53 protein-coding genes, 2 tRNA genes, 1 other RNA gene, 2 pseudogenes and 1 riboswitch (1 of these 59 running past the window's edge) are annotated in these 57,671 nt (G+C 40.0%); of the genes and pseudogenes, 49 read left to right on the top strand and 9 right to left on the bottom strand.

The features are described 5' to 3' along the window. Positions 1–494 carry the 3' portion of a carbohydrate ABC transporter permease gene (locus C7E02_RS13700; protein ID WP_005336868.1) on the top strand. Its footprint begins 391 nt before the window's first position, so the window shows 494 of its 885 coding nt (coding positions 392–885); its start codon lies beyond the left edge, outside the window; it ends in the stop codon at positions 492–494. A gap of 213 nt (positions 495–707) precedes the next feature. Here the strand turns inward: C7E02_RS13700 and C7E02_RS13695 are convergent, their stop codons facing one another. Then, complete coding sequence (locus C7E02_RS13695) at positions 708–1,637, bottom strand: AraC family transcriptional regulator (RefSeq protein WP_005336870.1); 930 nt, start codon at positions 1,635–1,637, stop codon at positions 708–710. Positions 1,638–1,852: 215 nt separating this feature from the next. On the opposite strand from C7E02_RS13695, the gene C7E02_RS13690 reads away from it, so the two are divergent. From C7E02_RS13690 to C7E02_RS13680, 3 genes are all read left to right on the top strand, one after another. Beyond that, positions 1,853–2,965, top strand: a complete 1,113-nt coding sequence (locus C7E02_RS13690) for a phosphotransferase enzyme family protein (RefSeq protein WP_105309876.1) — start codon at positions 1,853–1,855, stop codon at positions 2,963–2,965. A 406-nt stretch (positions 2,966–3,371) separates the two neighbouring features. Then, a complete protein-coding gene (locus tag C7E02_RS13685; protein ID WP_022279406.1) occupies positions 3,372–3,953 on the top strand; it encodes a xanthine phosphoribosyltransferase in 582 nt (193 codons plus the stop codon). Between the two features lie 437 nt (positions 3,954–4,390). Continuing rightward, entirely contained in the window at positions 4,391–4,660 is a 270-nt protein-coding gene (locus tag C7E02_RS13680; RefSeq protein WP_005336875.1) for a type II toxin-antitoxin system RelB/DinJ family antitoxin, read from the top strand. 137 nt (positions 4,661–4,797) lie between these two features. Here the strand turns inward: C7E02_RS13680 and C7E02_RS13670 are convergent. Then, positions 4,798–4,883, bottom strand: a tRNA-Ser gene (locus C7E02_RS13670). A 127-nt stretch (positions 4,884–5,010) separates the two neighbouring features. Continuing rightward, positions 5,011–5,910, bottom strand: coding sequence for a bifunctional hydroxymethylpyrimidine kinase/phosphomethylpyrimidine kinase (locus tag C7E02_RS13665; RefSeq protein WP_022279404.1), 900 nt, complete (start codon positions 5,908–5,910; stop codon positions 5,011–5,013). Positions 5,911–6,096: 186 nt separating this feature from the next. On the opposite strand from C7E02_RS13665, the gene C7E02_RS13660 reads away from it, so the two are divergent. From C7E02_RS13660 to C7E02_RS13650, 3 genes are all read left to right on the top strand, one after another. Then, positions 6,097–7,686: a PTS sugar transporter gene (locus C7E02_RS13660; protein ID WP_105309875.1), complete on the top strand. Its 1,590-nt coding sequence runs from the start codon at positions 6,097–6,099 to the stop codon at positions 7,684–7,686. Between the two features lie 90 nt (positions 7,687–7,776). Further along, positions 7,777–7,850: transfer RNA gene (locus C7E02_RS13655), tRNA-Arg, on the top strand. 208 nt (positions 7,851–8,058) lie between these two features. Beyond that, on the top strand, positions 8,059–9,249 hold the full coding sequence (locus C7E02_RS13650) for a dicarboxylate/amino acid:cation symporter (RefSeq protein ID WP_105309874.1): 1,191 nt from the start codon (positions 8,059–8,061) through the stop codon (positions 9,247–9,249). A gap of 115 nt (positions 9,250–9,364) precedes the next feature. Here C7E02_RS13650 and C7E02_RS13645 read toward each other — a convergent pair whose 3' ends face one another. Continuing rightward, a complete protein-coding gene (locus tag C7E02_RS13645) occupies positions 9,365–9,883 on the bottom strand; it encodes a nitroreductase family protein (protein WP_005334605.1) in 519 nt (172 codons plus the stop codon). A gap of 270 nt (positions 9,884–10,153) precedes the next feature. Here C7E02_RS13645 and C7E02_RS19230 point away from each other — a divergent pair, with 270 nt between their 5' ends. From C7E02_RS19230 to htpG, 16 genes are all read left to right on the top strand, one after another. Then, positions 10,154–10,321 carry a hypothetical protein gene (locus tag C7E02_RS19230; RefSeq protein ID WP_005336888.1) on the top strand — a complete coding sequence of 56 codons (168 nt, stop codon included), beginning with the start codon at positions 10,154–10,156 and terminating at the stop codon, positions 10,319–10,321. 1 nt (position 10,322) lies between these two features. After that, positions 10,323–11,021: a 3'-5' exonuclease gene (locus tag C7E02_RS13640; RefSeq protein ID WP_005336890.1), complete on the top strand. Its 699-nt coding sequence runs from the start codon at positions 10,323–10,325 to the stop codon at positions 11,019–11,021. Between the two features lie 101 nt (positions 11,022–11,122). Continuing rightward, positions 11,123–11,335: riboswitch (cobalamin riboswitch) on the top strand. 207 nt (positions 11,336–11,542) lie between these two features. Further along, entirely contained in the window at positions 11,543–12,748 is a 1,206-nt protein-coding gene (locus tag C7E02_RS13635) for a sirohydrochlorin cobaltochelatase (RefSeq protein ID WP_105309873.1), read from the top strand. Between the two features lie 63 nt (positions 12,749–12,811). Then, positions 12,812–13,357, top strand: a complete 546-nt coding sequence (locus tag C7E02_RS13630) for a hypothetical protein (protein ID WP_173789736.1) — start codon at positions 12,812–12,814, stop codon at positions 13,355–13,357. Positions 13,358–13,696: 339 nt separating this feature from the next. After that, positions 13,697–14,407, top strand: a complete 711-nt coding sequence (locus C7E02_RS13625; RefSeq protein WP_105309871.1) for a TVP38/TMEM64 family protein — start codon at positions 13,697–13,699, stop codon at positions 14,405–14,407. A gap of 1 nt (position 14,408) precedes the next feature. Further along, positions 14,409–14,741 (top strand): arsenosugar biosynthesis-associated peroxidase-like protein, encoded by a 333-nt coding sequence (locus C7E02_RS13620; RefSeq protein WP_005334581.1) that lies wholly within the window; start codon positions 14,409–14,411, stop codon positions 14,739–14,741. 34 nt (positions 14,742–14,775) lie between these two features. Next, the gene (locus tag C7E02_RS13615; RefSeq protein ID WP_105309870.1) at positions 14,776–15,642 is read left to right on the top strand and encodes a rhodanese-like domain-containing protein; all 867 of its coding nucleotides are present in this window, start codon (positions 14,776–14,778) and stop codon (positions 15,640–15,642) included. 215 nt (positions 15,643–15,857) lie between these two features. After that, a complete protein-coding gene (locus C7E02_RS13610; protein ID WP_105309869.1) occupies positions 15,858–16,538 on the top strand; it encodes a TVP38/TMEM64 family protein in 681 nt (226 codons plus the stop codon). After that, a complete protein-coding gene (locus tag C7E02_RS13605; protein ID WP_203226971.1) occupies positions 16,510–17,493 on the top strand; it encodes a (Fe-S)-binding protein in 984 nt (327 codons plus the stop codon). Before C7E02_RS13610 ends, C7E02_RS13605 begins: the two co-directional genes overlap by 29 nt. A 65-nt stretch (positions 17,494–17,558) precedes the next feature. Continuing rightward, positions 17,559–18,890 carry a TIGR04283 family arsenosugar biosynthesis glycosyltransferase gene (locus tag C7E02_RS13600; RefSeq protein WP_105309867.1) on the top strand — a complete coding sequence of 444 codons (1,332 nt, stop codon included), beginning with the start codon at positions 17,559–17,561 and terminating at the stop codon, positions 18,888–18,890. Between the two features lie 53 nt (positions 18,891–18,943). Further along, the gene (locus tag C7E02_RS13595; protein WP_105309866.1) at positions 18,944–19,957 is read left to right on the top strand and encodes a phosphotransferase family protein; all 1,014 of its coding nucleotides are present in this window, start codon (positions 18,944–18,946) and stop codon (positions 19,955–19,957) included. Positions 19,958–19,991: 34 nt separating this feature from the next. After that, on the top strand, positions 19,992–20,420 hold the full coding sequence (locus tag C7E02_RS13590; protein WP_022279387.1) for a C-GCAxxG-C-C family protein: 429 nt from the start codon (positions 19,992–19,994) through the stop codon (positions 20,418–20,420). A 21-nt stretch (positions 20,421–20,441) separates the two neighbouring features. Then, on the top strand, positions 20,442–21,404 hold the full coding sequence (gene arsS / locus C7E02_RS13585) for an arsenosugar biosynthesis radical SAM (seleno)protein ArsS (RefSeq protein ID WP_022279386.1): 963 nt from the start codon (positions 20,442–20,444) through the stop codon (positions 21,402–21,404). Between the two features lie 225 nt (positions 21,405–21,629). Further along, positions 21,630–23,141, top strand: coding sequence for a protein kinase domain-containing protein (locus C7E02_RS13580; RefSeq protein ID WP_158683051.1), 1,512 nt, complete (start codon positions 21,630–21,632; stop codon positions 23,139–23,141). Beyond that, positions 23,126–25,048, top strand: a complete 1,923-nt coding sequence (locus tag C7E02_RS13575; RefSeq protein ID WP_105309864.1) for an Ig-like domain repeat protein — start codon at positions 23,126–23,128, stop codon at positions 25,046–25,048. Before C7E02_RS13580 ends, C7E02_RS13575 begins: the two co-directional genes overlap by 16 nt. A 432-nt stretch (positions 25,049–25,480) precedes the next feature. Continuing rightward, complete coding sequence (htpG, locus tag C7E02_RS13570) at positions 25,481–27,535, top strand: molecular chaperone HtpG (protein WP_105309863.1); 2,055 nt, start codon at positions 25,481–25,483, stop codon at positions 27,533–27,535. A 92-nt stretch (positions 27,536–27,627) separates the two neighbouring features. Here the strand turns inward: htpG and C7E02_RS13565 are convergent, their stop codons facing one another. Then, the gene (locus C7E02_RS13565) at positions 27,628–28,716 is read right to left on the bottom strand and encodes a hypothetical protein (protein WP_022279382.1); all 1,089 of its coding nucleotides are present in this window, start codon (positions 28,714–28,716) and stop codon (positions 27,628–27,630) included. Between the two features lie 321 nt (positions 28,717–29,037). On the opposite strand from C7E02_RS13565, the gene C7E02_RS13560 reads away from it, so the two are divergent. The 4 genes from C7E02_RS13560 (at position 29,038) to C7E02_RS13540 (ending at position 33,369) form a co-directional block, all read left to right on the top strand. Continuing rightward, the gene (locus C7E02_RS13560; protein WP_022279381.1) at positions 29,038–29,751 is read left to right on the top strand and encodes an IMP cyclohydrolase; all 714 of its coding nucleotides are present in this window, start codon (positions 29,038–29,040) and stop codon (positions 29,749–29,751) included. Positions 29,752–29,761: 10 nt separating this feature from the next. Then, positions 29,762–30,940 (top strand): phosphoribosylaminoimidazolecarboxamide formyltransferase, encoded by a 1,179-nt coding sequence (locus tag C7E02_RS13555; protein ID WP_005336936.1) that lies wholly within the window; start codon positions 29,762–29,764, stop codon positions 30,938–30,940. Between the two features lie 374 nt (positions 30,941–31,314). Then, entirely contained in the window at positions 31,315–31,908 is a 594-nt protein-coding gene (locus C7E02_RS13545) for a manganese efflux pump MntP (RefSeq protein WP_105309861.1), read from the top strand. Positions 31,909–31,971: 63 nt separating this feature from the next. After that, entirely contained in the window at positions 31,972–33,369 is a 1,398-nt protein-coding gene (locus tag C7E02_RS13540; RefSeq protein WP_105309860.1) for a radical SAM protein, read from the top strand. A 374-nt stretch (positions 33,370–33,743) separates the two neighbouring features. Here C7E02_RS13540 and C7E02_RS13535 read toward each other — a convergent pair whose 3' ends face one another. Next, positions 33,744–34,901: an IS91 family transposase gene (locus C7E02_RS13535; protein ID WP_105309385.1), complete on the bottom strand. Its 1,158-nt coding sequence runs from the start codon at positions 34,899–34,901 to the stop codon at positions 33,744–33,746. Next, positions 34,894–35,760: a tyrosine-type recombinase/integrase gene (locus C7E02_RS13530; protein ID WP_005336943.1), complete on the bottom strand. Its 867-nt coding sequence runs from the start codon at positions 35,758–35,760 to the stop codon at positions 34,894–34,896. The genes C7E02_RS13535 and C7E02_RS13530 overlap by 8 nt, the downstream gene beginning before the upstream one ends. A 442-nt stretch (positions 35,761–36,202) precedes the next feature. On the opposite strand from C7E02_RS13530, the gene C7E02_RS13525 reads away from it, so the two are divergent. The 4 genes from C7E02_RS13525 (at position 36,203) to C7E02_RS13510 (ending at position 41,643) form a co-directional block, all read left to right on the top strand. Further along, positions 36,203–36,787 carry a TetR/AcrR family transcriptional regulator C-terminal domain-containing protein gene (locus tag C7E02_RS13525; protein ID WP_005336950.1) on the top strand — a complete coding sequence of 195 codons (585 nt, stop codon included), beginning with the start codon at positions 36,203–36,205 and terminating at the stop codon, positions 36,785–36,787. A 64-nt stretch (positions 36,788–36,851) separates the two neighbouring features. Next, complete coding sequence (locus C7E02_RS13520) at positions 36,852–38,291, top strand: NAD(P)/FAD-dependent oxidoreductase (RefSeq protein WP_330575838.1); 1,440 nt, start codon at positions 36,852–36,854, stop codon at positions 38,289–38,291. A 187-nt stretch (positions 38,292–38,478) separates the two neighbouring features. Then, entirely contained in the window at positions 38,479–39,825 is a 1,347-nt protein-coding gene (gene glmM / locus C7E02_RS13515) for a phosphoglucosamine mutase (RefSeq protein ID WP_005336953.1), read from the top strand. 144 nt (positions 39,826–39,969) lie between these two features. Further along, the gene (locus C7E02_RS13510) at positions 39,970–41,643 is read left to right on the top strand and encodes an AAA family ATPase (protein ID WP_105309858.1); all 1,674 of its coding nucleotides are present in this window, start codon (positions 39,970–39,972) and stop codon (positions 41,641–41,643) included. Positions 41,644–41,690: 47 nt separating this feature from the next. Here the strand turns inward: C7E02_RS13510 and C7E02_RS13505 are convergent, their stop codons facing one another. Both C7E02_RS13505 and C7E02_RS13500 read right to left on the bottom strand, forming a co-directional pair. Next, entirely contained in the window at positions 41,691–42,251 is a 561-nt protein-coding gene (locus C7E02_RS13505; protein ID WP_029730754.1) for a CD3072 family TudS-related putative desulfidase, read from the bottom strand. Between the two features lie 15 nt (positions 42,252–42,266). Continuing rightward, positions 42,267–42,962, bottom strand: coding sequence for a Crp/Fnr family transcriptional regulator (locus tag C7E02_RS13500; RefSeq protein ID WP_049946450.1), 696 nt, complete (start codon positions 42,960–42,962; stop codon positions 42,267–42,269). Positions 42,963–43,198: 236 nt separating this feature from the next. Between C7E02_RS13500 and C7E02_RS13495 the strand changes: the two genes are divergently transcribed. From C7E02_RS13495 to C7E02_RS13415, 18 genes and pseudogenes are all read left to right on the top strand, one after another. Further along, entirely contained in the window at positions 43,199–43,804 is a 606-nt protein-coding gene (locus tag C7E02_RS13495) for an ECF transporter S component (protein ID WP_022279373.1), read from the top strand. A 60-nt stretch (positions 43,805–43,864) separates the two neighbouring features. Continuing rightward, positions 43,865–44,671, top strand: coding sequence for an energy-coupling factor transporter transmembrane component T (locus C7E02_RS13490; protein ID WP_049946449.1), 807 nt, complete (start codon positions 43,865–43,867; stop codon positions 44,669–44,671). Next, positions 44,659–45,516: an energy-coupling factor ABC transporter ATP-binding protein gene (locus C7E02_RS13485; RefSeq protein WP_029730751.1), complete on the top strand. Its 858-nt coding sequence runs from the start codon at positions 44,659–44,661 to the stop codon at positions 45,514–45,516. The genes C7E02_RS13490 and C7E02_RS13485 overlap by 13 nt, the downstream gene beginning before the upstream one ends. A gap of 2 nt (positions 45,517–45,518) precedes the next feature. Further along, positions 45,519–46,325, top strand: coding sequence for an energy-coupling factor ABC transporter ATP-binding protein (locus C7E02_RS13480; protein WP_029730750.1), 807 nt, complete (start codon positions 45,519–45,521; stop codon positions 46,323–46,325). Next, the gene (locus tag C7E02_RS13475; RefSeq protein ID WP_105309857.1) at positions 46,319–47,509 is read left to right on the top strand and encodes an MFS transporter; all 1,191 of its coding nucleotides are present in this window, start codon (positions 46,319–46,321) and stop codon (positions 47,507–47,509) included. Before C7E02_RS13480 ends, C7E02_RS13475 begins: the two co-directional genes overlap by 7 nt. After that, a complete protein-coding gene (locus C7E02_RS13470; protein WP_022279368.1) occupies positions 47,509–48,270 on the top strand; it encodes a nucleoside phosphorylase in 762 nt (253 codons plus the stop codon). The genes C7E02_RS13475 and C7E02_RS13470 overlap by 1 nt, the downstream gene beginning before the upstream one ends. Positions 48,271–48,315: 45 nt before the next feature. Continuing rightward, complete coding sequence (locus tag C7E02_RS13465; protein WP_105309856.1) at positions 48,316–49,269, top strand: nucleoside hydrolase; 954 nt, start codon at positions 48,316–48,318, stop codon at positions 49,267–49,269. A 63-nt stretch (positions 49,270–49,332) separates the two neighbouring features. After that, entirely contained in the window at positions 49,333–50,529 is a 1,197-nt protein-coding gene (locus tag C7E02_RS13460) for a hypothetical protein (protein WP_022279366.1), read from the top strand. Positions 50,530–50,589: 60 nt separating this feature from the next. Then, positions 50,590–51,888, top strand: a complete 1,299-nt coding sequence (eno, locus tag C7E02_RS13455) for a phosphopyruvate hydratase (protein ID WP_022279365.1) — start codon at positions 50,590–50,592, stop codon at positions 51,886–51,888. 159 nt (positions 51,889–52,047) lie between these two features. Then, positions 52,048–52,290, top strand: a complete 243-nt coding sequence (secG, locus tag C7E02_RS13450) for a preprotein translocase subunit SecG (protein ID WP_005336987.1) — start codon at positions 52,048–52,050, stop codon at positions 52,288–52,290. Between the two features lie 55 nt (positions 52,291–52,345). Then, positions 52,346–54,514: a ribonuclease R gene (gene rnr / locus C7E02_RS13445; protein WP_105309855.1), complete on the top strand. Its 2,169-nt coding sequence runs from the start codon at positions 52,346–52,348 to the stop codon at positions 54,512–54,514. Then, on the top strand, positions 54,495–54,962 hold the full coding sequence (gene smpB, locus C7E02_RS13440; protein ID WP_005336994.1) for an SsrA-binding protein SmpB: 468 nt from the start codon (positions 54,495–54,497) through the stop codon (positions 54,960–54,962). The genes rnr and smpB overlap by 20 nt, the downstream gene beginning before the upstream one ends. A gap of 66 nt (positions 54,963–55,028) precedes the next feature. Beyond that, on the top strand, positions 55,029–55,277 hold the full coding sequence (locus C7E02_RS13435; RefSeq protein WP_005334533.1) for a hypothetical protein: 249 nt from the start codon (positions 55,029–55,031) through the stop codon (positions 55,275–55,277). 220 nt (positions 55,278–55,497) lie between these two features. Continuing rightward, positions 55,498–55,847: a transfer-messenger RNA gene (gene ssrA / locus C7E02_RS13430) on the top strand. A gap of 176 nt (positions 55,848–56,023) precedes the next feature. Beyond that, positions 56,024–56,911 carry a radical SAM protein gene (locus tag C7E02_RS13425; protein ID WP_105309854.1) on the top strand — a complete coding sequence of 296 codons (888 nt, stop codon included), beginning with the start codon at positions 56,024–56,026 and terminating at the stop codon, positions 56,909–56,911. 34 nt (positions 56,912–56,945) lie between these two features. Beyond that, positions 56,946–57,167 carry a hypothetical protein gene (locus C7E02_RS13420; protein ID WP_005337002.1) on the top strand — a complete coding sequence of 74 codons (222 nt, stop codon included), beginning with the start codon at positions 56,946–56,948 and terminating at the stop codon, positions 57,165–57,167. 227 nt (positions 57,168–57,394) lie between these two features. Continuing rightward, a pseudogene (locus C7E02_RS20290) lies at positions 57,395–57,475 on the top strand (hypothetical protein); the annotation flags it as partial. A gap of 24 nt (positions 57,476–57,499) precedes the next feature. After that, a pseudogene (locus C7E02_RS13415) lies at positions 57,500–57,671 on the top strand (IS607 family transposase); the annotation flags it as partial.

The following is a 57,671-nucleotide window of genomic DNA, read 5'->3' as shown; positions in this document are numbered from 1 at the left end:
TCACGATGATCGTTCTTCCATTGTTTGGAGTTGTAGCAAATCTTGGAATTCTGAATAATGTTGCAGCAAGTAAGGTAACTTTGATCTTCTTGTATGTAGGAATTAATATTCCATATACAACGATTTTCTTACTTACTTTCTTTGCAAATATTTCCAGTACATATGAAGAGGCAGCAGCTCTTGATGGATGTCCTCCGGCAAAAGCTTTCTGGAAGATTATGTTCCCGATGGCTCAGTCCGGACTGGTAACAGTGACAATATTCAATTTCATTAATATCTGGAATGAGTATTTCCTGTCACTGATTTTTGCAAACAACGATGCATTACGTCCGGTAGCCGTAGGACTTTATGGAATGTTGCAGTCCATGCAGTACACCGGAAACTGGGCTGGAATGTTCGCAGCAGTAATTATTGTATTTGCACCGACATTTGTCCTGTATCTGTTCCTGTCAGAGAAATTGATCGGAGGAATTACCGGAGGAATTAAAGGTTAGAGACATAAAAAGAATATTATATAAAGCAAGGAATCTGTTTTCGAATCCAGATATTAAAAATTACCGGATGATTCGCACACAGATTCCTTTATTTATTACGCTTATAGAAAAAGTAGTGGGAAAATAATATGTTAAGCTCAAGAAGGTGCCTCAGACACAGGAAATAGTCAGAATCTGAGGCAGCTTTTTGAGCAATATATATTTTATTTTCCACTAATTTTCCTCAAACTTCCCTTCTGACATTGCCTTGATTGAAGATGCATATTCAGACGGTGTCATTCCAGTTTCTTTTTTGAATTGTCTTGAGAAGTAATGAATGGAGGTATATCCAAGGTAATCGGAAATCTGTGTAAAATTCATATGTCTGGAGCGGATCAGTTCTTTTGCAGAGTTGATCTTCAGCTTCGAAAAATAGTCGATGATGCCAAGTCCACATTGATTTTTGAATATCTTCTGCAGTCGTGATCTGCCGACCAGGTTGTCCTTGCAGATTTGTTCAATAGTGACATGAGAACGAATATGTTCTTTCATGTATTCGGTGACCAGACTGTAGACTTCAATGTCATTTTTGGATTTTGTTGATTTGGCTGCAGGCATAGTGACTTTTGGACGGACAACGCTGGTGTAAGAGGCTGAGTAACGTCTTGCAAGGTGGATTAAAAACTGTTCTATTAGCAGACGGATCATTTGCTGTGAGCCGAAGATGTCAGGTGGCTGTTTAAGCGGCATATTCTGAAGATATGGATCATCCAGCCGGCATTGGAAGGTATGTCTGGCTTCAAAAATAATGCTTGCCAGAAGATTGCGTTCTACGTCATCCATCTTCAAAATTTTTTTGCGAAAATAATATATAGCATTATCATCACATTGAAAAGAGATAACAATCAGATTCGGTGCGATCGTTCCAGTAGCTGTAACATTATGAAATTCATTAGGTTCATGAAAAGCAATTTCACCTTTGTGAAGAATAAACTTCTTATCACCGCCGGTCACTTCAACTTCTCCTTTATCTACACAGATAAATTCCCAAAAATCGTGGCTTTCCCCTTCGAATGAAAAATCGCTCATGTATTCAAAATAATGAATACTGTATATTTTACCGATGTTGATTACATTCTCCGGTAAAAATCCATTGTATGCCATGTTAAAGTCTCCTTTGCGCAATTGTATTTTTTGTACAAATGTTATAAATAATTATAACGTATATATTAAAAATTGCAAGAAATAGAAGCAGATAATATAAATTATGAGTGAAATATGATAAAGATTTTTGTACAAATTTATACTACAATAATCAAGTGATAAAAGATGTCAATAATAAGTAGAAGGATTTTTGAATAAAACCGGGAGGAAGTATTATGACACAGGTAGTCAGAACGCAGAAAGCAGAAGCAATTGCACATTTTCAATATGAAGGAAGACTGATCCAGGATGTACCATTTGGAAATGGACACATTAATGATACATATTTGCTGACATTTGAAGTAAAACGCATGGGGATTTTGAAGGTCATTCTTCAAAAAATGAATAAAAATGTATTCAAGAACCCTGTAGAGCTTATGGAGAATATTCTTGGAGTGACTTCCTATCTTCGCGAAAAAATTATAAAAAAAGGAGGAGATCCAGACAGAGAAACGTTGAATGTAATTCCGGCATTGGATGGAAAACCATATTATCAGGATTCGTTTGGAGATTACTGGAGATCCTATATTTTTATTACAGATGCGAGCAGTTATGATCAGGTAGAGAATCCGGATCAGTTCTATCAGGCAGCAATGGCATTTGGAAATTTCCAGAATCTTTTGGCAGACTATCCGGCCGATACATTGTTTGAGACAATTGAAGGATTTCACGACACGAAGGCAAGATTTGAGGTTTTTAAAAGAGCGGTAGAAACAAATATTAAGAGCCGTGCGGCTGGTGTTAAGAAAGAAATTCAGTTTGTGTTGGACCATGAAGATGTAGCATGCTGTTTTTCAAACCTTCAGGCAAAGGGAGAGATTCCGCTTCGTGTTACACACAATGATACAAAGCTTAACAATATTATGATTGACAATAAGACAGGCAAGGCAATCTGCGTGATAGATCTGGATACTGTTATGCCGGGACTTGCTGTGAATGATTTCGGTGACGCCATTCGTTTCGGGGCAAGTACAGGTGCAGAAGATGAAAAAGATCTGTCTAAGGTTGAATGCAGTATGGAGCTTTTTGATCTGTTTACAAAAGGATTCATTGAAGGCTGTAATGGCAAGCTGACAAAACGGGAGATGGAACTTTTGCCGATGGGAGCAAAGGTCATGACATTTGAATGTGGTATGCGTTTCCTGACAGATTATCTGCAGGGAGATACATACTTCAAGATCCATCGAGAGGAACATAATCTGGATCGGTGCAGAACACAGTTCAAGCTGGTCAGCGATATGGAGAAAAAGTGGGGCCAAATGCATGAAATCGTGAAAAAATATATGTAAACCCCTGAATATACAATAAGAGAGAGCCAGAACATAGATTTCCAAAGTGAAATATGCTAATATTTCTTTTAAGTTCAGATTTGACGTATGTGAAGTTACTACTTGTAGAAGTGGGGATTTTCATACAAATACGAAAACGAAAGAAAAGGAGAAGTATATGTACTCAGGATATGAATTAATCTGGCTCTTTTTTTGTACCAGTTTTTTGGGCTGGCTATTGGAGACTGTATCAGCAGCAACAAGACAGAGAAAATTTACCCGAATGCATTGAAAGTAGAATAAAATTCTAAAATATTTTTGAAACTCATAAAATAAGCGACAGAAACAAATTTTTGATGCATTTCATGAAGAAAAGGAGTATAATAATTTCCAAATGAACTGAAATGGAACAAAGGAGTAATCTGTGATGAACTTTTTAGAGGAAAGAATTGTAAAAGATGGAATCGTAAAAGAGGGAAATGTTTTAAAGGTGGACAGTTTCCTGAATCATCAGATGGATATAGAATTATTTGATCAGATGGGTGCTGAATTCAAAAAAAGATTTGCGGACAGACCAATCAATAAGATTCTTACAATTGAGGCATCTGGAATCGGAATCGCCTGTGTTGTAGCACAGCATTTCGGAGTTCCGGTCGTATTTGCTAAAAAAACAAAAAGCATTAATATTGAAGGCGAGATGTATACGGCAGAAGTCGAGTCATTTACCCACAAATGCAAGAATCAGGTAATCGTTGCAAAGAAATTCTTAAGTGAGGACGATCACGTACTGATCATTGACGATTTCCTTGCAAATGGCTGTGCACTTCAGGGACTGATCCAGATTGTAAAGTCTGCAGGTGGAACAGTAGAAGGAATCGGAATCGCAATCGAGAAAGGCTTCCAGACTGGCGGAACGGTGATCCGTAATCTTGGATACCGTCTGGAGTCACTGGCAATTGTGGATGGCATGGATGCCTCCACAGGAGAGATTACATTCAGAGAGCAGTAAGAAACAGGAATAAAAAAGAACCAACACTTTTGAAAGTGCTGGTTCTTTTTTGAAAGGGTTTGAACATTTTATCTATGTAAATTTTAATTGTTGTTAGGCGAAGTCCGGTAATCATACCTGATTGTGAGCAGTAAGCCGACATTTTGGAGGGCATAGTGTACATTTGCCATGTCTGGCTTTTCTGCAAGTACGACTACCGTCTTCTTCAATTGATAAGTTCATTATAATGGAGAATTGTGAATGCCTTGTGTCAGAAAATGGAAATGTTTCTAAAATTTCTTAAGAAAATCTGATGAAAATATAGAAATAGCTTAATTCTTTTGCATATCTTTCAAAATAAGGAGATATAATACGGTGTATCGACAATGCGTTGCAATATACCATATAATAATATTGAAAATAAAAATTATACTATTATAGAAAGTTGGGTGAAACTTATGGCAAATGTATCAATTAGAATGGACGATGCTTTAAAAAAGCAGGCAGAAGAGTTATTTAATGATTTAGGAATGAATTTAACAACAGCATTTACAATATTTGTAAAACAGGCAATCAGAGAACAAGGAATACCATTTGAAATTACAAAAGAAACGCCGAACAGTGAAACGCTTTCAGCATTAAGAGAAGTAGAAGAAATGAAGAAGAATCCATCTCTTGGGAAGTCTTATACAGATGTGGATAAAATGATGGAGCATTTACTTTCATGAAATACACACTAAAGCCGACCAGTAAGTTTCAGAAAGATTTAAAACGTATTCAAAAAAGAGGAGCCTTCCGGTTGTTTTGCCGGAAGGATTTTTACGGATAAAAAGCAGAAAGCTAATATAATACTTTCTGCTAAAAACGCAGCGAGAGGGATTTGAACCCCCGGAACCTTGCGGTTCTTCTGCTTTCGAGGCAGATGCCATCAGCCAACTCGACCATCGCTGCATGACGCCATTATAACATAGAGAAAAACAATTTGCAAAATTTTTTATACATTTGAGAAAATAAAAGTATGCATATCCATCTTTGATTAACGGCGACACTTGCCTAATTTTTTCAGAGTGTCAGGACTCTATTTTTTTATCAACATATACAAATATTTTTCATAGTTTGTTCCGTCTGGATAAGGTACATTTTCTTCGGCGGAATCTTTGATTGCCTGTTCTAAAAATGTTCCGGATAACTGGATCAGTTCTGGAATACCATCGCCACGACACTTTCCGGCTGCAATGCAGGAAGCGAAGAGGTCTCCGGTTCCGGAATAACTGCCTCCGACATGTGGAAATGCAAATAATTTTCGAGTGTCTTTGGAAACGTACAGATTTCCCATCATTTTCTGCCCATGTTCATTCTTACAATGAATGCCGGTTACAATAATCTCTTTTTCTTTTTTGGAAGTCTGCCTGCTATCCAATGTATTTGAATTATCAGAATCCGGTGGCAGAAGTGTGGAGGCTAATTCACCAATCACATCGATGAGAATACGAGTATCTGCAATATCTATGATTGCATCGTAATCTGCATCAGTCAGAAGGCAGAGCTCTGTCAGATTAGGAGTGATAATATCCGCTTCCCCGACCAGCGCATTCATTTTTTCCAGTAACTTCGGTGTAAACATATCGTACTTTATACCATCATCTCCCATGACCGGATCCACGAGAAGAAATGTATCTGATGTATAAAATGTATCTATGAAATGGAATATCTGATCAATTTGTGCTTCGCTTGCGACGAATCCGGTGTAGATACCGTCGAAATGCTGTCCCATTTTCTGCCATTCCTGGCGGTAAATATCCATTTTATCTGTATAGTCATCGAGGTAATAGTGCGGATATCCGGTCTGCGCGGTTAAAATTGCGGTTGGAAGCGGACAGGCTTGAATTCCCATGGCTGAGATGACGGAAATTGCGGCTGTCAGTGAGCAACGGCCAAATCCGGATAAATCATTTATTACAGCAATCTTTTTAGTCATAGTGTTTCTTCCTTTTTCATGTTGCGTTAAAATAATAGTTTTAATAATCCAGATATTTATAGTAGCATAATATTTTCCTCTTTACAAATACATTCGAAAATGGTAAGCTTATTTCATTGCTTTAGCACGCTACCATGTTAGCAAGGTAGCATGATGATATGATTTAATCTGAAAGGACATAAAGGAATGGGAAAAAAGATTGCATTTATAGGAAGCAGTGGTGGAAATCTATATAAGCAAGGTGGGAACAATCTGCCGGCAATGATGAAAGAAATATGCGGACAGACAACGGCTGCAGACATGGAGATCACATTTGTACAGTATGTACTGGCATCTGGCAGTCTGGATAATGTGGGACCGGACAGTCCGGCAACTTTATATACATGGAATGGAACAGAAGTACAGGCAGTATTTCAGGGGACTTTAACAGAGGTTAATGTAGAAGCGGAAAAGGTGGACGCAAAACTTGCGAAGAAGATTGATGACGGTGAAATTGAAGGTGTAATGTTTGTCAGTGCCAGTCCGGACGGGGCTAACAGACAGGCAATGGAGGCCTGCGCAAGAACGAAGATTCCGATGGCCGGAACGGGCGGAAGTGGTGTCGCGCTCACGCAGAACATGGGATGTAATGTTCTGTCAGCATCTGGAACAACAGGAACAACGAATCGTACAAGAGCCGTTGCATTTACGACAGCACTTGCAAAATACTGGAAAATTAAATATATGCCAGTCATTGGTAATACAGGAGAAAATGCAGCATCAAAAGCAGAAGGAAATATATGGAAGCGCATTAATTTCCGCGGAATTATGATGACAAGCCTTCCGGCATTTATTGCCATGGCACTTTGCCTGGCGTGTAGCAAGATTCCAGGATATGGAAGTCTGTCAGATGTATTTGATACACTTGTAAATTCAATTCCAATCGTTATTTGTGCAATTGCAGCTAAGCAGGTTTCCGGTCTTGATGAGGTGGGAGTTGTTGCAGGTATTGTAGCCGGCATTCTGGCAGTGGATGGAGGAATACTGGGAGGACTGATCATCGGAATCCTGGCAGGTGTGCTTGCTTACTATATCAGTGTGTTCTGTTTCCGTCACAATGTGCCGGGTACGACAGTTAATATTGCTTCGGGAGGTCTTGGTGGACTGGCAGCTGGATTGGTGGGAAAATTCCTTATTGCACCTGTAGCATTATGGATTGGAAATGGGATCTGTTCTCTGATCAACATGTGTATTGATTACAATGCCCTCCTTGCAGGGGCGGTAGCAGGACTTTTGATCTGGCCGGCAATTATTGGAGGTGTTTACCATGCGGCAATTCTTCCGATTGTCCTATTGGAAATGGAAGAAATGGGATTTAGTTTCCTTGGAGCTATTGATATGACAGGACTTGTCATGGTATCAGCAGGAATCACACTTGCTAACATTATTCTGCCGAAGCAGAAAGGCGAGGCGGCTGTAGCACTTCCAGGCTGCATTATCAATATTTGTTTTGGAACATTTGTGGAAGCATCTTATCCATTCATGTTCTCAAACAAGATTGTCTTTGCCGGAGCGCTGGCAAGTGCAACTGTAGGTGGAGCAATCGTAGGACTGTTCAATGTAAAAGGAACCGCTTATGTGCCGGCAGTGCTTGCTCCGTTTATGGCAAATGAAGGAAAAGGCCCGGCATTTGCAGTGGCTATGATTGCTGCAATGGGATGTGCATTTGCAATCACGATGGTGGCAAATGTGCTGGAGAGAAAAAAGAGTGGAAAAATTCCAGTGAAAAAAGTTTGAAAAAGTTGAAAAAACTTGTTGACAACCAGGGGGACCTACGATATAATAGATTTTGCTGTGAGGGACACAAGAGAAACGGAACACAGTAATGTGCGCGTAGCTCAGCTGGATAGAGCGTCTGGCTACGGACCAGAAGGTCGGGAGTTCGAATCTTCTCGCGCACGTTGAATTTAAGGCATATCCGAAAGGATATGCCTTTTTTTCTATGATAAGAAATTGCCTTTTTCTAAGATAAAAGTAGACAAAACATATTTGATAACTGTATAATAAACATAATATTTTCAACTAATAAATTTCTTTATTGGGATAAAAAGGAGAATGATTTATACATAGAAGAAATTTATTAAGCATGAAGAATGAGTGAGGTAGGGTATGAAAAAAATATTTAGCAGTCTTCCGGTGAAATTATTGATTGGTATTGTTATTGGAATTATCTTTGGACAGATTTTCCCGGAAAATGTAATGAGTGTTGTTGTCCCATTAAAGAATATTCTGGGACAGGTCATTAACTTTGTAGTACCGTTAATTGTCATCGGATTTATTGCACCGTCTATTACAAAGCTTGGAAATAATGCGTCACGTATGCTTGGAGTTGCACTTATGGTTGCATATACGTCGTCCGTACTGGCAGCACTTCTTTCTATGGGAGCTGGATATGCAATTATTCCGAATCTTCCGGTTGTGTCAGAGATTGAAGGCTTAAAAGAATTGCCGGAAGATGTTTTTGGTCTGACTATTCCGCAGATTATGAATGTCATGAGTGCTCTTGCATTTTCCATTTTAATCGGACTTGCGGCAATCTGGACAAAAGCAAAGACGATCATTACTATTTTAGATGAGTTCCAAAATATTGTACTTGCAATTGTGTCAAAGATTATTATTCCAATTCTTCCAGTGTTTATTGCATTTACATTCACTTGTTTATCATATGATGGAACTATTACAAAGCAGCTTCCGGTATTTGTCAGTGCGGTCGTAATCGTTATGATCGGACATTATATCTGGCTGACAGTGCTGTATGTTGTAGCAGGAGTCTATTCTGGAAAGAATCCAATTGAAGTCGTAAAGCATTATGGACCGGCTTATATTACAGCAGTTGGAACGATGTCTTCTGCCGCAACACTTGCAGTTGCGCTTCGGTGTGCGAGAAAATCTAAGGTTTTAAGAGAAGATATGGTGGATTTTGGTGTGCCGCTGTTTGCAAATATCCATCTGTGCGGATCCGTATTGACGGAAGTGTTTTTCTGTATGATCGTGTCCAAGGTATTATATGGTACATTACCAGATATTCAGACATTGGTACTGTTCTGCGTCCTGCTTGCGATTTTCGCCATTGGAGCCCCTGGAGTTCCGGGAGGAACGGTAATGGCATCATTGGGACTCATTACAGGAGTTCTTGGATTTGGCGATGACGGTACAGCATTGATGCTTGCAATCTTCGCACTTCAGGATAGCTTCGGAACAGCCTGCAATGTAACAGGAGACGGAGCACTGACATTATTCCTGACCGGTTATGTCGAAAAGCATGGAATAGAAAAGCAGAATATATCTATGGAATTATAGATTGTCGAGACATTCATGAATTTTAGAAAATGAAAATATATCATTGGTGTGAGAATAAGAAAATGGAGAGTGGAACAAAACCCCTCTCCATTTCTATATGCAAAGAAACTAAAAACTAATTCAAATATGTAACAAGATCGTCCTGCCTTTTAGCAGCCTCGCGCTCTTCATCAGGATATCCCATTCCTACCATTCCGACAACCTGCATGTCTTTGTCAATTCCAAGACCTTCCAGGTAATCTGCAACTTCTGCTTTGTCTCCACAGTATTTTAACTGGTTGATCCAGCATGCACCAAGTCCAAGTGAGTGTGCTGCAAGAAGCATGTTCTCGATTGCGCATGAGCAGTCGCTGACTCCGTTGACAGCTTCTTTCTCACATGCAACAAGTACAATTGCCTTTGCTCCGTATAATGTGTAAGCAGGGTTCTCCATTCCCTTTGCTACAACATCCTGAAGGCTCTTGATAGAATCTGCATTCTGCATTACATAGAATCGGTATGTCTGTAAGTTCTTGCCGCTTGGAGCGTAAGTTCCTGCTTTGACAATCTCATCTACGAGATCCTTTGGAACGTCCTGCTCTTTGAATTTACGAATAGATCTTCGAGTATAAATGTTATTTAATACTTCGTTCATGATTACCTCTCCTTTTAAAATAATTAACCTTTTTATCTAAAGTACAGTATAATATTAAAAATAAGAAAAATCATTGTCTATTTTAGATAAAAATACGAAAAATAATTTGTAAATATGGACAAAATGGGTAGATATGTACATTGTTAAGAAATGAACAAAATGTTATACTAATAATATTAAGGATTGAAGAAGTGCATAGCACAAAAATCCGTGGGTAGCGAAAAAATGAATCATGCATCAGTCCGCAAAGGCGCGAGGGAGGAAGAGAAAATGTCAGATTTGAAATTTACTTGTACTGGTTGTCGCAATGGCTGTGTGATCACAGTCTGTTATAATGAGGAGGGGTATCCAGATGTGAAAGGCAATGGCTGTATGCGCGGCGTATTGTATGCAAATGACAAAGTAAGAGCAATGGACGAGAAAGAGACGGACAAGTAAGATGTTAAAATCATATGTTGCATTTGATATAGAGACGACTGGACTTAGCCCGGAGCACAATGAGATTATTGAGATTGGTGCATTGAAAGTACGGGAAGGAAAAGTTGTTGATCGTTTTATTCGTTTTATCGAACCGGAGGCCGGGATACCTCCGATGATTACGCAACTGACCGGAATTACAAATGATATGGTAGAAGGAGCAGGGAACTGCGGCGAAGTATTGCCGGAGTTCCTTGAATTCTGCGAACAGGATACGCTGATCGGACATAATGTGCAGTTCGACTTCAGCTTTGTGAAGACAAAAGCAAAAGAACTTGGTTACACCTATGATCATATGGGAATTGATACACTTAAGATTGCCAAAGTTGTTCACGCAGACCTTCCATCCAGAAAGCTTGGCGCACTCTGCGAATACTATCATATCGAAAATGCGGCGGCGCACCGGGCATATCATGATGCTCTGGCAACCGCAAAACTATATCAGTCTATGGCGCATTTTTATGAGGAAAAGGAACCGAAGGTTTTTAAACCACAGCCCTTGGCATATAAAGTGAAGAAAAAAGAACCGATAACCGCAAAACAGATCGCATTTCTCACAAGGCTTATGCAACAGAAGAATATTTCTATGGAAATGGACATACATACACTGACAAAGAGTGAGGCTTCCAGAGAAATCGACCGGATTTTATCCCGACCGTAATGGAAGTGAGAAACCAATATGGAATACAGTCTGACAGGCTGATGTATTGACAGTAATTATCAGATGTGTTAGATTGTAAAAGTAATAGCTAAAGATACAAAAGAATAAAAAATGTGTGAGGTGTCAGTCAGAGAAAGATATTATAAAAAGTTATTTATCTGGCTGGTGAAAAGGGAAACAGGTGTGAATCCTGTACGAACTCGTCACCGTATTTTGCGAGCTTTGAATCCTACATGCCACTGGGAGACCGGGAAGGCTGATTTTAGAGCGCCTGAGCAATAAGCCGGGATACCTGCCTTTCACAGTACAGGAACATATTTGTTCAGGCCACGAGGAACTGGCAGTACGAAATACATAGAAAGGCTATTTGACGGAAGGAAGATCATTTCGTCAATAGTTTGTTTTGCGTACTCTCTGTTCATTTTTTAATGGCAGGGATTTTTTATTATATGAATTTCTATATAATAAGAAACCTCCGGAAAAATTATTTTGTATCTTAGAAAAAAATGGAGGATGGAAAGATGAAGAAAAAATTGGTAGTCGTATTACTTACTGCAGCTATGAGTATGTCTCTGCTTGCAGGATGTGGAGGAAATTCAGGAAGTTCTGACGCAAAGAGTGATGCAAAGACAGAGGATACGAAGGAGGACAGCGATCAGGTGGCAGCAGATAAGGTGGCAAAACTGATTGATGATATCTATGTTCAGGAGAGAACTGACAAGACAGATAAACAGTGCAAAGAAGCTAAGGAAGCATGGGACGCATTAACAGATGCCCAAAAAGAATTAGTAGAAGGTGAAAACGCAGATCCTGATTACTTCGGAAGAGATACAGGTGACGCTTCGAAAGATGATCCGTTAAATCAGGACGAGATTGGTGAAAATGAACTTCTCGTTGTAAGTTTTGGTACATCATTCAATGACAGCCGCGCAAAAGACATCGGTGGAATTGAGAAAGCACTTCAGGCTGCTAATCCAGACTGGTCAGTAAGAAGAGCATTTACAGCTCAGATCATCATCAATCATGTACAGGCCCGTGATGATGAGAAGATCGACAACATGGAGCAGGCACTAGAGCGTGCAGTAGACAATGGAGTTAAAAACCTTGTTGTTCAGCCAACACATCTGATGCATGGTGCAGAGTATGATGAGTTATCAGAGACAGTGGAAAAATATAAAGATAAATTTGAATCTGTAAAGATTGCTGAGCCGCTTCTCGGCGAAGTTGGAGCAGATACAACAGTTATCAATGCAGACAAAGAAGCAGTTGCAAAAGCAATCACAGACGAAGCAGTTAAGACAGCACACTATGACAGCATTGATGCAGCAGCCGAAGATGGAACCGCATTTGTATTCATGGGACATGGAACTTCACACGTTGCAAATGTAAGTTATGATCAGATGCAGACACAGATGGAGCAGCTTGGATATAAGAATGTATTTATCGGAACTGTAGAAGGTGAGCCGGAAGATACAGAGTGTCAGGCAGTCATTGAGAAAATCAAAGAGGCCGGATATAAGAAAGTAATCCTTCGTCCACTGATGGTTGTTGCAGGAGATCATGCGAACAATGATATGGCAGGAGACGATGATGATTCCTGGAAGAGCCAGTTTGAAGCGTCAAAAGCATTTGACAGTGTAGAATCACAGATTGCAGGCCTTGGAGAGATTGATGCAATTCAGCAGATTTATGTAGCACATACAAAAGCTGCAATTGAAGCTAAATAGTTGACAGGTCAGATTTTCAGAGTACAATTATAAAGAAAAATAATTAGAAAAGAGAGAATGGACATGTTAAAAAAGAAATTATTAGTTTTATTACTTTCCGCCAGTATGGCAATGACAATGCTTGCCGGATGCGGAAGTAATACGGATAAGAAAGATGACACAAAAACAGAAGCTTCCAAAGATGATGCGTCAGAAGCAAAGACTGACAGCAAAGATGCGAAGGAGCCTGAGCTGGAAGATGGAACTTATAAGGTAGATTTTAATACAGACAGCGGTATGTTCCACGAGAATCCGGACTATAATGACGGAAAAGCAACGCTGACTGTTAAAGATGGTAAGATGACAGTACATATTACATTGAATTCTAAAAATATCGTACAGTTATTCTTAGGCTCAGCAGAAGATGCACAGAAAGACGGGGCAGATCTGATTGATCCGTCAGAGACAACAGAGATTACTTATTCTGATGGTTCCGCGCCAAAGGAAGTATATTCCTTTGACGTACCGGTACCGACACTGAACGATGAATTTGATCTGGCATTGATTGGAACAAAGGGTAAATGGTATGACCATAAAGTCAGTGTGTCCAATCCGGAATTGGTACAGTAATAATCTTTATTTTGTAACAAAATGTGAAGTGAATAGTATGTAATTGGAAACCTCTATCATGCAATAAAAAGAAAGCGTGATAGAGGTTTCTGTATTTTTATCAGAACTTTATATGAAAAAATAATAAAACATACTTTTTCTATTATAGGAATATATAGATAGAACAAATAATTAATAGAAAATATTAATAAAAACAATTGGACGAGAATAGTACAAAAAGGTACTATTAACGTAACTGATTTATAACATAGAGTTGTTAAAGATTATAAATTTGACGTGGTAGAAAGCTGTTGATAAAATGAACAGACATTACATATTTCAGAGGGGAATTTTAAAGATATGAAAGAGGAAAAGAACTGGCTGGGGAAAGTTGTATTATTAATCGCAGTGATTGCAGCAGTCGCTGTGTATTTTTTAGTCCCAGGTGTCAATAAAATGATGAACAAGGTATTTGCCATGTTTGCAAGCGGAGACTTTACGGTTGTACGTGATTTTGTGGCATCTTATGGAGCATATGCGGCTGTAATCTCATTTTTACTGATGATCTTTCAGTCCATAGCAGCACCGCTTCCGGCATTTTTGCTCACATTCGCAAATGCGAATCTGTTTGGATGGTGGCAGGGAGCAATCCTTTCCTGGACAAGTGCTATGGCAGGAGCAGCTGCATGTTTCTACATTGCAAGAATTCTGGGACGTGATGTGGCAGAGAAACTTACAAGCAAGAGCGGACTGGCTCAGATTGATACATTTTTTGAACGATATGGAAAGAATACAATCCTGATCTGCCGTCTGCTTCCATTTATTTCGTTCGATATTGTAAGTTATGCGGCAGGACTGACATCTATGTCATTTATGTCATTCTTTATTGCAACAGGAATCGGACAGCTTCCGGCAACAATTGTGTACTCTTACGTTGGCGGCATGCTGACCGGCGGTGCAAAGTTATTCGTGACCGCGCTTATGATTTTGTTTGCCCTCTCAGCACTGATCTTTATGCTGAGAAAAATATATATGGACCGGCAGTCCAAAAAAGAAAAAGGGAGGATATGAAATGGATACTTACTACAATCCGGAAGATCTGGCGAAGTTTGGAACCATTGGGGAAAAAGCACCGGAGTTAGCAGAGAAGTTCTTCAGCTACTATAATGCAGTGTTTGAAGAAGGTGCACTGACAGCAAGAGAGAAATCTCTCATCGCACTTGCTGTAGCACACACGGTACAGTGCCCATACTGTATTGATGCTTATACCAATGACTGTCTGAATAAGGGAGTGACAGAAGAGCAGATGACAGAGGCTGTCCATGTGGCAGCAGCAATCCGTGGCGGTGCAAGTCTGGTTCACGGTGTACAGATGAAAAACATCGTAAAGAAATTAGAGTTCTAAAAATTAAAATAAAACATTTTAGGAGATTAAAAACATGAAAAAGAGAGTCGTAACATTATTATTAGTAGCAGCAATGACAGGATCTATGGTTGTAGGATGCGGATCAAACTCCAGTTCTGACACAAAATCTGAGACAAAGACAGAGTCTACAGATACAAAAACAGAGGAGAAAAAAGAGTTGGCAGACGATGAGTATCAGTATGTATCTGCTGAGGATACAGCGAAAGCTGACGGAGTTCACGTACTCGATGTAAGAGAGTGGGATAACTATGTGACTGGAAGAGTTAAGAATTCTGAGTGGTGCCCAATCTTCCCATTGGAGGATGATTCCTTAGTTGCCGCTATGACAGATTACGCGAAAAAGAACCTGAACGATGGAAAGGATATCTACATCATCTGTAACAGTGGTAAGCGTGGAGCTGAAAAAGCAACAGGTGTATTAAGAGATGCAGGAATCGAGTCAACATCTATCTACACAGTAGAGGGTGGAGCAAAAGCACTTGCTGACGTAAGCGGAGCTCTTACAACAGACCGTACAGAAGAGAACATCGACTGGCAGTATGTATCTGGAAAAGATGCAGTTGCAGCAGTAGATGACAAAGATGTTCAGATTCTGGATGTTCGTGATGATGATACATACAAAGCAGGACACTTAAAAGGATCTTTCCAGTGCGGATTAAAAGAGATTGAAAGTGCAGATGCTCAGACAGCTATGTACAAACTGGCAACAGAGAAGATGGATTCTTCCAAGAAAGTATATCTTCTTTGCTACAGCGGAAACAAGTGTGCTAAGACAGGAATCTCTATCCTGAAAGACGCTGGCTTTGATTTAGATAACCTTTACATCATTGAGAATGGTGCAAAAGACGGAGACGTATCTGCTGCATTCGTGACAGAGTAAATTTGTAGAAAATCAGTTCATAAGAGCCGGGAGGGGGAACTCCCGGCTCTTATAATTTCAAGGTTCTGTCAGCATACAACAGTAGGAGAGCTTCCTACGGGAAAAGCTGCAAAACAAATATCACAATATGCAGTTTCAGAAAAATGCGGTTTATGGTATAGTAAAGTATATTACGGTGATTGTGAGAAATGGTATTGCAGTGGGGATAACGAAGAATGAAAAATAAAAAAATGTGGATATTTATCGGAATTATTGTTCTGATTCTGGTACTCAATCACATTTTCGGGTGGTCTGCCTACCTGGGAAATACAGAGAATTTGAAATTTTTGGAAAATATGGTACAGGATAATCTTCTTCTGGCGATGTTGATCTACACAGTGCTTACGATTGTAAGTTGTGTCGTTCTGGCACTCCCGGGAGTGACATTTGCAATTATTGCAGGGCTGGTATTTGGACCGGTACTTGGAACGATCTGTTGCTCAGTTGCGACAACGCTTGGAGCAATGGTCGCATTTGTTGTGGGACGATTTTTCCTTCAGGACAGTATCAAACCGATGGCAATGAAAAATAAGTATCTGAAAAAATGGCTGTTTGATGAGACGGGAAGTAACGAGATTTTTATTCTTATGATTACAAGACTGGTTCCGCTGTTCCCATATAATCTTCAGAATTTTGCCTACGGGGTAACAGATATTAAATTCTCCACATATTCTATATGTTCTCTGATTTTTATGCTGCCAGGAACGGCTATGTATACGGTTGGAACAGCCGGACTTGCAGACAAAGAGAACCGGATCCTTTATATAGGGATTGCACTTGTACTGGCAGTAGTTGTTATGGGGTTTGGTGCATTTTTGAAGAAGCATTATGTGCAGGAGGAACAAAGTGAAGAGTAAAAATGATGTGTCGGAGTGTATACACTGCCATGTCTGTCAGAAGCATTGTGAGTTTCTGAAAAAATATGGCATTGATATTGGGGACACTGAAAAGCTGAAGGAATTATCTTATCATTGCTTTTTGTGTGGAAAATGTACAGAAGTCTGCCCGATTGGGATTGACGGGCGGGATTATATTCTAAAGCTTCGCCGGGAAAATGTCCGGGAGGCAGAAGGGACATTTCGTGAAAAAGGGTATGGAATGCTCTTAAAAGAAAAGAAAGATTATATCTATAAAAATTATCGTAATGCAGCTGGGAAATGCATCCTTTTCCCAGGGTGTAATTTTCCTTCTTTTTATCCAAAGACAATGAAGAAGCTTGTGAAGCTTCTGAAAGAACATGGAATCGGAGTTGCCTATGACTGTTGTGGAAAGCCGATTGCGGAGCTTGGACTGGAAGCTGATGAAAAGAGAATTATACAGCGTATTAATGATGGGTTTGAAAAAAGAGGCGTGGAAGAGGTTATCATGCTTTGTCCGAACTGTTATACCTTTTTGAAACCCTATTTGAAGGTTAAAGTGACAGACATTTATGCAAAACTTGAAGAACTAGGGATCGGTGAGAAGAATCTGGAGTCCGGCAAAGTATTTTTGCCTTGTCCGGATCGTGAGAAAAGAGAGATTCTTGCATCAGCAGAGCGATTCGTGAAGGGAAGTCTGGAATCGGTAAAAGGAGTACAGTGCTGTGGTCTTGGAGGCTGTGCACCGGTGAAAGAACCGGAAATTGCAAAGCACATGGCATCTGCACTTGCAGGAGAGAAAAAAGTATATAGTTATTGTGCTTCCTGCTCTGGCAATCTGACTCGTGGAGGCTGTCAGAACGTGGGACATCTCCTGACAGAGATTTTAAAGACTTATGAAAAGCCGGATGTGAAGAAATCCATGATTAACCGTGCGAAGACGAAATTTACATAATTTGTAACTGTTCTAAGAATGACTCCGCACCAGATGACAATTCAACAAAAGAATGGGGATAAAAGATGAGAAGAGCAATCATTGTATTTACAAGAGTTCCGGTGGCGGGGCAGACCAAGACAAGGCTGATGCCATATTTTTCGCCGCAGGAATGTGCCGGGCTGCACACTTGCTTTTTGAAAGATATTGCCGGGCAATGTCAAAAAACACAGGCGGATCTTTATATCTGTTACACTCCGGATGATAAAGGAGCTGCATTAAAGAATATATTTGGGGATGACAAGATTTATTTTCCGCAGATGGGGGAATCTTTGGGAGAGAGAATGTACATGGCAATCCAGAGGGTTCTTGCCAAAGATTATGGATCCTGTGTGTTGATTGGAACGGATGTGCCGGAAATTAAGCAGGCAGATTTAGATTATGCATTTCGTCTGTTAGATGTGCATGACATTGTTCTGGGACCAACGCAGGACGGTGGATATTATCTTGTAGGTATGAAGAAGCCAGTGAGAGAGGTGTTTGAAAAACAGACTTACAGCCATGCAAGTGTTTTGGAAAATACAGCAAAAGCAGCTTTTGAGGCTGGTTATACAGTTGGTTTTGCAAGAACGCTTCATGATATAGATGAGAAAGAAGATATTAGTAAATTTCGAAACCGGATGCGTAAAACTCTGGAATTGCAGAAAAGTGAGACTGGACGTTATCTTCTGAAAAAACAGAAGATTTCTGTTATTGTTCCGATTTATAATGAAGAATCCACGATAAAATCACTGCAAAAACAGTTGATTCCTCTTCTGGACAAATGTGAAATTCTCTTTGTAGATGGCGGAAGCAAAGACCGGACATTGTCAATGATTGATCCCAGGTTCCGTGTACTTCATTCAGAAAAAGGCCGGGCAAATCAAATGAATCTGGGAGCAAAAGAAAGTTCCGGGGATATTTTGTTTTTCCTGCACAGTGACAGCGAGCTTCCGAAGCATCCGCTGGCGGAGATTCGTTATGTGATGAAAGACCATCTGGCAGGGTGTTTTGGAATTGCATTTCATTCAAAGCATTTCTTTATGTGGACGTGCCGTGTCATTTCCAATCACCGGATCAAAGACCGCAAGGTCATGTTTGGAGATCAGGGAATCTTCATAGACAGGGAGTTGTTCTTTGAGGCGGGAATGTTCCCGAACCTTCCGATCATGGAGGATTATCAGTTTTCACTGACTCTTAAGGAAATGGGCGTAAAACTTGGAATCGCAAAGCACAGGATTTATACATCTGACCGCAGATTTCCCAAGAAGACGATCCCGAAACTTAAGGTTATGTGGAAAATGAATCGGCTTCGCAAGATGTATCGGGACGGGGTACCAATTGACCGAATATCAAAGATGTACCGAGACGTAAGATAAAATATAGCAGTGGATTTCAAGAAATAAAAATATCAAGGTAGAGGGAAAAATCTATGGAGCGGATCAGAGGTCTGGAAGAATATGTGAAAAATAAAGAGTACAGAGAAGCGCTGGGATTGCCAAAAGAGAAAACGGAAAATTACGAATTGCTGGCACAGGGAGAGTATAATATTAATTATGCATTTACACACCCTGTGACAGGAAAGAAATTACTACTTCGTGTGAATTGTGGAAGCCAGATGCATCTGGAGCATCAGATTGAATATGAAGCACATGCGTTAAGGTTAATGGAAGGCTCTGGCAGGACGCCAAAAGTGCTTTATGTAGATGGCAGCAAAAAAATATTGGAGCATGGCGTTCTGGTCATGGAATACCTTCCGGGTCATGCAATGGATTATCATACAGAATTGATGCTGGCAGCCCCATGTCTGGCAGACATTCACAGTGTCCCGATTCCAGAGAGTGAAGAAATCCTTATACACCCACAGAATCCATTGAAAGCGATTCTGGAGGAGTGCGAGGAGATGTTCAAGGTTTATCTGGAATCACCATTAGGAGATGGAGAGAAAAAAACATATATCCGTGAACTTTTGGATCTTGGCTGGAAACGGAAAGCAGAAATCCAGCTTGAAAGTGGTTATCAATGCTGCATTAATACAGAACTAAATTCTACGAATCTCCTGATCAACGGGGAAGGAAAGTCCAATTACCTGATTGACTGGGAGAAGCCGCTATTTGGTAATCCCGCCCAGGATCTGGGACATTTCCTGGCACCTACGACTACATTCTGGAAGACAGATGTCATTCTTACTTCAGAAGAGATGGAGAAGTTTATTGATGCATACATCAAAGCGGTAGGAAATCGGTTTAAGACAGATATGATCCGGGAACATACTCATGCATTTATCCCAATCACATGTCTGCGCGGGATTACATGGTGTGCTATGGCATGGGTTCAATACCAGCAGCCGGATAAGTTGATTTTCAATGAATCCACATTCAAAAAGTTGAATGCATATCTGGATATGGACTTCTTAAAAAATATACGGGCTTATCTGGAGCCGTAAATATTCTTGAAAATGACACGAAAGGAGAAAGATTATGGAGAAAAAGGAAATTGCAGAGTTATTTATGAAAGGAATTGATTGCTCACAAGTTGTAGTTGGAGCATTTGCAGAGGAGCTTGGAATTACAACAGAGGAAGCTTACAAGATGTCGGCAGCATTTGGAGGCGGTATGGGTCTTGGTGAGACTTGTGGTGCTGTTGTCGGAGCAATGATCGTTCTTGGATTAAAATATGGACACTGCGAAGTGGAGCATATGGGGCAGAAGGATATTATGAATGCAAAACGTGCAGAATTTTTACAGAGATTCCAGGAAAAATATGCTGTCTGTAATTGTAAAGGGCTGTTAAAGCATGATATTTCCAAGCCGGAAGAGATGCAGAAGATTCTGGATGAAGGATTGTTATTTGATTTCTGTCCGGAAGTCGTAAAAGATAGTATCACTATACTAAAAGAGATATTCTAGCAGAGATATGAAGAGGTTTTTATGGATGAGATAATTAATGATTTTCATGATCTGGATCAGATACCTGTGTTTCAGACACAGATTGATCCAGAGATGATGAATACAGCAGACAGGTTGGAAGTGCTTCAGATGAATATTGGCCGTGTCTGTAATCTGGCGTGCAAGCATTGTCATGTGTGTGCAGGACCGAACCGGACGGAAGTGATGTCCCGGGAAGTGATGGCGGATTGTATTCAATTTGCAAGAGAACAACAAGTGCAGACCATTGATATTACAGGGGGAGCGCCGGAGATGAATCCGGATTTTGAATGGCTTGTTACAGAGGCATGTAAAGTCTGTAGTCATGTGATCGTGCGAACCAATCTGACAGTTCTGTTGAATCCGGAATATGAACATTTGATTGAATTTTATGCCAGACAGAAAGTAGAAATTATATGTTCCCTGCCTTATTATAGGGCAGATCAGATGGATCGAGTACGGGGAACCGGTACATTTGACGGGGCAATACAGGTATTACAGAAATTAAATACACTTGGTTATGGAAAGAATCCTGAGATGGTGCTGAACATGGTGTACAATCCGGCGGGAGCCTTTTTCCCACCGGATCAGACTGCTATGGAACTAGAGTATAAAGAGCATTTGGAAGCAGATTTTGGAATTGTGTTCAATGCCCTGTATACACTTTACAACAATCCAATGGGACGATTTGGAGCATTTCTCCGAAGATCCGGGAATCTTTCAGGGTATATGAAGAAGTTGTATGATGCTTTCAACCCGGCAACGGTGGAAGCTTTGATGTGTCGTTTTCAGATTTCGGTAGATTATGATGGAAAGCTGTATGACTGTGATTTTAACCTGGCAGCAGGGCTTCCAATCTTTTCGAAGGAGACTATAGCTGATTGGATAGGGAAACCTTACACAGCCCGGAAAATCCGGATGGATAAACACTGTTATGCCTGTACAGCAGGAGCCGGTTCAAGCTGAGGCGGCGCAACAGACTAAGCAGGCTGCTTAAAAAAGAAAAATTATGAATAAAAAGAGGAAAATGCAACAAAATGTTTCTTGCATTTTTCTCTTTTTTCGCGTATGATAATAATCACTCTAATTTATCTGAGAAAACTTCTGCCAGGTCGAAGAGAATCAGAATTTGTCACAATATGAAATCACACCGATAATTCCAAAAAAGTAATACAGATAGGAGGAATGCGGATGGGCGAAAGGGAAGGTTACGAGGTGCTTCGCCTGATTGAACATAATCAAAAATGTTATATCAGCTCTGATTATGTAGAAGGAAAGTCACTTATTCAGTGGTTGAAATATCACCCGAACCTTACAAAAAAACAATTATTTTTATGGATCCGTGATCTTGCAGATCAACTGGAGTGCATACATAAGTGCCGGGGAAACCCTTGTTACCAGTATGTGAATCCGTACAGCGTGATCGTCACGGAGGATATGACACTACATTTTCTTGATATGAGTGTGGAATCCAATGAAAAAATGCTGGTTCAGATGAATCGAAGAAGTGTGAGGGAGAACTTTCTTCCACCTGAAGTCAATTATTATCAGGCTGCCAGCATTGAATTAGATATATACGGACTAGGCAGGACAATTCAGTACCTGTTGTCAGTAACAGATCCGATCCCGGAACTAACCAGACGGGAGACGGTAAAGTTTCAAAAAATAATATCCAGATGCCTGGATGGGCATTCAAAACGGGCATTTAAGCAGATGTCCGAAATTCAAAAAGAAATTCCAAATGTAACAGAGAAGAAAAGAAAAGATAGACGAATATGGACGAAAAAAAGAACGGTTATGGCAATGATAAGTATTTGTGTATTCGTAGCCGCAGTAAGTGTCCGGGTTATTCAGAAAAAAGGAGATGAGAAGAACACAGAACTTAAGATGGAAAGTTCAGACGGTTTAAATATGTCAGAGGTTTCAGAGCGCGAAGCATTCGTAGAAGCGCAGAGATCCATGGGATTGTTGTATTTTCTGGAGTTGGAAGATTACGAAAAAAGTATTCAGGCATTTGAAGATGCCAGGGAAGATCAGATGTCGGAAAATCTGGCTGCATTAGTGCGGTATGTGGCTGGGATAGAGGATAAAGAGAGCAGCAATGAGAAAAAGGAATATGCAAATGAAAAGAAAATAGAGAACATATTCAGGAAAATCGAGGAGTGGATGCCGGACGATTCAAGGCTGGATTATGAGCGCTGTCTGATTCGGGGCTATGCAGTGGAGGAATCGGAAGAACATGCAAAAGCAATCTTAAGAATTGGTAAGAAAATTCTGGATGAGAAGCCAGAGGAGAGACTGGTAAAAGAATGTACTTCTTATATGGCTTCTGCGGCTGAAACGGCAAGGGACTGGGATATGGCTTTGGAAATGTATACAGATATGCTTGAGTGGGAAGAGGAGTCGAAGAAAGAAGATATTTATCAGAAGCTTGTGAAAATACAGGGAGAAAAAGGCTTAAAAGATCAGGCACTTGAAATATGCAGGAAAGGAGCGGAAGAATTAAAAGATTCAAAGCAGCTTAGAATTCTTTATATGCGTATGCAGTGTTCAGATTCAGATATTTCCAGAGAAATCTGTGCACAGACAGTAAAAGAGTATTTGAATCAAATCCCGGAAATTAAGGAAGAAACAGAATTTCAAAAATTGGCACAGGAATACGGAATAGTCATGGAAGGAGAAAATGTATGGGTAGGAAGATAAGAACCGGAGCGTTATTGATGTTAGTCCTGGCAATGATTTATACACAGCAGGCAGTTATTTATGCGCAGAATGAGGCAGAAAAAAACATGAAAAAGACAACAGAATCGGAAAATTTAGATGGAACTAATGGAGAAGACAAGGAACAAGAGAAGCCAGGAGGGGAAGAAGGGGATAAGGAACAAGAGAAGCCAGGAGGGGAAGAAGGGGATAAAGAACAAGAGAAGCCAGGAGGGGAAGATGAAGACAAAGACAAGGAACCGGAGCAGCCCGAGATTAAGAGATATGAGCTGGAAATCTCCAAGGCTGATGGAAAAAATGGATATTATCTATCAAAGCCGTCCGTTATGATCACACATAATGGCGCCTATGGAACAACTGTGTACGAATTAAAACATGGGGAAGATACTTTGCTACAGGGGAGAATAAAATACATAGTATCACAAGAAGCAGAAGAGCAGAAAACCAAGATTTCTCTTGAGGGGGAAGTATTTGAGGAAGGAAAAAATATTTTACATGTCTTTATGGAAGATGAAGAAGGCAATGTGATTCCGGAATATGATGAGACAATAGAAATACGGATAGATACACAAAGTCCGACAGTGACCTTGGAGGCGCCGGAAGGATTTTCTACCTGGTATCAGAAGGAAGCGTGGATTCGTGTGGTATCAGAAGATGGTGCATGGGGAAGCCAGGTTGATACGGTTACATGTTATGTTGGAAATAAAATTATTGGAAAATCAAAGGAGAATCAGTCAGAGTTTTTGATCACACAGACTTCAAAAAGTGGAGAAGGTGTGCCGGTAACAGTGACTGTCACAGATCAGGCAGGTAATAAAACGGAGAAAACGCAGAAGTTATTCATTGACAGTCTGGCACCGACAGTAAGCTTAACAGGGGCAGCCGATTATCTGATTACCAGTCAGCCCGTGACGATAGAATACCAGGCAACTGATGAAAATAAATTAGAAAGCTGTCGGGCAGTGATTGATTATGAAAAACCGGAAGGAGAGAAAAAAACGGAGGTCATAGATTCGGAAGAAAAGTGGAGTTTAAAGAACGGATCCGCAAGTCTTGTAAAGACATTTCAGGAAGATGGAATCTATAAAACCAGTGTACAGGCTGTGGATAAGGCAAAACAGAAGTCAGAACATTTCCTGCAATTTATGATTGATACTAAGAATCCAGTGATAAAGATGGTGGACGAACTGCAGGGGAAGTATCTGAAAAAGTTTTCATGGGATTATCCGGTGGATGTATTTATCAAGGACTTTACGACATTTGTCCATCAGATCCAGATGGACGGAAGGTTATATCCGATTGGGACAGAGATTGATACGGAGGGGCGTCATACACTACAGGTAAATGCCATAGATGCCGCAGGAAATGAAGCGGTGGCAAGAGCGGAATTCGTAATAGATCACACACCTCCGAAGATTCAGTTTTATCAGGTAGAGGAAGGGGTACAGTATGAAGGGCTCCTGAACTTTCAAGTAGATTCCAGAAAAAAAGAAGATTGGATAGAAGAAGTGTTGATTAATGGAAAAAGGCAGACATTAAAAAAAGAAGACGGGAAGTATACATTTCAGATTACAAATCCAGGCGAATATGAAGTAAGCGTGACAGCAGCGGATCTGGCAGGGAATGAAGCAGAAGAAAATATATCATTTGAAATCGTTCCAGAGAAGACGATATTGGAAAAGGCGGCAGCGCCAATTCAAAAAATATTATCTGGAAAGACAGAAAAGGAGCAGAAAAATCGGCAAGGAGAAAAAGAAAACCGTCATTTTGCCATGTTGAAATGGATTGTGATTGGAAGTATAATAACAATACTATTAATAATGACTGGTGTGGTATTGTGTAGACGCAAAAAAGACAGTGCGAAAGAGGAACAGGCAGACGAAGAATAATATATAAAGGTTCATAAAAGGGAGGATGCCGGGTAACCGCTAAGCGGCACCCGGCACGTATTATGAAAAAGTTTATTCAAAATGTATTACTGAACTTCTGTTGTTGATGATTTTATTATATGTAAGAGTTGTGGAGAAACAATGTTAAAGAGATGAAAGAATTTTAAAATAAACATGAACAAACTATGAACGTAAGGAAGTTTATTATTTCTTAATAAAATTCATAGAATTGTTAGCACTCGATGAAAAAGAGTGCTGATTTTCTATTGACTTTTAAAAAGCAAGGGATTATCATAGATTTAATCGGGGAGATTTCAAGATTTTGTATTTGCTTATTTATGAGTAAGTTCATGTAGGTTTCGATTTTATCCCTGGCATCAAAAACACAAATGATTAAATCAGCTTAAAATATCAGAAACAGGAGTGATTAGAATGGAAGTAAAAAAAGGTAGTCTTTCAATCAGCAGTGAAAACATTTTCCCAATTATTAAAAAATGGGTATATTCTGACCATGACATTTTTGTCAGAGAGATGATTTCCAATGGCTGTGATGCCATTACAAAATTGAAAAAACTGGATGTAATGGGTGAATACCAGTTACCGGATGATTATAAGGCATCAATTCATGTAGAAGTGAATCCGGAAGAGAAGACTTTGAAGTTCATTGATAATGGTCTTGGTATGACAGCAGAGGAAGTTGAAGAATATATTACTCAGATTGCATTTTCAGGAGCTACAGAGTTCCTTGAAAAATATAAAGACAAGACAACAGAAGACGATATGATCGGTCATTTCGGACTGGGATTCTATTCTGCATTCATGGTTGCAGATGAAGTTCATATTGACACATTGTCTTACAAAGACGGAGCAACACCGGTACGCTGGGTAAGTAATGGTGGAACGGAATACGAGATGACAGAAGGAGACAAGCAGACTGTAGGATCTGAGATTACATTGTATCTGAACGATGATTGTCTGGAGTTTGCGAACGAGTATCGTGTAAGAGAAGTTATCCAGAAGTATTGTTCCTTTATGCCGGTAGAGATTTTCTTATCAAAGGCAAATGCAGAGCCTGAGTATGAGACAATTGACGAGGCAGACCTGAAAGAGGACGATGAGGTTGTTGAGCACATTCATGAAGATGCCAAGACCGAAGAAAAAGAGAATGAAAATGGTGAAAAAGAAGTTGTAGAAGTATCACCTGCAAAAGATAAAGTAAAGATTAAAAAGCGTCCGGAATCCTTAAGTGATATTCATCCGCTCTGGACAAAACATCCGAATGAGTGCAGTGATGAGGACTACAAAGAGTTTTACCGCAAAGTATTTCTGGATTATAAAGAGCCGTTGTTCTGGATTCATCTGAACATGGATTATCCGTTCAACCTAAAAGGTATCCTGTACTTCCCGAGAATTAATACAGAATATGATTCTATTGAAGGAACGATCAAGCTGTATAATAACCAGGTATTTATTGCAGATAATATTAAGGAAGTCATTCCGGAATTCCTGATGGTATTAAAGGGAGTTATTGATTGCCCGGATCTTCCACTGAATGTATCACGTAGCGCTCTTCAGAATGATGGATTTGTAGGCAAGATTGCTGAGTACATTTCCAAGAAAGTTGCAGACAAGCTTGCAGGTATGTGCAAGACAAAACGTGAAGATTATGAGAAATACTGGGACAGCATCAGTCCATTTATAAAATTTGGCTGTCTGAAAGATGAGAAGTTCTGTGACAAGATGAAAGATGCAGTTCTCTTTAAGGATATCGACGGAAAATATCTGACACTGAAAGACTGCGTAGAAGCAAATGGTGGAGAGCTGAAAGAACTTGATAAAAATGCGGCACCAGACAATGCCGAGGAAAATGCAGAAGAGAAGAAGACAACTATCTATTATGTAACAGATGAGATTCAGCAGAGTCAGTATATCAATATGTTCCGTGCACAGGGACAGGATGCAGTTGTACTGAAACACAACATTGATTCTCCGTTCATTACACAGCTTGAGCAGCGCTATCAGAATGTTCAGTTCCAGAGAATTGATGCAGATGTTACAGATAATGCAAAAGAGGAAGTTGCTGAAGACGAAAAGGAAGCATTCCAGAAGACTGTAGATAGTCTGACTGCAACATTCCGCAAAGAGCTTGGTAATGACAAGCTGGATGTGAAAGTTGAGAAACTGAAAGACAGCAATGTAGCTTCTATTATGACATTATCAGAGCAGAGCCGCCGTATGCAGGAGATGATGAAGATGTATGGAATGGATTCCATGGGAATGGATATGGGTGGAGAGAATACCCTGATCCTGAACGCAAATCATCCACTGGTACAGTATGTACAGAAACATGAAGATGGAGAAAATACATCTCTGATCTGCAAGCAGTTGTATGATCTGGCTATGCTGGCACATAAGCCATTAAATCCAGAAGAGATGACAGCATTTGTTCAGAGAAGCAATGATATTATGATGCTTCTGACAAAATAGATTCAATATTGGATTCATAGTGATATAAGTATAAAAGAACCTGCCTCACAATTTTGGGGCAGGTTCTTTTATACAGTTTTATTCTGAATGCTCTATGCTACTGGAAGTATGGTATCAATTAATGAAGTGATCTCAGAATCTTCGGCACCGGCCGCTGACAGTGTTTTGAAGTTCAGAGAAACGGTAACCGTTGTCTGTGCACCATAAGTTGGTGCAGCAGCGTATTTTTCCATCAATTCTACAAGAGCACGATCTACTTCTTCCTCAGAATAGTAAGTTCCAGTTTCGAGTTCATTCATAGCACTTTGGAAGCTTGTATTCGGAGTTACGGTTACATCAATCATGTAATTGAATAATCCGTCCTGTTTCTTTGGTGTTCCAACAGAATACTGACAGTTATTACAGATTGCTTTCAGCGCGGCGCTGTAACGCTCTGTGTATGAGGCACTGAGCTCTTCCGGTGGTGCGTACATAGAACTTTCTAATTGAGACTGGACAGAAGACTCGTCTTCGCCAGTATGTTTTGCATATTCAGCCACATCATTTTTAAACAGTGCATTCAGACAGGATGTGAGGTAATCCTGAGCGTCCAGTATCTCGCATACACTATCATATGGTGCCATAATGTTATCCATAGTAGCAGAGAATAATTTCTGTAACTGCTCGTCGTCTAGGCTGTAACCGTCTTTTGACTTCTTAACCTCCAGTGTAAGCTGAGTGGAGTTCTCGTAAGAAGGAGAGCTTTTTACAGCTTCCGTTGCTTTTTCGAGAAGCTTTGTCATCTCGGCATTCAAATCTGTAGAAGAGATGGCCGGACTATATTTTTCGCAAGTGTTTTTCGTCGTTGCTTCAATATCCAGTGGAGTAAAAGTAAGCTGCACGGAATAACGTTCATCGTCAATTTTTTTAGCACCATTTATCTCAAATTCTACGGCATTAAATGATGCCTGAAGGAACTTAAGATAAGAATCTTTTAGCTCGTCCGGAAACTGAAGTACATATGTTTCGTTCTCATCTGAAATTCCCTGTTCCAGAAAAGAAGATAGAGAAGACGGATCCTCTTTTTTTATAGAAGTGATCAAATCTCCTACATACTTGTCTGCGGTCTCACCGCTGGCACATCCGCCAAGTAATAACGCAAAGATAAGCGTTAACACAAGGCATAAATGCTTTTTTTTCATTGTTTCTTCCTCCGTATTCAGATAATTCAAGAATGCCTCGGCATTCTTGCTGCGAGGTGCGTGTCATGCAATTGCATGACACACTTCAACTGCGCACCTCTGCAATCCTGCCGGAGGCAATCCCCCAGCTGATATAAAACCATGTATGAAAATGGTTAAATAGTTATTTATAATATACCACAAATAAGACTGGAAAAACATCATTATTTTTTATATAATAGTTGTGAGAGCGCATAGCGCGTAGTAATCGGTAATCATATGATGATATAATCAATTATGTGATTTGATCAGTTACTAGAATACTTGTGGAGGAGAATATTCATGGAAATGTTGAATCTTGAAAAAGAATTACAGAGTAATTCCTACCCGGGACGTGGAATTATTATTGGTAGAAGTGCGGACGGTACGAAGGCTGTGACCGCATATTTTATTATGGGAAGAAGTGAGAACAGCAGAAACCGCGTGTTCGTAGAAGACGGAGAAGGAATCCGTACACAGGCATTTGATCCGTCAAAGCTTACAGATCCAAGTCTGATCATTTATGCACCGGTGCGTGTGCTTGGTAATAAGACCATTGTGACGAATGGCGACCAGACAGACACGATTTATGAAGGCATGGACAAGCAGCTCACTTTTGAACAGTCACTGAGAAGTCGTACATTTGAGCCGGACGGACCGAATTATACTCCTCGTATTTCCGGAATCATGCATATTGAGAATGGAACATACAACTATGCAATGTCTATTTTAAAGAGCAACAATGGTAATCCGGAGAGTTCACACCGCTATACCTTTGCATATGAGAATCCAGCAGCAGGAGAGGGACATTTTATCCATACATACAAGTGTGATGGTAATCCACTTCCAAGTTTTGAAGGGGAGCCTAAGCTTGTCAGCATTCCGGATGATATGGAAGCATTTACAGATCTTGTATGGAACAGTCTGAATGCAGATAATAAAGTTTCACTTTTTGTGCGTTATATTGATATTGCAACCGGAACTTATGAGACAAAGATCATAAATAAGAATCAGTAGGAGGAATATCATGAAAGAACTGGAATTAAAGTATGGATGTAACCCGAATCAGAAACCATCCAAGATTTATATGAAGAATGGAAAGGATCTTCCGATTCAGGTATTGAACGGCAGACCGGGATATATCAATTTTCTGGATGCATTTAACGGATGGCAGTTAGTCAGTGAGCTTAAGAAAGCTACAGGACTTCCGGCTGCAACATCATTTAAGCATGTATCACCTGCAGGAGCTGCAGTGGGACTTCCGCTTGATGAGACATTGGCTAAGATTTACTGGGTAGATGATCTTGGTGAACTGTCACCGCTTGCAAGCGCTTACGCAAGAGCAAGAGGTGCAGACCGTATGTCATCTTTTGGTGATTTTATTTCACTTTCTGATGTCTGTGACGTCGATACAGCAAAACTTATCAAGAGAGAAGTATCTGACGGCGTGATCGCTCCTGGATATGAGCCGGAAGCGCTTGAGATTCTGAAGGAGAAGAAAAAAGGTAATTACAATGTTATTCAGATCGATCCGGATTATGTACCAGACCCGATTGAACATAAAGAAGTATTTGGAATTACATTTGAGCAGGGAAGAAATGAATTAAAGATCGACAATGACTTTTTCTCCAACATTGTTACAGAGAATAAAGAACTGACAGATCAGGCTAAAATTGATCTTGCAATTTCCATGATTACTTTGAAATATACACAGTCCAATTCTGTATGCTTCGTAAAAGATGGACAGGCAATCGGAATTGGTGCCGGACAGCAGTCCAGGATTCATTGTACAAGACTTGCAGGACAGAAAGCAGATAACTGGTGGTTAAGACAATCTCCACAGGTTATGAATCTTCCATTTGTAGATCATATCCGTCGTGCTGACAGAGACAATGCAATTGATCTTTATATCGGTGAGGATTATATGGATGTGCTTTCAGATGACGCATGGCCAAATATTTTCAAAGAAAAGCCGGAAGTATTTACAAGAGAGGCCAAGAGAGAATGGCTGGACAAACTGACAGGTGTCGCTCTTGGATCTGACGCCTTCTTCCCATTTGGAGACAACATTGAAAGAGCACATAAGAGTGGTGTTACATATATTGCACAGCCTGGTGGTTCTGTAAGAGATGACCATGTTATCGATACATGTAACAAATATAACATGGTGATGTCATTCACAGGTATTCGTCTGTTCCATCACTAAGAAAAAAAGAATATAGAAGTATGTCATGCAATTGCATGACGCGCACCTCGCAGCAAGAATGCCGAGGCATTCTTGAATTAAGAAGAACACTTTCTGAAAAATGCAGATTTTTTGGAAGGTGTTCTTTTCTATATTGTGAATCCTATGGCAGATGAAGAACATTTTCTATCAGAGAGTGAGAATGTATATGACATATTTTTATAAATGTAGCATTTGGATAACGTTTCCCACCTTTTGTACATTCCTTTCTTTTTCATGTTTTAATACAATGATGTCAAGGGACGGAACAAAACTTTTTTACTTATTTGTGAGCAAATGCATGAGAAGTGAAAGGTTTTGTTCATCACAACATAATTAAGAGTACAAGGCAGGTGATGGTTATGTCTGTTCTTGAGATTGTAATAATCTCAGCAGGATTGTCTTTAGATGTATTTGTAGCGATGGCTTATATGGGGACTGGATTTTCAAAGATCAATAAGAAAAATCTATTTGGTTTATGCCTGCTTTTCGGAGGTGTTCAATGGGGGTGTCTGATTGTAGGAAATCTGCTTACTCTGTTGCCAATATTCTGGGATTCTTCAAATTCAAGTTCACGAATTGCAGATCACTGGGAGGCAGTGACAGTTCTGATATTTATAGGATTAGGCATATATATGATCTGGAAGGGACTTAAGAAGCGAAACATTCTTGAACAGCGCAATGATGAAATTGACTGGAAGAAAACGACATTTCTGGCACTTATTACAAGTGTAGATGCATTTCTTGCGGGAATTGGAATGGGGTTTCTGGAAGCGCAAATGATACACCAGTCACTGACGATTTTCCCAATTACGGTACTGAGTGTAATTGGTGGTGTATATGTAGGATATAGGCTTGGTACAGTGCATAATAGTCAGGCATATCTTGCAGGTGGCGCATTGTTCCTGATTGCAGGAGTAGATGTAGTGATTCAATATTGCATGTATTGATGTGCAATGTTGATAATCAGCTCAAATATTGAAAAAATAAGATATACGAGGAGGAAATGTGATATGGGTACATTGACACATAAGGCTGCCAGAGCAGCGTATGGAACCGCGATTGATGCAGTGTTAAAACATGTGAAGAAAGATCGTGAAAAAGGTCTTTTGGAACTGGTAGATCTGACAGAAAAATATATGGGAGACAATTTCCAAAAAGAAAGTTATGAGGCTACACGTAAGATGATTCAAGATCCAGATAATAAATGGGTAAAATATGTCAACCACATGATTGATGAATTGGATCCATATGTCATTCGTCAGACTGCATTGAATCTGGGATATGAGGCAGCATTTTACGGAACAAAGACAATCCGTGAAATGCGTAAGAAATATGACTGTAATATCCCGTGGCTGATTCTTATGGATCCGACCAGTGCCTGTAATCTGCATTGTACCGGCTGCTGGGCGGCAGAATATGGAAATCGGCTGAATCTTACATACAATGACCTGGACAGTGTTATTACACAGGGAAAAGAGCTTGGAATTTACTTCTATATGTATACTGGCGGAGAACCGCTTGTCAGAAAAGATGACATTATAAAGTTGTGTAAGAAACATAATGATTGCGCATTCCATGCATTTACGAATGGAACACTGGTTGATGAAGCATTTTGCGAGCAGATGAAAGAAGTCGGCAATCTGTCTCTTTCTATCAGTCTGGAAGGATTTGAGAAAGTTAATGATCTCAGAAGAGGCGCAGGTGTGTATGAAAAAGTATTGCATGCTATGGATCTGCTGAAGGCTTCCGGTCAGATTTTTGGAACATCTATCTGTTATACAAGTAAGAACATTGAGACAGTTACGTCCGATGAGTTCCTGGATATGATCATTGAAAAAGGATGTAGATTTACATGGTATTTCCATTATATGCCGGTAGGAAATGATGCGGCAGTGGAACTTTTACCGACAAAAGAGCAGAGAGAATATATGTATCACAGAGTTCGTAAGATTCGTTCCACGAACGGTGGAAAACCTATTTTTGCTATGGACTTCCAGAATGATGGTGAATTTGTAGGCGGTTGTATTGCAGGGGGAAGAAATTATTGCCACATTAATCCGAACGGAGATGTGGAACCGTGTGTATTTATCCATTATTCTGGAGCCAATATAAAAGAAGTATCTTTATTAGATGCGCTCAGACAGCCGCTTTTTATGGCATATCGGGATCATCAGCCATTTAACTGTAATCATTTAAAACCATGTCCGATGCTGGAAAATCCGGAATTGCTGCAGCAGATGGTACATGAGACAGGTGCCAAATCCACAGATCTTCAGTCACCGGAAACAGTGGAGCATCTGTGTGGCAAATGTCATACTTACGCGAAGTGTTGGTCAGAGTGTGCGGATAAACTCTGGAGCGAGCATCCGCGTGAGGCGAAAGGCTATCAGAATTATAAACAGAAATAAACAGTGGACTTGGTATTTCATGGAGGGGTGAAATACTGAATCTGATATTTTAGGCACAGGTTCCGTCTTGTTTAGAACACGGAATCTGTGTTATAATTCTTAAGCGAAGTATCACATTTTTAGCAGACATAAAAAGAGCAGTTTTCAAAAATGTGGAACTGCTCTAAATGTGATTCTTCATAATTGTACCAATTCGCGGACGTTTTTCTGAGAAGTATATGGGAATTGTATCTTTCAAATCTTCTCAAAAAGCAATGAAAACAAGTGTTTTGTAATTGAAAACAAGTGTGTTAAATAAACACTTTTTGTTTCAAGGCATGCCGACAAGACCTTCCATAGGGAGGCCTGATGAAACATATGGAACAAAAACAAGGTTAACTACGATAAGCATACGACTTTCCAAGGTGTGTCATACTACTGCAGCCACAAGCCGGGCAAACATGGATATCATAGTTCCAGACTTCTTTCAGAAGTTCTGCAATCGAAAGTCCGGCATAACGCTGTTTGAATTTCTGATACCCCTGCAGTTTGAAGATGATTTTCAGATTCTTCGTTTTGGTACGGTTATTCAGAAAACCATAGTAGCGGATTTTCTGAAAACCTGATGGTAACACATGCATAAGGAAGCGACGGATGAATTCCTTATTTTCAAGTATAACCGTTTTGGCCTCGCCGGATTTGTAATCACGAGCCGAAAAAGAAACTTGCGTTTCTGTTACAGATTGAATGCGTGTATTCGTAATGGCAATCCGATGAGTATAACGACCGAGATATTCAATGGCATTACCGAAACCGTTAAAGGTCTCTTTGATGTACGGGCACCAATCCATCTTGTAAAGAGAATCACGGAACTCATTCCAAGAGTAAGAATTCCGAAGTTCTGCACAGGAAGATAAGAAAACAAGTTTTCCAAAGGCATAGTGCTTTTGCAGATAGAAAAGAAACTTTCCACGGAATACTTTTGCCATCACGTGAACCGGAATAAAAAACTTTTCACCACACTTGCGAAGTTTTTGGTCGGCAGACAGACCACCGCCGGAAACAATACAATGGATGTGCGGATGAAAATTTAGTGTCTGTCCCCAAGTGTGCAGAACCTGAATGATGCCGGGTGTTGCTCCGAGATACTTCTTATCTCTTGAAAGTTCAAGAAGTGTTTCAGAGGAGCATCTGTGTAACAGAGAATACAGAAGTTCCTGATTACCATAAATCAAAGGATTCAGTTCATGAGGAACGGTAAACACTACATGAAAATACGGTGAATCAATGACTTCCGCACGTCGCTTGTCAATCCAGATTTCTTTCAGGATTGCCTGACAGTTGGGACAGTTTCGGTTACGGCAGGAATTGTTGTGAAACTCCATGTGGCCGCAGTCGGTACACTGGCTGATGTTACAACCGAGACTGCCTGATTTACAGTTCAGTATGGCCGTTGCTGCTTTTTCCTGTACTCCTGACATATGAGAAACCGAAGAACGAAAATCCTCATAGGAGTTTAGAAAAATCTGCTGGATTTTGGGAGGCTTATGCAAGGAAATCACCTCCCATCATGTCAAAAGGACTAATGGCTTTACGCATACTGCTGGTGGCAAGATGAACATAGATGGTTGTTGATTCCAAAGACCTATGTCCGAGATATGCCTGAATAGTCAGAAGGTCTGCCCCGTTTTCATAAAGGTGGGTACCAAAAGCATGGCGAAAAGAATGGCAGGTAATGCGTTTAGGCCATCCGAGTCGCTGCTCGTGTTCATGGATATGTCTAGATAGATAAAACGTGTCAATTGGTTTCGATTTATTATGTTGTTTTGGGAAAAGCCAGTCCACAGGTTTATGATAAGCAAACCAGTATTGTGTAAGGATTTCCAATGCTGTTTTTGAAAGGACAGCATAGCGGTCCGAGCGATTCTTGCTATGAGAAATATGTATTCTCATGTTAGAACGTTCTATATCTTGATATTTCAGATGACAGACTTCGCCAATTCTAAGACCTGAAGAATACATGAGAGCAATCATGGCTTTTTGCTTTAAATCCGGAATGGTGGAGATGAAGGTTTTTACTTCCTGCTGGGAAGGCACATAAGGCAGGTATTTATCGAATTTTCGGAATGGGAGTTGCGTATCATCCCAAGGTTTATGAAGTACGTAAATGGTAAAGAAACGTAACTGAGAGATAACCGCATTGATGGTACGGTCTGACAGGGAGCGGGTATTTTGAACCCAGCCGATAAACTGACGCATCTCATCCCAAGAAACATCTTCCGGGGATTTGTGAATCACGTCAGTCAAAAAATCAAAGTAAGCCTTGATATATGTAGAGTAACTTTTGATTGTATGGTCGGTAAGACCACGGAGAGAAATCATCTCTCTGTAAGAATTAAAATATTTGTCCATAATGAACCTCCTAAAATAAATGATGTTTGTAATAAAAAAGTAAAAACAAACACCTAAAGGGAGGCGGACGAATAAAAAAATCAGATATGTAATTGTTAAGAATAAAAAAACATGATAACATAAGCATAGCAGTTCTTTTGTGTGTAATTGTTTGAGTGTGGTAACTTAACAATATAACATATACAAAAAAACTGCTACTTTTATTTTTGAGAAAAAGTGGCGACCTTATTGTACGTAACGCTAGCCATCGCGCCAGCGATTTGGTACAATAANTTTTGTGTGTAATTGTTTGAGTGTGGTAACTTAACAATATAACATATACAAAAAAACTGCTACTTTTATTTTTGAGAAAAAGTGGCGACCTTATTGTACGTAACGCTAGCCATCGCGCCAGCGATTTGGTACAATAATTCACAGATTATGTTGTGAGGAAGAGATAATCATGGAACGCAAGGGCGAGATGACAAAAGCGCTTCTAGGGCAGAAATTCAAAGAACTGGTCGTGAAGAAATCTTTTGACAAGATTACGATTAAGATGATCACGGATGAAGCAGGGGTAATACGCCCGACATTCTACAATTACTTCCGGGATAAATATGAAGTAATGGAGTGGCTTTTGTGGGAAGATGTATTTAGCAGTGCGACGGAACTTGTGAAGATGAATATGGCAAGGTCTGCATTGGAGATGATATTTAAAAAGATTGCTGCGGATAAAGAATATTATGCACGAGTATTTGAAGTGAAGGGGCAGAATTCCTTTGAAGATATGCTATATCACAACATCTGTAATCTGGTGCGTGTAGTCGTGGAGCGTAATCCGATACATATTAAAGAAGGAGAAATTATAAGCAAAGAGACATTTTTGCAGTATGAGGCTATGACCCTGGTTAATGGGATCAAGTATTGGATCTCGAAGCACAGGAATGAGATATCGGCAGAAGAAGCGGTAAAGTTTTATGAATTTTTAGTCAGTCATTCACTGATTGATATTATTGGGCAGGACACTATGGACAAGGTAATTAATTAACGGAGAAAAATGAGCCGGAAGGCTTACATGGCTTCGGGACTTACCTTGTCTTTTTTATATGGAAATGTTATACTTTTTATTCACAGAAAGGTGGATCAGATATATGAATAAATATGACGTAATTATTATAGGTGCAGGGCCTTCCGGTATTTTCTGTGCTTATGAATTCATGAGGCAGAAACCGGATATGAAAGTGTTAATGATTGAGAAGGGACGCTCTATCGAGAAGCGCCAGTGCCCGAAGCGTACGACGAAGGTCTGTGTGGGTTGTAAGCCATGCTCTATCACAACAGGATTTGCGGGAGCAGGCGCATTTTCCGATGGAAAACTATCTCTGTCACCAGATGTAGGGGGAACTTTGCCGGAGATTCTTGGCTATGAGAAGGCGGAAGAACTGATCAAAGAAGCAGACAATATATATCTGAAATTCGGGGCAGATGAGAAGGTCTATGGAATTGACGATTACGAAGCTATCGAGAGGATCCGGGCGAAAGCAATTCGTGCCAATCTCAAATTGATCGAATGTCCGATCCGCCATCTTGGAACTGAGGAAGGATATAAGATTTACACAAGACTGCAGGAACATTTGCTGGCTTCAGGTGTAGAGATCAAGTTCATGACTATGGTACAGGATATCATAATCGAGGATGGTGTGGCAAAGGGGGTCGTCACAGACAAAGAGGAAACTTACTATGCGGATGAAATCGTATCAGGTATCGGACGAGAAGGCTCAAGCTGGTTTGAAGGAATCTGTAAAAATCATGGTATTAAAACACAGAATGGTACTGTTGATGTAGGTGTCCGGGTAGAAGTCCGAGATGAGATCATGAAGGAACTCAATGAGAAGCTTTACGAGGCAAAACTTGTATACTATACACCAACATTTGACGATAAGGTACGCGTATTCTGCACGAACCCTTCCGGAGAAGTGGCAACAGAGTACTATGATAACGGACTTGCAGTTGTCAATGGTCATGCTTATAAGTCAAAAGACATGAAGACAAAGAATACGAATTTTGCACTCCTTGTATCTAAGAATTTTACGGAGCCTTTTAAGTCACCAATCGAATATGGCAAGCATATAGCCCAGCTTGGAAATATGTTAAGCGACGGCAAAATTTTGCTTCAGCGTTATGGTGATTTCAGAAGAGGACGAAGAACAACTGCAGAAAGATTACAGAGAAACAATATTACACCGACATTGAAAGATGCTGTGCCTGGAGATTTATCACTGGTATTCCCGCATCGTATCATGGTCGCGATAGATGAGATGATTAAGGCACTCGATAAAGTAACACCCGGAATTGCATCGGATGAGACTTTGCTTTACGGCGTGGAAGTAAAATTTTATTCGAATAAAGTAGTAGTGAACGATAAATTTGAGACAAATATCAAGAATCTGCGCGTCATGGGAGACGGAGCATCTATCACAAGAGGACTTCAGCAGGCATCTGCAAATGGTATCTGCGTGGCAAGGGAAATCTGCAAAAAGATGAACGTATAAGGTAAAGCAGGAAAATATACCAAAAGGTTGTCGAATAAAGAATAAAACAGTATAATAAGAAAAAGATACTGTATTTGTCTGAACCAAAGAAGTTCAAAAAATCTGATCATTTATGAGAAAATGTATACAGATTATGAATTTCCAATTTAGACAGATAAGATTAAAAAGTAATTGGGAGATAAGAAAAATGGGTAAATATTTTGGAACAGACGGTTTTCGTGGAGAGGCAAATGTAGTTTTAACAGTAGAGCACGCATTTAAAGTGGGACGTTTTCTTGGCTGGTATTACGGACAGGATCACAAAGCAAAGGTTGTGATCGGAAAAGATACAAGACGTAGCAGCTATATGTTTGAGTACGCGCTCGTTGCCGGACTGACTGCATCAGGAGCGAATGCATATCTTCTTCACGTAACAACAACACCGAGTGTTTCTTATGTGACAAGAACAGAAAACTTTGACTGTGGAATTATGATTTCTGCAAGCCATAATCCATTCTATGATAACGGAATTAAAGTGATCAATGGAAAAGGACACAAGCTGGAGGCAGAGGTAGAAGCTAAGATTGAAGCATATATCGATGGAGAGATTGACGAACTGCCGTTGGCAAAAAAAGAAGATATTGGTCGTACTGTTGATTACGCAGCAGGAAGAAACCGTTACATCGGATATCTGATTTCACTTGCAACAAGATCATTTGAGGATATGAAAATCGGACTTGACTGTTCTAACGGCAGCGCGTTTATGATTGCCAAGAGTGTCTATGATGCACTTGGAGCAAAGACTTATGTAATTAACTGTGAGCCGGACGGAACGAACATCAATACCAATTGTGGATCTACTCACATTGAAGTCCTGCAGCAGTATGTAAAAGAGAATCATCTGGATGTAGGATTCGCTTATGACGGAGATGCTGACAGATGCATTGCTGTCGATGAGAAAGGAAATGTGATCGACGGAGATCTGATCCTTTATGTTTGCGGAAAATATCTCATGGAGAATGGACGCCTGAATGGTGACACCATCGTTACAACTGTAATGTCAAACCTGGGACTTTATAAAGCATGTGACAAGATTGGCATGAAGTATGAAAAGACAGCAGTCGGAGATAAATATGTCTATGAAAATATGTGCAAGAATAACTTTTCTCTTGGAGGAGAGCAGTCCGGACATATTATTTTCAGCAAACATGCAACAACAGGTGATGGAATCCTGACTTCACTTATGATCATGGAAGTAATTCTGGAGAAGAAAATGAGCCTTTCCAGATTGGCAGAGCCTGTAAAGATCTATCCACAGCTTCTTCAGAATGTCCGTGTGGCAGATAAGAAGACAGCACGCGAGAATCCGGAGGTTATAAAGGCAGTTGACAATGTAGCAGCAGAACTTGGCAATGAGGGGCGTATCCTTGTCCGCGAGAGTGGAACAGAACCTGTAATCCGTGTCATGGTAGAAGCTGCGACAGATGAACTGTGTGCAAAATATGTGGCACAGGTAGTCGATGTTATGAAAGCAGAAGGATTGGCAGTAGAGTAAAACATATTTTTCGGCAGGGCATACATGATTTGCAGGACAATGGATTTATGCCAACAAAATGAAGTGTGGGCGATTTAAAGAAATCAATTTGCAGTAAGACTCAGGAGAAAAAAGAAATCAGGTCATAAAGAGAGGGGGAGCGGTATGAAAAAAATAGATTTCCCGGTCGGAATATCAGATTTTTCGAAGATACGAGAAAATGAATACTATTATATCGATAAAACGGGACTGATCTGTGAAGTATTGAAGAACCCTGGAACAGAAGTGACACTGATTACACGTCCGAGACGTTTTGGAAAGACCCTTGGAATGAGTATGCTGGCTGAATTTTTCAATATAGAAAAAGACAGCAGAAAAATATTTCAAGGGTTGGAAATTTCCAATCATGAGAAATTGTGTCATGCATGGCAGAACCAGCGGCCGACTGTATTTCTCACATTTAAAAATGTAGATGGTTTAAGTTTTGACAGTGCTTATGGACAATTGAAATATGAAATTGGACGATTATATGAAGAATATGCATATCTTTTAGATGGCGAACATATAAGCGACAATGAGCGGCAGATATATGAGAGAATAAGAAAACAGGCAGCAGGAGAAGTGGAAGTGACAAGGTCATTACAGTTGCTCCTTCAGCTCATGAACAAATATTATGGGAAACAGGCAATTCTTTTATTAGATGAGTATGATGTTCCTTTGGCAAAAGCAAGCAGTCATGGGTATTATGAACAGATGCTGGAAGTTATCAAAGCGATGATGACGACCGCACTAAAAGATAATTCAGCACTTTGTTTTTCAATTGTGACTGGCTGCCTTCGAATCTCCAAAGAAAGCATTTTTACAGGAACAAATAACTTTGTTCTGGATACAATTACAGATGCAAGATTGGATGAATATTTCGGATTTACGCAGAAAGACGTTGATAAAATCTTAAGCGATGCAGGAGTTACAGAATATGCCGGACAGGTGAAAGAATGGTATGACGGTTATCATTTTGGCGAATGTGATGTATATTGTCCATGGGATGTAATGAATTATTTTCAGGAGCTTCAACATAATCCGGATGCAAAACCGGCAAGTTACTGGAAGAATACAAGTGATAATGCAGTAATCCGATCATTTATTGATCATGCAGGAAGCAATATCACAGAAAAGTTTGAAACACTTCTTGGCGGTGGAAGTATTGTTCAGAAGGTGGATGAAGGAATCACATATGATTATTTGAACTCATCAGAGGAGAATCTTTGGAGTCTTTTATATCTGACTGGATATCTGACAAAAGCAAAAGATGATGAATACAGCGGTACATTGCCAGAAGAAACATACGCACTCAAGATTCCAAATGTAGAAATCAGGGAGATATTTGAGACGACCATAAAAAGATGGTTTGAGGACAGTGCAAAAATCTGGGATAGAAAACATCTGTTTGATGCAGTGTGGGAAGGAGATAGCGGAGAAATCACTCTGGAAATGAGCAAACTTCTCCGAAAGACAATCAGTTATCATGATTACAGAGAAGATTTTTATCATGCATTTCTCGCAGGCATATTTGCCGGAGCCGGTTATATGGTGGAATCGAATAAAGAGCACGGCGAAGGACGCAGTGATGTTGTGGTCTATGATTCAATGAATGCCAGAGTTGCAATATTTGAAGCAAAGTATTCAAAAAGTCGTGAAGAAATGGAACGGGATTGCGACCGGGCAATCGAGCAGATTAATAAAAAAATGTATGCGTCAGAATATGAAGATGATTATGATGAAATCTTGTGCTATGGAATTTCATTTTTCAAGAAAAGATGCTTTGTAAAAAAGAAATAAAGAAATTTTAAGCCCCGGTGTTGTGCCGGGGCTTTTTTCTATAACGATTATTTATCCAGTATTTCTAAACATTTTTCAGGCTCTGGTGCAAAGAGAGAAGTTACTTTCACTTTATCCGACAACCCGTTTTCTTTCAGCATTTCTTTTAACACCTGCATAAAGATTCCTGATTTTTTCTCAAGAGTGCATTCGTTGAAAGTTTTATCCAGTCCTTCACGGCATTCAAATGACCCATACCAGTCAGCGCAACAGGTGTAGTCAACACCACAGCTTGGACTGCCGTCTACCCCAACAATTCCCAACACTTCGAACCAGTCTTCATTTGCCAGATATTCTTTGAGTTGTTGAATACACGGAGCAAGAATTTTACGACAATGATCGCGAAAAAAAGTATTGTCGAACTGATTGCTAACATGTCCCCAGCGTTTTGGACCATATAATGTAAATTCTGGACAAGGCAGTTGAATGATCTGTACTTCCTGATCAATTGCTTTGTGCATGAATTTTTTTCTGAGATTTTCTTCGGCGTCCATGTCAGCCTGATTATAAAGAACAACTTTTGAGGCAGTGTTCAAAATACAATGTGATACAAAAATAATTTTTTTCATATATAAAACCTCCGATTAGATGATAACATCACCATAACGCAAAGAAAGCTGTTCCATTTGTTCCTGATTAATTATAATCTTTCCTTTGTGTAAAGTGATATAATTATGTTTTTCCATATAGTCCAGATAACGATAAAGGGTGCGCAAATTGATATTGAGCTTATTTGCTAATCCCTTTCTCGTTAACGGGCATGTATATGGCAGTTTGTAACATGCCTGTCTGTACAGGTAATGCCCTAGGATATCTTTGGTCGGGAAAATTCTGTGTGTTTCTGCACGATCCATATTGGAACTTGCTATATGAGCAGTGATTATAAGTGTTTGATAGCAGAGTTTCGCATCTTGTTGAATAAAGTCCATGAATTCTTTTGCATTTACACGGAAAAGGACACATGCTGTGTCAGCTACAACAAAAGCTGTATAAAAAGAATCCTTGTTGATGTACTCCATTAATCCCAGAATATGTGGCGGCTCAACATAGTCGATGATATCATTTGTACTGAAAGAAATCTGATTCATTATAACCGTATGACCGGAAAGCAGAATATAAAAATATTCAGCAGAATCGCCCTGGTAAAGTATCGTTTCTCCTTTGGGGACAGTGAGAAGCTGGTTGCCAAGGTTAAGATGCGTAAATGATTGTAAAGGATTTTCTTTATCATACTCTTCTTTTAAGATGATTTCCAGAGCTTTTTTTGTATTTTTGTACATGATCTATAGAAACCTCCATTTTTAATAACTAGATATTGTGAAAAAATATAATAAAAGATGACAACTGTCATTTTTAAAATTATACGACTATGTTATATTGAAGTCAAGTAAAGTCAGACATTAAATAAGGAAAAACGTGAAAATGTTGACAATACTATCTGGAAGAGATGCCAGGAGGGGTAAAGGATTTTTAGAAAATGCAGAGAATGCACAGGGAAATGAAGGAGGACATAGGAATGGAGAAAAAGAAATATTCAATTAAAGAAGATTTTTCAATGTTAGCGTTACTGATTATTCCAGTCGGAGTAGCAGTTAACTTTGTTGGAGGGCAGTTAGCATCTATTTTGAAGCTTCCAATGTATCTTGACACAATCGGAACAATTTTTGCTGCTATGCTTTGCGGTCCATGGGTTGGGGCAGTGACCGGAGGTTTAACCAATGTTGTCACAGGTATCGCAAATCCAGTAAACTTTGCGTTTATTCCAGTTAATGTAATTGCAGGTTTGGTAACAGGTTTTCTTGCCAGAAAACAGATGTTCAGTGTGTGGTGGAAATGGCTGATTTCTATGTTTGTAATGGCTTGGGTATCCATTATTGTTTCAGCACCAATTGTTGTACTTGTATACGGTGGAGTTACAGGTGGAGGTACATCTATTATCACAGCAGCCGCAATGGCAGCAGGAGCCAACATCTGGGCAGCATTTTTCGGTACAGAAGGAGTATTCCAGGTATTAGACCGTATTATTTCATTCTTGATCTGCTGGGCAGTTATAAAAGTAATTCCACCAAGAACACTTGTTAAGTTCGGTTGTGGAAGTAACTATATCAAAGAGAAGAAGTAAGACAGACCCTCCTGGATACTTCTTACAAAAAAATGATGATGACCTGAGAAGGGGATAGATATGGAAAAATCATATTTGGAAAAGATACAGATACATAAAGAAAATAAGCTTGCAGGACTTCATCCGGGGGCAAAATTATGGGTGGTTATTCTGTATACAGTTTGTACGTTTATTTTAAATTCCATACATTTGACGGAAGTCGGATTGTCATTGGCGGTGATTCCATGGTTTTTAGTAGTGCTGATTCTATGTGCTACAAGTGGAGCAATGAAAAAGTGCGTGAAAGCATTTAAGGCTGTAGCATTTATAGCACTTGTAATTTTTGTAGTACAGACATTCATTGTTCCTGGTGGTGAAGTATTGTGGAGATTCGGTATTTTAAGAATCTGTGAGAAGGGACTTCGTACAGCGATTTCATTATCGTTTATGGTTATGGATATAGCGGGAATTTTTGTCTGGTATTTCCAGACGACAAGTAACAAAGAAATTGCAAGAGCATTGGAAGAATCTGGAATGAATTATAAGGCAGTATATGTGTTTACATCTTCCTTATCTATGATAGATATTCTGAGTGGCAATAGCAAAACAATTATGAATGCTCAGAAAGCCAGAGGTGTCGAAACAGAAGGAAATATAATCGTACGTGCGAAAGCATTTTTCCCAACATTGGTTCCACTGATCCTCGGTGCTGTAATTGGATCAGAAGAAAGAGTTTTAACACTGGAAGCTAGAGGATTTTCGATGCAGTGTGAAAAAACACATATGTTTAATCTCGAAAAATCAGGCCTGGAAAGTACTGTTAAAATTGCATCAGTTGTAGTCACAATATTAGTGATCGCAGGGAGGGTGGCATTATGGATATTATAATGGAATGTAAAAATGTTGACTATTCTTATCCACTAACAACAGAACCTGCAATTAAGCATTTAAATTTACAGATTGAAAGAGGAAAGTTTTACGGAGTCATTGGTGAAAATGGATCAGGTAAGACGACATTATGTGCTTTACTGCGAGGATTTGCTCCAAGTTTTTATAAAGGAGAAATAAAAGGAGAAGTTCTTGTAGAAGGAAAGAACATCAATGAGTATGGTGGAGAACTCTCGCAGAAAATAGGATTTGTTTTTCAAAATCCATTCACGCAAATTAGCGGAGTTAAGGATACTGTATTTGAAGAAGTTGCCTATGGACTTGAAAACTTTGGTGTTCCGGTAGAAGAAATCGAGCGCCGGGTAATCGAGGTTATGAAGATGACGAACATTGAATCACTGGCAGAGAAGAATCCGTTTGAATTATCTGGTGGACAAATGCAGAGAGTTGCGCTTGCGTCAGTTATAGTTCTGGAGCCGGATATTCTGATTATTGATGAACCGACCAGTCAGTTGGATCCAGAGGGAACAGAGAGTGTATTTGCAATTATTAAGGCAATGAAAGATAAGCAGAAGACCATTATTCTCGTGGAGCATAAGATTGATCTGATTGCAGAGTATGCGGATGATGTTCTTGTTCTGAAAGATGGAGAATTGATCGCAGTGGGGGATAAGAATGAAATATTAACAGATATTACACTCATGGAAAAAGGAGTGGCATTACCACAGGTCGTTCTTCTGGCAGTAAAGCTTCAGAAAGCAGGACTTCCATTTACTAAAATTCCGGTAACTGAAAAACAGGCCATTGAGATGATTGGTCAGGCTATGAAAGAAAAGAGGGGATAGGTATGAGTGATTTGATTTTAAAAGATGTAAGTTTTTCCTATCCAGGTGGATTTTTGGCAGTTGATCACATTAATATGGAAATAAAAAGTGGTGAAAATGTAGCAATCGTTGGTCAGAATGGCGCCGGAAAAACAACCACTGTGAAGATGATGAATGGACTTCTAAAACCAACAGAAGGGGACGTTCTAATTGGAGATATGAATACAAAAGATTATACAACTGCACAAGTATCAAGGGTAGTTGGATACGTATTCCAAAATCCAGATGATCAGATTTTCCATGCAACAGTTGAAAGTGAGGTTCGTTATGGACCAAAAACTATGAAACTAGATCCTGCAGAGGAAGACCGGAGAGTGCAGGAGGCACTTGAAATTACGGGCATGGAAGAATTTAAGGATGAAAATCCAATGAATTTACCTCTTTCCATGAGAAAATTTGTAACCATTGCAGCCGTAATTGCGATGGGAACAGAAATTTTAATTTTTGATGAGCCAACGGCCGGTCAGGATGTGGAAGGAAACAAAAAATTAAGTGAGATTTTGAAGGTGTTACATGGACAGGGAAAAACTGTTATTACAATTTCTCATGATATGGAGTTTGTAGCTGCCAACTTTGATAAGGTGATTGTAATGGCGAAGAAAAAAGTTGTCCGGTCAGGGACACCAAAAGAAATTTTTTGGGATTTTGAGTCTTTGGAGCATGCAATGCTGAAGCAGCCGTATGTCAGCAGAGTATGTAAAGCGTTGAATATTGGTGGTAATGTCATCAGTATCGCAGACGCAGTAGAAGGGATTATGAGTCAATGTTAAAAAAACAGAATAAATACAAAATGGTAGCATTTCTGGCATTTGCGTTGTACTTTTTGACCGGGGCGGCCTGCATTGTAGTAGGAAGCAGTTTGTCCCATCTGGTAAAGATGTATGGGATTGCATTAGATAAAGTAGTACTTCTTGGTTCTGCTTATGCGTTAGGACGAGTTCTTACTGTATATTTTACAGGAAGGATGGTGGAAAAGTTTGGACCAATAAAAGTACTGGCAGTCGGAACCGTGCTGATTGGAGCATTCTTAATCGGAATACCCACTGTGCCTGTATATTATGCAGGTTTGGCTTTTGCATTTCTTGGTGGAGCCGGAATGGGAACGCAAGATACAGTGTGCCCGGTATTATTAAGTATGGCATTTCATGATACTTACGCAGGAGCAATGAGTGCAGGACAGGCATTTTTTGGCCTTGGCAATTTCACTACACCGTTCCTCGTTGGAATTATGCTGTCGGGAAAACTACCATTTTATTATTCCTATTATATTCTGATGATTGTGCCTGTGGTTATGCTTTGCTGTATTCCATTTGCAAAAAAAGAAATACAGGGAGCAAAACAGGAAGGAGAAGAGGAACAGGAACAACAAGTAAAACCGCTTCGGGCAAAGAAAATGAGCGTAGCATTTGGAGCAATTATTGTTGGAGATATTGCATACTGTGCAGTTGTCAATGGAATTATGACTTATACGTCAAGTTTTGCAGAAAGTCTGGGAATTGCATCTTCAACAGCAGCATTCATGCTGACAGTATATAATGTGGGCTGTTTTGTTGGCTCTATGGCATTTGTTGTAATCTTAAGAAAAGTAAGGGAGCAGACAGTATTGCTGGTCAATAGTGTTGGTGGTGTTGTAGCAATTATTCTGATGCTTTTAGTGGATCAGATTCCGGTATATTTTGCATGCCTTGCAATTGCAGGATTCTTCCTCGGAGTATTGTTCAGCGTCTATGTGACAATTGCGACAAGGATTGATTATAAACATGTCAGTAGAGCGGCATCGCTTATGGGAACAGCCGGTGGCGGCTCTGATATTTTGACACCTGTAATTACAGGTGCAATGGTAGGGTTATGGGGAGTGAGAATTGCGTATGTATATGTCATTATTATGAGTGCGGTCAGTATCCTGGCAGCAATTGTACTTCGCATGAACACTTCAGAAGAGGAGGATTTGTAATGGCAATTCAGAGTAAAGAAGTATTAAATGAAGAAGGAAAACAATATCATATTCAATGTAAAAAAGGTGATGTGGGAAAATATGTGTTGGTGCCGGGTGATCCATTCCGTACAGATGCAATTGCACAAATGTTTGATGATCCAGTATTGGTTGCCCATAATCGTGAGCATAAGACATGGACGGGAACATTAAACGGCGAGAAAGTATCTGTTACAAGTACAGGAATGGGAGGACCTTCTGCAGCAATTGCGATAGAGGAACTGATCCATTGTGGTGCTGAAACATTTATCCGTGTAGGTACTTGTGGAAGAATCTGCCCGGAAAGTTATGATGAAAGTCTGGAAGGTGTTATTATTACAGGTGCAGTCAGAGATGAAGGCACGACAGTTCATTATGTACCGATTGAATATCCGGCAATGGCAGACCGTCATGTGACAGATGCTCTTGCAAGAGCCTGTGAAGCAAAAGGCTATAAATTTGCAGAAGGAGTGGCTCAGTCAAAGGATTCTTTCTATGGTCAGCATGATCCGGACAGTATGCCAAACAGCGGAAGACTTCATCAGAGATGGGAAGCATGGGAAAAGAGCGGTGTTATGGCTTCAGAGATGGAGACAGCAGCATTATTTATTGTATCCATGATTCGTGGAGTGAGAGCAGGAGCAATTATGGCTTATGGAAGTATGAATGACCATACAATTGAACTTGCATGCGATGCAATCAAAATTTTAATTGAAGAAGATAAGAAAAAAGCAGGAAAATAAACTCCGTTTATAACAATTAATTATAAGAAGACAGGGAGGAGTTGAATGATGGAAAAAGAAAAAAAGAAAATCATTATTGATACAGATTGTGGGTCTGATGATGCAATGGCGATTGCGATGGCACTCAATGATCTGACCTATGAGATTCAACTGATAACAACGGTATCTGGTAATGTACCGGTACAACAGGCGACAATTAATACACTCACTACAATCGAATATGCAGGAACTTATGAGCCTCCGGTTTATATGGGATGTGAAAAAATGCTGCTACGTGAATTAGAGTGTGCATATGAGACCCATGGACAAGATGGCATGGGAGATATTGGACTTGTGCCGAAACGACTGAAAGCTGCAGAAGGAAATGGTGTTATAAAATTAATAGAAGCGTTAAGAAACAGTGAACCAGGTGAGATTGATATTGTAGCGCTTGGACCATTGACAAACCTTGCAATTGCAATTCGTCTGGATTATGAAGTTATGAAAAAAGCTGGACGTATTGTGATTATGGGAACCGCAGGACTCGGAGATGGAAATGTAACTCCAGTAGCAGAATTTAATATCTGGCAGGATGCAGAAGCGGCGAAGATTGTTACAGAATCAGGTTTGGACAATATTATTTTTGTAGGCTGGGATGCATGTCTTGGAGACTGCATGTTAAATCCAAAAGAAATCAAGGAGATTCGGGAAAGTGGAAAGTTAGGGAAATTTGTCATTGACTGTAATAAAAATCTCCTGGAAATGAATCGGGAACGGTTTGGAGACGATTATCTGGATATGGCAGATCCATCTGCAATGTCAGCAGCGCTTTATCCTGAATGTATTGAGAAGTGTGAAAAATATTACTGTGAAGTTGATGTATCAGCCGGACCAAGTTATGGTGCTGTACTGGTAGATGTAAATAATGTTACTGGAAAAGAACCAAATGTATATATATGTAGTAAACTATATGCGGACAAATATAAAGAATATATATACCGTACTTTGAAAGTGAAATAAGTTTTGCCCCGCCATGGATTGGCGGGGTATTTTACAATTTTAAATAGGAAGGATAATTTGACTATGGAAGAATTAAAGGTAAAATTTTTGATGGGACCTCCGGATTGTAATGATCCGCATATTCCAGAATACAGTGAAAATTATTTGAAAGAGCTTGGGAAAGTATTGGGAATGCCGGTAGTCTGTCGGGAAATCGAAGAGGTAAAGAATCAGGCTCTTTCGGTTTACTTTATAGCCTCTGGTGGTGCGGAACCGGGATTTAAAGAAGTATACAAACAAGTAAAAGAACCGTATATTTTATTAACAACACCAGCTTATAATTCACTAGCAGCTGCAATGGAAATTATGGGTTTTTTACAGGAACAAGGATTGGAAGGAGAGATTCTTCATGGTTCTTATGAAGAAATATCCAAAAGATTACATATATTATTGCGGACAGCAAATGCGAAAAAGAAATTAAATGGAATGAGACTGGGATGTTTTGGAGAACCAGGTGGTCTGATTGCAAGTAATGTGGAGTTTCAAATGTTTCAGTCTGCAACTGGTGCAATTATGGAAATATATGATTTAAATGAATTGATTGATGAATACAGGGATGGTGGATATATAGAGAATAAATATACACAACAGTTATTGGAAAAAGGTTATAATTTAGAAGAAACGGAAAAAGCATTAAATGTGTATGGTGCTTTAAAAAGGTTAATAAAAAAATACGATTTGAATGCTGTGACGGTAAGATGCTTTGATTTATTAAAAGCAGTACATACAACGGGATGCCTGGCGCTTGCAATACTAAATGCTGAGGGAATTCCTGCTGCATGTGAAGGCGATCAAAAAAGTCTGATTAGTATGGTAATTTTAAATGCTTTAACAGGCGGGTCAGGCTTTATGGCCAATCCAAGCTGTATGGATTCTGAAAAGAAAGAAATCATCTTTGCACATTGTACATTGCCGATTGATATGCCGGATGATTATAATCTTACCACTCATTTTGAATCTGGAGTTGGAGTAGCAGTAGCAGGAAATCTTGAATCGCAGGAAATGACAATTTTTAAATGTGATGAAACAATGAAAAGATACTATGCAGGAAGAGCTACTTTGCTAGAAACAATGCATAGGAAAGATTTGTGCAGAACACAGATGAAATTATATTTGGAAGATGGAACAGAATATTTTGCTAAATACCCAATTAGTAATCATCACATTATATGCAAAGGTGACTGGAAAGAAGTTATTGACCAGTTTTTTGAACAAATGTAAATAAGAGCATGATTTGGCAGATTTGGCGCATACTATCTCTACGAAAAGGAGGGCATCAGTATGTATAAATATCTGCCAATTACAGATGTATACGCAAGAGAAATATTAGATTCCCGCGGGAATCCGACGATAGAAGTGGAAGTGCTGGCAGGAGATGAATTCTGCGGACGGGCAAGTGTACCGTCGGGCGCTTCCACAGGTCAGTTTGAAGCACTGGAATTACGTGACGGGGAAAAAAGATACGCCGGGCTTGGTGTGGAACGGGCGGTAGATCATGTGAATGCAAAGATTGCACCTGGTATTATCGGAATGAACGTATTTGACCAGGCAGCTTTAGATACATTTCTTATAGGTTTAGATGGTACAGGGGATAAATCAAACTTGGGAGCCAATGCTATGTTAGGCGTATCCATGGCAACAGCAAGGGCGGCGGCGACTGCGATAGGACTTCCACTCTATTCCTATCTTGGCGGGGCAAATGCAAAGCGTATGCCGGTTCCGATGATGAATATTATGAACGGTGGCAGACATGCCGACAACACCATTGATATTCAGGAATTTATGATTATGCCGGTAGGAGCGAAAAACTTTAAAGAAGGACTTCGTATGTGTGCAGAAATCTATCATTCTCTGAAAAAATTGTTGAAAAAAGAAGAATTATCCACCGCTGTTGGGGATGAAGGTGGATTTGCCCCGAACCTTCCAGATGCCCAGGCAGCACTTGCCTATATCGTGCGTGCAACGGAAGAAGCCGGATATAAGGCAGGTGAGGAAGTATCACTGGCACTTGATGTGGCAGCAACAGAACTTTATGATAGAAGCTTTAAGAAATATGTGTTCGAAGGGGAAAGTAAGACAAAAGATTACAAAGTCATTCGGTCATCAGAAGAGCTGATCGATTATTATGAAGGGTTAATTGAACAGTTCCCAATTGTATCGATTGAAGATCCACTGGACGAAGAAGACTGGGATGGATGGGAGCTTCTGACAACAAGATTGGGATTGCACACACAGCTTGTTGGAGATGATCTGTTTGTGACAAACACAAAGAGATTAAAAAAAGGAATCGAGAAAGAAGTTGCCAATGCAATTCTCATAAAAGTGAATCAGATTGGAACACTGACAGAGGCACTGGATACGGTAGAGATGGCGCAGAAAGCCGGTTACAGAACGATTGTATCACACCGTTCCGGGGAGACAGCAGATACCTTGATAGCAGATCTTGCAGTAGCAGTAGGGGCAGGTCAGATCAAGACCGGAGCGCCATGTAGAAGCGAACGGGTAGAGAAATACAACCAGCTTCTACGGATAGAAGAACGGCTCGGAGATGTGGCAGAATATCAGAATCCATTTAAATGATAGAAAAAATGTTATAATTGCACAAAAGGGACACCGTTAATCGTTGAGGGGGACGTAGCATTTTGTCAAAATGCTACGTCCCCCTCAAAATAAAGTGCTTGCGAAATCAACCTTACTGTGCTAAACTAAATATGGTTTTATCTACAGGAGGTGTGTGTAATGGATATTTTAAAAATTGTTCTTATGATTTTATTTGCAATAGATTGTATCGCATTGACAGCCATTGTACTGATGCAGGAAGGTAAGTCTGCAGGACTTGGAGCTATCAGCGGAATTGCTGATACTTATTGGGGTCAGAACAAAGGCCGTTCAATGGAAGGAGCACTTGTAAAGTCTACAAAGTTCCTTGCGATTCTGTTTGTTGTACTGGCAGCAGTGTTGAATTTGAAAGTATTTGCTTAAGAGAAGAGGAAAAGCACTCCTGTATAGGAGTGCTTTTTTTGACAGTGGAGGAGCGATGAGCGATAAGACATTTGAGAAAAGAAAGAAAATTATATATGATTTTATCTGTGATGATATGTATGTGCCAATGAAGTTCAAAGAGATGGCTATGGTCCTGCAGGTGAATAAGGAGCAGCGGGATGAGCTTCGTCAGGTGCTGGAATCATTGGAAGAGGAAGGTAAGATCTGTCTCAGTAAGCGTGGAAAGTACTGTAAAGGTGAGGCGAAGCGTCTTCAGGGAACTTACCGTGCGAATCAGAGAGGGTTTGGTTTTGTTATCATTCCTGAGGAGGATCAGGATATTTTTATCGGGGAGGACGATGCCGGCGGAGCGCTGGACGGTGACATAGTAGAAGTGATTATTACGAAGGCTTCTGATCGTGATGGAAAGCGCCGGGAAGGTAAGATTGTAAAGATTGTGGAGCGTGGTCTTACAACAGTTGTCGGTCTTTATCAGAAGAAGGGCAACAAGAGTTATGGCTTTGTCATTCCGGATAACCAGAGAATTCTTCAGGACATTTTTATTCCAGAGGGTAAGTCAAAAGAAGCTGTAGACGGGCATAAAGTTGTAGTTGAACTGACTTCTTACGGTGAGAAAGGCAGAAGTCCGGAAGGAAGGATTGTAGAGATTATCGGTCATGTCAATGATCCGGGAACAGATATTATGTCTATTGTAAAAGGATATGATCTTCCGGTAGAATTCCCAGAGAAGGTGCTGAATCAGGCAGAGCGTGTATCAAAGCCGGTCAGTGAGGCAGACATGCAGGGAAGAAAAGACATCCGTGACTGGCAGATGGTCACCATTGATGGCGAGGATGCGAAGGATCTTGATGATGCCGTGTCTGTTGTGAAAAATGGTGAAAATTATATTCTTGGTGTGCATATTGCTGATGTTACGAACTATGTACAAGAGAATAGTGCGCTGGATCGGGAAGCGCTGAAGCGTGGAACAAGTGTATATCTGGCAGACCGTGTTATTCCGATGCTGCCACATACATTGTCTAACGGAATTTGTTCGTTAAATGCCGGAGAAGACCGTCTGGCGCTTAGCTGTATTATGACAGTAGACCAGAAAGGAATGGTCATTGACCATGAGATTGCAGAGACGGTTATCCATGTGGACCGCCGTATGAGTTATACAAGTGTGGCAAAGATTCTGGAAGACGAGGATCTGGCAGAAATGCAGGAATACGAGGAACTGGTGCCGATGTTCCAGCGTATGCTGGAACTGTCAAAGATTCTGAGAGCCAGAAGAAAACAGAGAGGTTCCATTGATTTCGATTTTCCGGAAACGAAAATGATTCTTGATGAGAATGGCCATCCAATCGATATCAAACCTTATGACCGAAATGTTGCGACAAAGATTATTGAGGACTTTATGCTTCTGGCAAATGAGACTGTTGCAGAAGATTATTACTGGCAGGAGATGCCTTTTGTATACAGAGTACATGAAGCTCCAGATGATGAAAAGATCCGGGCGCTTGCAACATTTATTAATAATTTTGGATTCTCTATGCATATCGGGGCCAATGAAGTGCGTCCGAAAGAGATTCAGAAATTACTTGGAAAAGTAGAAGGAACACCGCAGGAAGCATTGATCAGCCGACTTGCGCTGCGCTCTATGAAACAAGCCAGATATACGCCGGAGAACTCCGGACATTTCGGATTGGCAGCGAATTATTATACACATTTTACATCACCGATTCGTCGTTACCCGGATCTTCAGATCCATCGGATCATCAAAGATAACCTGCGGGGACGGATGAATGGTGAACGCATGGAACATTATCGCAAGATATTGGAAGAAGTGACGAAGCATGCCAGTGAGACGGAGCGGCGCGCTGACGAGGCGGAACGCGAGACTGTGAAGCTTAAGAAAGTAGAATATATGTCAGACCGTATTGGAAATGTTTACACAGGCGTAATCTCCAGTGTGACGAAATGGGGCATGTATGTGGAACTTCCGAATACGATCGAGGGTCTGATTCATGTTGCCAATATGCGTGATGACCATTATAATTACGATGAAAGCCGTTATGAGATGGTGGGCGAACGCACCGGAAAAGTCTACAAGCTTGGACAGGAAGTTCGTGTAAGAGTTGCTGATACGGACCGGTTGATGCGTACCATTGATTTTGTAATTGCGAAGGAGAGGGACGAAGAAAATGGCGAAGACGAATGGTAAGATGATTGCTAATAACAAAAAGGCATATCATGATTATTTTATACTGGATACTTATGAGGCCGGAATTGTGCTTCATGGAACCGAAGTGAAGTCACTTCGTATGGGAAAATGCAGCATCAAGGAGTCTTTTATCCGCATTGAAAATGGGGAGGTATTTATCTATGGTATGCATATCAGTCCATATGAAAAAGGAAATATCTTTAATAAAGATCCTCTTCGTGTGAAGAAGCTAATGTTGCACAAAGCAGAGATCAATAAATTGATTGGCAAGACAAAAGAAAAAGGAATGGCAATCGTACCATTAAAGGTATATTTTAAGGGAAGCCTTGTAAAAGTGGAGATTGGTCTGGCAAAAGGTAAGAAACTGTATGACAAGAGACAGGATATTGCCAAAAAAGACCAGCAGAGAGAAGCAAGCCGTGACTTTAAAATCCGCAATCTGGGCTAAGATGAAAGAAAATGTGCAGTAAATGTGGATAAGAATTGTAAAAGACGTAGAAAAGGTGGATAATATATGGTACCTGTAAAAAAAGAAGACTTGAGAAAATTAGTGACAGATACAACGGTTGAGATTTATGAGGAGCTGACACCTCAACTGGTGAAGCTGATTCAGGATACGAAGAAGAATACAGAACTGACAGAGGGGCAGAAGCAGGATGAGATTTCTCTTCATATGATGGGATATGTAAAATCCTGTACAAATGAGATCATCATACAGGTTCTGTCAGAGATTCTGGGACTTGAAGACGAGGATGAAGAGTAAAATTGTCCTGGCCAGGTATAAATGTGATTTGTCAGAAAAAGAGAAAATATTGATTCGAAAAACAGAATTTTTGTTAGATAATACTGAAATGATAAAAAATATGAAAAAGTATAATAGATAGGACTTGATTTTTTGAAGTATTAGTGTTAGTATATGTATACAAACGTCTGCCGACCAGTAAACTGGATTGACGACAATCGTCATTTTTAGAAGTAATTCAGGGCTTGTACTGGTTTCGACGGGGGTCTGGAAGTTGGGGAAGCCATCCGTAGCGGGACACTACGATAAAAGTTCCACTTTAAAATTAAACGCAGACGAAAATTTAGCGTACGCTGCCTAATTGCGGCAGCAGTCGGCCTTAGGTCATCCGTTGCTTAAGTAACCGGCTTCAAACAGACGGAGCACTTCGTTCTCAAAGCTTTGAGGGAATGGAAGATTTTATGAAGCTACTAAGATCAGTAACCCGTCATTAGGTGACTGATGGAGGGAATGTCAAAGTAATGACTGTGATGGGAGAAGCTCTGGTGGATGGGCTTTCGGACGCGGGTTCAACTCCCGCCAGGTCCACTAAACAAACAAGTCGAACTTTTTGTATGAAGGAATCATATAAGAAGTCCGGCTTGTTTTTGGTAATGAAGAAAATTATAATAGAACTGAATTTAAAGGACAAAAGTATATGACGTTCTGCGGACGTTATTGTAGGAAATGCCTCGGTGCCATAAATGAAAATAAGGAGTGTGAAAACTATGCACCAGACAGGACAGATATACAGACCGCCATCGGAAGCCAGTGTACAGAGACTGGAGGTTACAATAGGCTGTTCTCATAATAAATGTTCTTTTTGTACCATGTACAGGAAGACACCGTTTCGTGTTGCGCCGCTTGAAGATGTGGAGATGGATTTAAAAGAACTTCACGACAGAGGCGAGAAGATTACGAGAATCTATCTGACGAACGGAGATCCCTTTGTACTTGGGACCGACAGACTTGTAAAAATTGCAGAGTTGGTTCATCAGTATCTGCCGGAAGTAGAGGTACTTACCTGCTATGCTTCTATTCAGAATCTGAAAGCAAAATCACTGGAAGAGTTGAAGCTTCTGAAAAGTGTCGGATATGATGAGCTGTATGTAGGACTTGAGACGGCATATGCCCCGGCGGTAAAACTGATCAATAAGGGCTTTACGGTCGAAGAAGCTTATGAAAATATCGGAAAGCTGAAAGAGGCAGGAATGAAGTATTCAGCGCTTTTAATGCTTGGAATTGGTGGAAAAGGGCATAGCAAAGAAAGTGTAGAAGCCACGGCGGCTCTTCTGAATAAGTATCCGCCATACCGTGTATCTCCTCTTTCAACAGCGGTTTTACGCGGAAGTGAGCTGGAAGAGCTTTGCGATAAAGGAGAGTATGTACAGCTTACAGAGCGTGAACTGATAGAGGAAGAAAAAATGCTGCTTCGTGCATTAAAGATAAATGACTGCATTTTCTTCGGAAGTCACCCATATAATCTGATTACGATCAGCGGAGTCCTGCCACAGGACAGAGAGGAGATTATTAAGCATCTGGATTCTGAGATGGCGGCGTGGGATAGAGATCAGCCGGGATTTCTGGATACAGTTTGGAAGAGGACAGATATGTAGAAAAAATATACGATGCAGAGTGATACAGGATGCTTTGTATACGGAAATATCAATTGCGGATGATGGAATTGGAAATTTCTTTGTTTCAAAAGTGATTCGAAAATTTGCAATCTGGTCACAGGCACATGTATTTGTTTCAGGCAGATATAGTGAAGAAGAGCTGATTCAGTCACATTTGATAGCATACTATACAAAATTATCATCCATCGGAACGATGGTTGTAATGAAGCTGGGAAATGATTCGGCATGTGAATAGGTTTGAGAATTCTTAAACTTTTTAAGAAGAAAAATTTTCACACATAGCACATATTTTCCTGTTATACTATAAAATATGACGGGAAATATGTGCTATTCGCGTCTAAGCGTAAGAAATAAAAAATCAGAATGTACAGTTCGTACAGGGAGGTCATTAACAGTTAAAGATAAATTATAAAATCATATAAGTAGATATTGAGTTTTATAAGATATTAGACTAGAATATTATTGAAAGGAGTTGATACTTTGAGTAAATATTATTCTATACACGAATTTTCAAAAATTATAGGCGTATCTGCTCAGACATTACGAAATTGGGATGCAAATGGAAATATTGATAATACTGAAAAATCGGAACAGCAGGAACTTGTTGAAGACCTGGTTCAAATAATCACAGTATTCAGCTGCAAATTACAAGGAAAACGAGCGAACAAAGCTAAGAAACTTATCCGGGAATTGATACAGGAGGAAACAGATGGTAAAAGCCATAAAAGTAATGCTGATA

Origin of the sequence: Dorea sp. Marseille-P4042 (genome assembly GCF_900290215.1) — a bacterium.
GTDB classification, from domain to species: domain Bacteria; phylum Bacillota; class Clostridia; order Lachnospirales; family Lachnospiraceae; genus Dorea; species Dorea formicigenerans.
Note: the sequence above shows the minus strand (reverse complement) of the source record. Positions and strands in the feature narration are given on the sequence as shown.

What these genes read in the sequence shown, in the direction of transcription:
- C7E02_RS13695 (WP_005336870.1), bottom strand. Translation starts at nt 1,637, where the DNA reads ATGGCATACAATGGATTTTTACCGGAGAATGTAATCAACATCGGTAAA.
- C7E02_RS13690 (WP_105309876.1), top strand. Translation starts at nt 1,853, where the DNA reads ATGACACAGGTAGTCAGAACGCAGAAAGCAGAAGCAATTGCACATTTT.
- C7E02_RS13685 (WP_022279406.1), top strand. Translation starts at nt 3,372, where the DNA reads ATGAACTTTTTAGAGGAAAGAATTGTAAAAGATGGAATCGTAAAAGAG.
- C7E02_RS13680 (WP_005336875.1), top strand. Translation starts at nt 4,391, where the DNA reads ATGGCAAATGTATCAATTAGAATGGACGATGCTTTAAAAAAGCAGGCA.
- C7E02_RS13665 (WP_022279404.1), bottom strand. Translation starts at nt 5,910, where the DNA reads ATGACTAAAAAGATTGCTGTAATAAATGATTTATCCGGATTTGGCCGT.
- C7E02_RS13660 (WP_105309875.1), top strand. Translation starts at nt 6,097, where the DNA reads ATGGGAAAAAAGATTGCATTTATAGGAAGCAGTGGTGGAAATCTATAT.
- C7E02_RS13650 (WP_105309874.1), top strand. Translation starts at nt 8,059, where the DNA reads ATGAAAAAAATATTTAGCAGTCTTCCGGTGAAATTATTGATTGGTATT.
- C7E02_RS13645 (WP_005334605.1), bottom strand. Translation starts at nt 9,883, where the DNA reads ATGAACGAAGTATTAAATAACATTTATACTCGAAGATCTATTCGTAAA.
- C7E02_RS19230 (WP_005336888.1), top strand. Translation starts at nt 10,154, where the DNA reads ATGTCAGATTTGAAATTTACTTGTACTGGTTGTCGCAATGGCTGTGTG.
- C7E02_RS13640 (WP_005336890.1), top strand. Translation starts at nt 10,323, where the DNA reads ATGTTAAAATCATATGTTGCATTTGATATAGAGACGACTGGACTTAGC.
- C7E02_RS13635 (WP_105309873.1), top strand. Translation starts at nt 11,543, where the DNA reads ATGAAGAAAAAATTGGTAGTCGTATTACTTACTGCAGCTATGAGTATG.
- C7E02_RS13630 (WP_173789736.1), top strand. Translation starts at nt 12,812, where the DNA reads ATGTTAAAAAAGAAATTATTAGTTTTATTACTTTCCGCCAGTATGGCA.
- C7E02_RS13625 (WP_105309871.1), top strand. Translation starts at nt 13,697, where the DNA reads ATGAAAGAGGAAAAGAACTGGCTGGGGAAAGTTGTATTATTAATCGCA.
- C7E02_RS13620 (WP_005334581.1), top strand. Translation starts at nt 14,409, where the DNA reads ATGGATACTTACTACAATCCGGAAGATCTGGCGAAGTTTGGAACCATT.
- C7E02_RS13615 (WP_105309870.1), top strand. Translation starts at nt 14,776, where the DNA reads ATGAAAAAGAGAGTCGTAACATTATTATTAGTAGCAGCAATGACAGGA.
- C7E02_RS13610 (WP_105309869.1), top strand. Translation starts at nt 15,858, where the DNA reads ATGAAAAATAAAAAAATGTGGATATTTATCGGAATTATTGTTCTGATT.
- C7E02_RS13605 (WP_203226971.1), top strand. Translation starts at nt 16,510, where the DNA reads ATGTGCAGGAGGAACAAAGTGAAGAGTAAAAATGATGTGTCGGAGTGT.
- C7E02_RS13600 (WP_105309867.1), top strand. Translation starts at nt 17,559, where the DNA reads ATGAGAAGAGCAATCATTGTATTTACAAGAGTTCCGGTGGCGGGGCAG.
- C7E02_RS13595 (WP_105309866.1), top strand. Translation starts at nt 18,944, where the DNA reads ATGGAGCGGATCAGAGGTCTGGAAGAATATGTGAAAAATAAAGAGTAC.
- C7E02_RS13590 (WP_022279387.1), top strand. Translation starts at nt 19,992, where the DNA reads ATGGAGAAAAAGGAAATTGCAGAGTTATTTATGAAAGGAATTGATTGC.
- arsS (WP_022279386.1), top strand. Translation starts at nt 20,442, where the DNA reads ATGGATGAGATAATTAATGATTTTCATGATCTGGATCAGATACCTGTG.
- C7E02_RS13580 (WP_158683051.1), top strand. Translation starts at nt 21,630, where the DNA reads ATGGGCGAAAGGGAAGGTTACGAGGTGCTTCGCCTGATTGAACATAAT.
- C7E02_RS13575 (WP_105309864.1), top strand. Translation starts at nt 23,126, where the DNA reads ATGGGTAGGAAGATAAGAACCGGAGCGTTATTGATGTTAGTCCTGGCA.
- htpG (WP_105309863.1), top strand. Translation starts at nt 25,481, where the DNA reads ATGGAAGTAAAAAAAGGTAGTCTTTCAATCAGCAGTGAAAACATTTTC.
- C7E02_RS13565 (WP_022279382.1), bottom strand. Translation starts at nt 28,716, where the DNA reads ATGAAAAAAAAGCATTTATGCCTTGTGTTAACGCTTATCTTTGCGTTA.
- C7E02_RS13560 (WP_022279381.1), top strand. Translation starts at nt 29,038, where the DNA reads ATGGAAATGTTGAATCTTGAAAAAGAATTACAGAGTAATTCCTACCCG.
- C7E02_RS13555 (WP_005336936.1), top strand. Translation starts at nt 29,762, where the DNA reads ATGAAAGAACTGGAATTAAAGTATGGATGTAACCCGAATCAGAAACCA.
- C7E02_RS13545 (WP_105309861.1), top strand. Translation starts at nt 31,315, where the DNA reads ATGGTTATGTCTGTTCTTGAGATTGTAATAATCTCAGCAGGATTGTCT.
- C7E02_RS13540 (WP_105309860.1), top strand. Translation starts at nt 31,972, where the DNA reads ATGGGTACATTGACACATAAGGCTGCCAGAGCAGCGTATGGAACCGCG.
- C7E02_RS13530 (WP_005336943.1), bottom strand. Translation starts at nt 35,760, where the DNA reads ATGGACAAATATTTTAATTCTTACAGAGAGATGATTTCTCTCCGTGGT.
- C7E02_RS13525 (WP_005336950.1), top strand. Translation starts at nt 36,203, where the DNA reads ATGGAACGCAAGGGCGAGATGACAAAAGCGCTTCTAGGGCAGAAATTC.
- C7E02_RS13520 (WP_330575838.1), top strand. Translation starts at nt 36,852, where the DNA reads ATGTTATACTTTTTATTCACAGAAAGGTGGATCAGATATATGAATAAA.
- glmM (WP_005336953.1), top strand. Translation starts at nt 38,479, where the DNA reads ATGGGTAAATATTTTGGAACAGACGGTTTTCGTGGAGAGGCAAATGTA.
- C7E02_RS13510 (WP_105309858.1), top strand. Translation starts at nt 39,970, where the DNA reads ATGAAAAAAATAGATTTCCCGGTCGGAATATCAGATTTTTCGAAGATA.
- C7E02_RS13505 (WP_029730754.1), bottom strand. Translation starts at nt 42,251, where the DNA reads ATGAAAAAAATTATTTTTGTATCACATTGTATTTTGAACACTGCCTCA.
- C7E02_RS13500 (WP_049946450.1), bottom strand. Translation starts at nt 42,962, where the DNA reads ATGTACAAAAATACAAAAAAAGCTCTGGAAATCATCTTAAAAGAAGAG.
- C7E02_RS13495 (WP_022279373.1), top strand. Translation starts at nt 43,199, where the DNA reads ATGGAGAAAAAGAAATATTCAATTAAAGAAGATTTTTCAATGTTAGCG.
- C7E02_RS13490 (WP_049946449.1), top strand. Translation starts at nt 43,865, where the DNA reads ATGGAAAAATCATATTTGGAAAAGATACAGATACATAAAGAAAATAAG.
- C7E02_RS13485 (WP_029730751.1), top strand. Translation starts at nt 44,659, where the DNA reads ATGGATATTATAATGGAATGTAAAAATGTTGACTATTCTTATCCACTA.
- C7E02_RS13480 (WP_029730750.1), top strand. Translation starts at nt 45,519, where the DNA reads ATGAGTGATTTGATTTTAAAAGATGTAAGTTTTTCCTATCCAGGTGGA.
- C7E02_RS13475 (WP_105309857.1), top strand. Translation starts at nt 46,319, where the DNA reads ATGTTAAAAAAACAGAATAAATACAAAATGGTAGCATTTCTGGCATTT.
- C7E02_RS13470 (WP_022279368.1), top strand. Translation starts at nt 47,509, where the DNA reads ATGGCAATTCAGAGTAAAGAAGTATTAAATGAAGAAGGAAAACAATAT.
- C7E02_RS13465 (WP_105309856.1), top strand. Translation starts at nt 48,316, where the DNA reads ATGATGGAAAAAGAAAAAAAGAAAATCATTATTGATACAGATTGTGGG.
- C7E02_RS13460 (WP_022279366.1), top strand. Translation starts at nt 49,333, where the DNA reads ATGGAAGAATTAAAGGTAAAATTTTTGATGGGACCTCCGGATTGTAAT.
- eno (WP_022279365.1), top strand. Translation starts at nt 50,590, where the DNA reads ATGTATAAATATCTGCCAATTACAGATGTATACGCAAGAGAAATATTA.
- secG (WP_005336987.1), top strand. Translation starts at nt 52,048, where the DNA reads ATGGATATTTTAAAAATTGTTCTTATGATTTTATTTGCAATAGATTGT.
- rnr (WP_105309855.1), top strand. Translation starts at nt 52,346, where the DNA reads ATGAGCGATAAGACATTTGAGAAAAGAAAGAAAATTATATATGATTTT.
- smpB (WP_005336994.1), top strand. Translation starts at nt 54,495, where the DNA reads ATGGCGAAGACGAATGGTAAGATGATTGCTAATAACAAAAAGGCATAT.
- C7E02_RS13435 (WP_005334533.1), top strand. Translation starts at nt 55,029, where the DNA reads ATGGTACCTGTAAAAAAAGAAGACTTGAGAAAATTAGTGACAGATACA.
- C7E02_RS13425 (WP_105309854.1), top strand. Translation starts at nt 56,024, where the DNA reads ATGCACCAGACAGGACAGATATACAGACCGCCATCGGAAGCCAGTGTA.